The 54,417-nt window shown below is 35.0% G+C and carries 76 protein-coding genes, 1 pseudogene and 1 other annotated feature (2 of these 78 running past the window's edge); of the genes and pseudogenes, 74 read left to right on the plus strand and 3 right to left on the minus strand.

Annotated elements, in window-relative coordinates; genetic code table 11:
- The 5 genes and pseudogenes from rpiA to RWR88_RS00565 form a co-directional block, all read left to right on the plus strand.
- Positions 1-508: the 3' portion of a ribose-5-phosphate isomerase RpiA gene (gene rpiA / locus RWR88_RS00545; protein ID WP_314450024.1), read on the plus strand. It extends 173 nt beyond the left edge of the window; 508 of the gene's 681 nt are visible here — the last part of the coding sequence; the start codon falls outside the window, past its left edge; its stop codon occupies positions 506-508.
- Between the two features lie 405 nt (positions 509-913).
- A pseudogene (locus RWR88_RS00550) lies at positions 914-1,007 on the plus strand (transposase); the annotation flags it as partial.
- A gap of 280 nt (positions 1,008-1,287) precedes the next feature.
- Positions 1,288-1,761 (plus strand): S-ribosylhomocysteine lyase, encoded by a 474-nt coding sequence (locus RWR88_RS00555; RefSeq protein WP_314348534.1) that lies wholly within the window; start codon positions 1,288-1,290, stop codon positions 1,759-1,761.
- 48 nt (positions 1,762-1,809) lie between these two features.
- Positions 1,810-2,685 (plus strand): MetQ/NlpA family ABC transporter substrate-binding protein, encoded by an 876-nt coding sequence (locus RWR88_RS00560; protein WP_314450027.1) that lies wholly within the window; start codon positions 1,810-1,812, stop codon positions 2,683-2,685.
- 3 nt (positions 2,686-2,688) lie between these two features.
- Entirely contained in the window at positions 2,689-3,381 is a 693-nt protein-coding gene (locus RWR88_RS00565; RefSeq protein WP_314450028.1) for a 5'-methylthioadenosine/adenosylhomocysteine nucleosidase, read from the plus strand.
- A 49-nt stretch (positions 3,382-3,430) separates the two neighbouring features.
- On the opposite strand, the gene RWR88_RS00570 is transcribed toward RWR88_RS00565, so the two are convergent.
- Positions 3,431-4,588: an aminotransferase class I/II-fold pyridoxal phosphate-dependent enzyme gene (locus RWR88_RS00570; protein WP_314450029.1), complete on the minus strand. Its 1,158-nt coding sequence runs from the start codon at positions 4,586-4,588 to the stop codon at positions 3,431-3,433.
- A 231-nt stretch (positions 4,589-4,819) separates the two neighbouring features.
- Between RWR88_RS00570 and mnmE the strand changes: the two genes are divergently transcribed.
- The 5 genes from mnmE to RWR88_RS00595 all read left to right on the plus strand — a co-directional run bounded on the left by mnmE (position 4,820) and on the right by RWR88_RS00595 (position 10,647).
- Complete coding sequence (gene mnmE, locus RWR88_RS00575; protein WP_314450030.1) at positions 4,820-6,208, plus strand: tRNA uridine-5-carboxymethylaminomethyl(34) synthesis GTPase MnmE; 1,389 nt, start codon at positions 4,820-4,822, stop codon at positions 6,206-6,208.
- A 33-nt stretch (positions 6,209-6,241) separates the two neighbouring features.
- A complete protein-coding gene (locus RWR88_RS00580) occupies positions 6,242-6,721 on the plus strand; it encodes an 8-oxo-dGTP diphosphatase (RefSeq protein ID WP_314450031.1) in 480 nt (159 codons plus the stop codon).
- A 15-nt stretch (positions 6,722-6,736) separates the two neighbouring features.
- Positions 6,737-8,635, plus strand: a complete 1,899-nt coding sequence (gene mnmG / locus RWR88_RS00585) for a tRNA uridine-5-carboxymethylaminomethyl(34) synthesis enzyme MnmG (protein ID WP_314450033.1) — start codon at positions 6,737-6,739, stop codon at positions 8,633-8,635.
- Between the two features lie 9 nt (positions 8,636-8,644).
- A complete protein-coding gene (rsmG, locus tag RWR88_RS00590) occupies positions 8,645-9,358 on the plus strand; it encodes a 16S rRNA (guanine(527)-N(7))-methyltransferase RsmG (RefSeq protein ID WP_314450035.1) in 714 nt (237 codons plus the stop codon).
- Positions 9,359-9,558: 200 nt separating this feature from the next.
- Positions 9,559-10,647 (plus strand): N-acetylmuramoyl-L-alanine amidase family protein, encoded by a 1,089-nt coding sequence (locus RWR88_RS00595; protein WP_314450037.1) that lies wholly within the window; start codon positions 9,559-9,561, stop codon positions 10,645-10,647.
- 99 nt (positions 10,648-10,746) lie between these two features.
- Here the strand turns inward: RWR88_RS00595 and RWR88_RS00600 are convergent, their stop codons facing one another.
- The gene (locus tag RWR88_RS00600; protein WP_314450039.1) at positions 10,747-11,748 is read right to left on the minus strand and encodes a nucleoid-associated protein; all 1,002 of its coding nucleotides are present in this window, start codon (positions 11,746-11,748) and stop codon (positions 10,747-10,749) included.
- Between the two features lie 100 nt (positions 11,749-11,848).
- Between RWR88_RS00600 and RWR88_RS00605 the strand changes: the two genes are divergently transcribed.
- From RWR88_RS00605 to anmK, 13 genes are all read left to right on the plus strand, one after another.
- Positions 11,849-12,340 (plus strand): methylated-DNA--[protein]-cysteine S-methyltransferase, encoded by a 492-nt coding sequence (locus RWR88_RS00605; RefSeq protein ID WP_314450041.1) that lies wholly within the window; start codon positions 11,849-11,851, stop codon positions 12,338-12,340.
- A complete protein-coding gene (locus RWR88_RS00610; RefSeq protein ID WP_314450043.1) occupies positions 12,341-13,285 on the plus strand; it encodes an aromatic acid exporter family protein in 945 nt (314 codons plus the stop codon).
- Positions 13,286-13,448: 163 nt separating this feature from the next.
- Positions 13,449-13,874, plus strand: coding sequence for a 50S ribosomal protein L11 (gene rplK, locus RWR88_RS00615; protein ID WP_005607816.1), 426 nt, complete (start codon positions 13,449-13,451; stop codon positions 13,872-13,874).
- Between the two features lie 100 nt (positions 13,875-13,974).
- A complete protein-coding gene (gene rplA, locus RWR88_RS00620) occupies positions 13,975-14,664 on the plus strand; it encodes a 50S ribosomal protein L1 (RefSeq protein WP_006703243.1) in 690 nt (229 codons plus the stop codon).
- Positions 14,665-15,017: 353 nt separating this feature from the next.
- On the plus strand, positions 15,018-15,929 hold the full coding sequence (gene murQ, locus RWR88_RS00625; RefSeq protein ID WP_314450045.1) for an N-acetylmuramic acid 6-phosphate etherase: 912 nt from the start codon (positions 15,018-15,020) through the stop codon (positions 15,927-15,929).
- Positions 15,929-16,255: a PTS lactose/cellobiose transporter subunit IIA gene (locus RWR88_RS00630; protein WP_314450103.1), complete on the plus strand. Its 327-nt coding sequence runs from the start codon at positions 15,929-15,931 to the stop codon at positions 16,253-16,255. Before murQ ends, RWR88_RS00630 begins: the two co-directional genes overlap by 1 nt.
- Before the next feature lie 8 nt (positions 16,256-16,263).
- Positions 16,264-16,626: a hypothetical protein gene (locus RWR88_RS00635; RefSeq protein ID WP_314450047.1), complete on the plus strand. Its 363-nt coding sequence runs from the start codon at positions 16,264-16,266 to the stop codon at positions 16,624-16,626.
- An 18-nt stretch (positions 16,627-16,644) separates the two neighbouring features.
- Positions 16,645-16,956 carry a PTS sugar transporter subunit IIB gene (locus RWR88_RS00640; RefSeq protein WP_314076791.1) on the plus strand — a complete coding sequence of 104 codons (312 nt, stop codon included), beginning with the start codon at positions 16,645-16,647 and terminating at the stop codon, positions 16,954-16,956.
- A 16-nt stretch (positions 16,957-16,972) separates the two neighbouring features.
- Positions 16,973-18,310 carry a PTS transporter subunit EIIC gene (locus tag RWR88_RS00645; protein ID WP_314450050.1) on the plus strand — a complete coding sequence of 446 codons (1,338 nt, stop codon included), beginning with the start codon at positions 16,973-16,975 and terminating at the stop codon, positions 18,308-18,310.
- 66 nt (positions 18,311-18,376) lie between these two features.
- Complete coding sequence (locus RWR88_RS00650; protein WP_314450051.1) at positions 18,377-19,465, plus strand: MupG family TIM beta-alpha barrel fold protein; 1,089 nt, start codon at positions 18,377-18,379, stop codon at positions 19,463-19,465.
- Between the two features lie 19 nt (positions 19,466-19,484).
- Positions 19,485-20,918, plus strand: a complete 1,434-nt coding sequence (locus RWR88_RS00655) for a family 1 glycosylhydrolase (RefSeq protein ID WP_314450053.1) — start codon at positions 19,485-19,487, stop codon at positions 20,916-20,918.
- 51 nt (positions 20,919-20,969) lie between these two features.
- Positions 20,970-21,815 carry a MurR/RpiR family transcriptional regulator gene (locus RWR88_RS00660; RefSeq protein ID WP_314450054.1) on the plus strand — a complete coding sequence of 282 codons (846 nt, stop codon included), beginning with the start codon at positions 20,970-20,972 and terminating at the stop codon, positions 21,813-21,815.
- Positions 21,815-22,957: an anhydro-N-acetylmuramic acid kinase AnmK gene (gene anmK, locus RWR88_RS00665; RefSeq protein ID WP_314450056.1), complete on the plus strand. Its 1,143-nt coding sequence runs from the start codon at positions 21,815-21,817 to the stop codon at positions 22,955-22,957. Before RWR88_RS00660 ends, anmK begins: the two co-directional genes overlap by 1 nt.
- A gap of 43 nt (positions 22,958-23,000) precedes the next feature.
- On the opposite strand, the gene RWR88_RS00670 is transcribed toward anmK, so the two are convergent.
- Entirely contained in the window at positions 23,001-23,852 is an 852-nt protein-coding gene (locus tag RWR88_RS00670) for a BadF/BadG/BcrA/BcrD ATPase family protein (RefSeq protein ID WP_314450058.1), read from the minus strand.
- Positions 23,853-24,034: 182 nt separating this feature from the next.
- Between RWR88_RS00670 and RWR88_RS00675 the strand changes: the two genes are divergently transcribed.
- The 51 genes from RWR88_RS00675 to RWR88_RS00925 all read left to right on the plus strand — a co-directional run.
- Complete coding sequence (locus RWR88_RS00675; RefSeq protein WP_314450060.1) at positions 24,035-25,483, plus strand: amidase; 1,449 nt, start codon at positions 24,035-24,037, stop codon at positions 25,481-25,483.
- A gap of 79 nt (positions 25,484-25,562) precedes the next feature.
- Positions 25,563-26,771, plus strand: a complete 1,209-nt coding sequence (locus tag RWR88_RS00680) for an NADH-dependent flavin oxidoreductase (RefSeq protein ID WP_314450062.1) — start codon at positions 25,563-25,565, stop codon at positions 26,769-26,771.
- Positions 26,761-27,729 (plus strand): MsnO8 family LLM class oxidoreductase, encoded by a 969-nt coding sequence (locus tag RWR88_RS00685; RefSeq protein ID WP_314450064.1) that lies wholly within the window; start codon positions 26,761-26,763, stop codon positions 27,727-27,729. The genes RWR88_RS00680 and RWR88_RS00685 overlap by 11 nt, the downstream gene beginning before the upstream one ends.
- A gap of 14 nt (positions 27,730-27,743) precedes the next feature.
- Positions 27,744-28,076 carry a glycine cleavage system protein H gene (locus RWR88_RS00690; protein ID WP_314450067.1) on the plus strand — a complete coding sequence of 111 codons (333 nt, stop codon included), beginning with the start codon at positions 27,744-27,746 and terminating at the stop codon, positions 28,074-28,076.
- Positions 28,069-28,857, plus strand: coding sequence for a protein-ADP-ribose hydrolase (locus RWR88_RS00695; protein ID WP_314450069.1), 789 nt, complete (start codon positions 28,069-28,071; stop codon positions 28,855-28,857). Before RWR88_RS00690 ends, RWR88_RS00695 begins: the two co-directional genes overlap by 8 nt.
- A gap of 48 nt (positions 28,858-28,905) precedes the next feature.
- Positions 28,906-29,778, plus strand: coding sequence for an NAD-dependent deacetylase (locus RWR88_RS00700; protein ID WP_314450106.1), 873 nt, complete (start codon positions 28,906-28,908; stop codon positions 29,776-29,778).
- Complete coding sequence (locus RWR88_RS00705) at positions 29,765-30,787, plus strand: lipoate--protein ligase (protein ID WP_314450071.1); 1,023 nt, start codon at positions 29,765-29,767, stop codon at positions 30,785-30,787. The genes RWR88_RS00700 and RWR88_RS00705 overlap by 14 nt, the downstream gene beginning before the upstream one ends.
- 61 nt (positions 30,788-30,848) lie before the next feature.
- Positions 30,849-30,969, plus strand: a sequence feature (ribosomal protein L10 leader region).
- A 28-nt stretch (positions 30,970-30,997) separates the two neighbouring features.
- Positions 30,998-31,501, plus strand: coding sequence for a 50S ribosomal protein L10 (gene rplJ / locus RWR88_RS00710; RefSeq protein WP_314450072.1), 504 nt, complete (start codon positions 30,998-31,000; stop codon positions 31,499-31,501).
- Positions 31,502-31,561: 60 nt separating this feature from the next.
- Complete coding sequence (rplL, locus tag RWR88_RS00715; RefSeq protein WP_006703256.1) at positions 31,562-31,930, plus strand: 50S ribosomal protein L7/L12; 369 nt, start codon at positions 31,562-31,564, stop codon at positions 31,928-31,930.
- Positions 31,931-32,180: 250 nt separating this feature from the next.
- On the plus strand, positions 32,181-32,762 hold the full coding sequence (locus RWR88_RS00720) for a xanthine phosphoribosyltransferase (RefSeq protein ID WP_314348492.1): 582 nt from the start codon (positions 32,181-32,183) through the stop codon (positions 32,760-32,762).
- Positions 32,759-34,021, plus strand: coding sequence for a nucleobase:cation symporter-2 family protein (locus RWR88_RS00725; RefSeq protein WP_314348570.1), 1,263 nt, complete (start codon positions 32,759-32,761; stop codon positions 34,019-34,021). Before RWR88_RS00720 ends, RWR88_RS00725 begins: the two co-directional genes overlap by 4 nt.
- A 105-nt stretch (positions 34,022-34,126) precedes the next feature.
- On the plus strand, positions 34,127-34,657 hold the full coding sequence (locus RWR88_RS00730) for an NUDIX hydrolase (RefSeq protein WP_314450073.1): 531 nt from the start codon (positions 34,127-34,129) through the stop codon (positions 34,655-34,657).
- A 110-nt stretch (positions 34,658-34,767) separates the two neighbouring features.
- Positions 34,768-34,986, plus strand: coding sequence for a hypothetical protein (locus tag RWR88_RS00735; protein ID WP_314450075.1), 219 nt, complete (start codon positions 34,768-34,770; stop codon positions 34,984-34,986).
- A 141-nt stretch (positions 34,987-35,127) separates the two neighbouring features.
- Positions 35,128-35,319: a hypothetical protein gene (locus RWR88_RS00740; RefSeq protein ID WP_314450076.1), complete on the plus strand. Its 192-nt coding sequence runs from the start codon at positions 35,128-35,130 to the stop codon at positions 35,317-35,319.
- 12 nt (positions 35,320-35,331) lie between these two features.
- Positions 35,332-35,565, plus strand: a complete 234-nt coding sequence (locus RWR88_RS00745) for a hypothetical protein (RefSeq protein ID WP_314450077.1) — start codon at positions 35,332-35,334, stop codon at positions 35,563-35,565.
- A gap of 31 nt (positions 35,566-35,596) precedes the next feature.
- Positions 35,597-35,824: a hypothetical protein gene (locus tag RWR88_RS00750; RefSeq protein WP_314450079.1), complete on the plus strand. Its 228-nt coding sequence runs from the start codon at positions 35,597-35,599 to the stop codon at positions 35,822-35,824.
- Between the two features lie 377 nt (positions 35,825-36,201).
- Positions 36,202-36,510 (plus strand): 30S ribosomal protein S10, encoded by a 309-nt coding sequence (gene rpsJ, locus RWR88_RS00755; protein WP_039849279.1) that lies wholly within the window; start codon positions 36,202-36,204, stop codon positions 36,508-36,510.
- A 25-nt stretch (positions 36,511-36,535) separates the two neighbouring features.
- On the plus strand, positions 36,536-37,168 hold the full coding sequence (gene rplC, locus RWR88_RS00760; RefSeq protein WP_006703267.1) for a 50S ribosomal protein L3: 633 nt from the start codon (positions 36,536-36,538) through the stop codon (positions 37,166-37,168).
- 26 nt (positions 37,169-37,194) lie between these two features.
- A complete protein-coding gene (gene rplD / locus RWR88_RS00765; protein WP_227932295.1) occupies positions 37,195-37,818 on the plus strand; it encodes a 50S ribosomal protein L4 in 624 nt (207 codons plus the stop codon).
- Complete coding sequence (gene rplW / locus RWR88_RS00770; RefSeq protein ID WP_006703269.1) at positions 37,818-38,108, plus strand: 50S ribosomal protein L23; 291 nt, start codon at positions 37,818-37,820, stop codon at positions 38,106-38,108. The genes rplD and rplW overlap by 1 nt, the downstream gene beginning before the upstream one ends.
- 40 nt (positions 38,109-38,148) lie before the next feature.
- Positions 38,149-38,979: a 50S ribosomal protein L2 gene (gene rplB / locus RWR88_RS00775; protein WP_006703271.1), complete on the plus strand. Its 831-nt coding sequence runs from the start codon at positions 38,149-38,151 to the stop codon at positions 38,977-38,979.
- Between the two features lie 51 nt (positions 38,980-39,030).
- Positions 39,031-39,312: a 30S ribosomal protein S19 gene (gene rpsS, locus RWR88_RS00780; protein WP_006703273.1), complete on the plus strand. Its 282-nt coding sequence runs from the start codon at positions 39,031-39,033 to the stop codon at positions 39,310-39,312.
- Positions 39,313-39,331: 19 nt separating this feature from the next.
- Positions 39,332-39,688 (plus strand): 50S ribosomal protein L22, encoded by a 357-nt coding sequence (rplV, locus tag RWR88_RS00785; protein WP_006703275.1) that lies wholly within the window; start codon positions 39,332-39,334, stop codon positions 39,686-39,688.
- 3 nt (positions 39,689-39,691) lie between these two features.
- Positions 39,692-40,354 (plus strand): 30S ribosomal protein S3, encoded by a 663-nt coding sequence (rpsC, locus tag RWR88_RS00790; protein WP_006703277.1) that lies wholly within the window; start codon positions 39,692-39,694, stop codon positions 40,352-40,354.
- A 2-nt stretch (positions 40,355-40,356) separates the two neighbouring features.
- A complete protein-coding gene (rplP, locus tag RWR88_RS00795) occupies positions 40,357-40,791 on the plus strand; it encodes a 50S ribosomal protein L16 (protein WP_006703278.1) in 435 nt (144 codons plus the stop codon).
- Positions 40,781-40,987, plus strand: a complete 207-nt coding sequence (gene rpmC, locus RWR88_RS00800) for a 50S ribosomal protein L29 (protein ID WP_006703280.1) — start codon at positions 40,781-40,783, stop codon at positions 40,985-40,987. The genes rplP and rpmC overlap by 11 nt, the downstream gene beginning before the upstream one ends.
- A gap of 24 nt (positions 40,988-41,011) precedes the next feature.
- Positions 41,012-41,278, plus strand: a complete 267-nt coding sequence (rpsQ, locus tag RWR88_RS00805) for a 30S ribosomal protein S17 (RefSeq protein WP_006703281.1) — start codon at positions 41,012-41,014, stop codon at positions 41,276-41,278.
- 38 nt (positions 41,279-41,316) lie between these two features.
- Positions 41,317-41,685: a 50S ribosomal protein L14 gene (gene rplN, locus RWR88_RS00810; protein WP_005607465.1), complete on the plus strand. Its 369-nt coding sequence runs from the start codon at positions 41,317-41,319 to the stop codon at positions 41,683-41,685.
- A 30-nt stretch (positions 41,686-41,715) separates the two neighbouring features.
- On the plus strand, positions 41,716-42,027 hold the full coding sequence (gene rplX, locus RWR88_RS00815) for a 50S ribosomal protein L24 (protein WP_006703282.1): 312 nt from the start codon (positions 41,716-41,718) through the stop codon (positions 42,025-42,027).
- Positions 42,028-42,051: 24 nt separating this feature from the next.
- A complete protein-coding gene (gene rplE / locus RWR88_RS00820; protein ID WP_006703283.1) occupies positions 42,052-42,591 on the plus strand; it encodes a 50S ribosomal protein L5 in 540 nt (179 codons plus the stop codon).
- A gap of 26 nt (positions 42,592-42,617) precedes the next feature.
- Positions 42,618-42,803 carry a type Z 30S ribosomal protein S14 gene (locus tag RWR88_RS00825; RefSeq protein ID WP_005607459.1) on the plus strand — a complete coding sequence of 62 codons (186 nt, stop codon included), beginning with the start codon at positions 42,618-42,620 and terminating at the stop codon, positions 42,801-42,803.
- Positions 42,804-42,835: 32 nt separating this feature from the next.
- Positions 42,836-43,234 (plus strand): 30S ribosomal protein S8, encoded by a 399-nt coding sequence (gene rpsH / locus RWR88_RS00830; protein WP_006703284.1) that lies wholly within the window; start codon positions 42,836-42,838, stop codon positions 43,232-43,234.
- A 26-nt stretch (positions 43,235-43,260) separates the two neighbouring features.
- Entirely contained in the window at positions 43,261-43,797 is a 537-nt protein-coding gene (gene rplF, locus RWR88_RS00835; RefSeq protein WP_314354478.1) for a 50S ribosomal protein L6, read from the plus strand.
- 59 nt (positions 43,798-43,856) lie between these two features.
- Positions 43,857-44,222, plus strand: coding sequence for a 50S ribosomal protein L18 (rplR, locus tag RWR88_RS00840; RefSeq protein ID WP_040507629.1), 366 nt, complete (start codon positions 43,857-43,859; stop codon positions 44,220-44,222).
- Positions 44,223-44,243: 21 nt separating this feature from the next.
- Positions 44,244-44,744 carry a 30S ribosomal protein S5 gene (gene rpsE / locus RWR88_RS00845; protein ID WP_006703287.1) on the plus strand — a complete coding sequence of 167 codons (501 nt, stop codon included), beginning with the start codon at positions 44,244-44,246 and terminating at the stop codon, positions 44,742-44,744.
- 13 nt (positions 44,745-44,757) lie between these two features.
- A complete protein-coding gene (gene rpmD, locus RWR88_RS00850; RefSeq protein ID WP_006703288.1) occupies positions 44,758-44,937 on the plus strand; it encodes a 50S ribosomal protein L30 in 180 nt (59 codons plus the stop codon).
- Positions 44,938-44,969: 32 nt separating this feature from the next.
- Positions 44,970-45,410, plus strand: coding sequence for a 50S ribosomal protein L15 (rplO, locus tag RWR88_RS00855; protein WP_006703289.1), 441 nt, complete (start codon positions 44,970-44,972; stop codon positions 45,408-45,410).
- On the plus strand, positions 45,410-46,708 hold the full coding sequence (gene secY / locus RWR88_RS00860; protein WP_314255790.1) for a preprotein translocase subunit SecY: 1,299 nt from the start codon (positions 45,410-45,412) through the stop codon (positions 46,706-46,708). Before rplO ends, secY begins: the two co-directional genes overlap by 1 nt.
- 68 nt (positions 46,709-46,776) lie before the next feature.
- Positions 46,777-47,436 (plus strand): adenylate kinase, encoded by a 660-nt coding sequence (locus RWR88_RS00865; RefSeq protein WP_314450081.1) that lies wholly within the window; start codon positions 46,777-46,779, stop codon positions 47,434-47,436.
- Between the two features lie 112 nt (positions 47,437-47,548).
- A complete protein-coding gene (infA, locus tag RWR88_RS00870) occupies positions 47,549-47,767 on the plus strand; it encodes a translation initiation factor IF-1 (protein WP_005607446.1) in 219 nt (72 codons plus the stop codon).
- A gap of 35 nt (positions 47,768-47,802) precedes the next feature.
- Complete coding sequence (rpmJ, locus tag RWR88_RS00875; protein ID WP_005607444.1) at positions 47,803-47,916, plus strand: 50S ribosomal protein L36; 114 nt, start codon at positions 47,803-47,805, stop codon at positions 47,914-47,916.
- A gap of 23 nt (positions 47,917-47,939) precedes the next feature.
- Positions 47,940-48,305 carry a 30S ribosomal protein S13 gene (rpsM, locus tag RWR88_RS00880; RefSeq protein WP_006703292.1) on the plus strand — a complete coding sequence of 122 codons (366 nt, stop codon included), beginning with the start codon at positions 47,940-47,942 and terminating at the stop codon, positions 48,303-48,305.
- Between the two features lie 27 nt (positions 48,306-48,332).
- On the plus strand, positions 48,333-48,719 hold the full coding sequence (gene rpsK / locus RWR88_RS00885; RefSeq protein WP_005607440.1) for a 30S ribosomal protein S11: 387 nt from the start codon (positions 48,333-48,335) through the stop codon (positions 48,717-48,719).
- A 70-nt stretch (positions 48,720-48,789) separates the two neighbouring features.
- Entirely contained in the window at positions 48,790-49,734 is a 945-nt protein-coding gene (locus tag RWR88_RS00890; RefSeq protein WP_006703293.1) for a DNA-directed RNA polymerase subunit alpha, read from the plus strand.
- Positions 49,735-49,766: 32 nt separating this feature from the next.
- Positions 49,767-50,147, plus strand: coding sequence for a 50S ribosomal protein L17 (gene rplQ / locus RWR88_RS00895; RefSeq protein WP_006703294.1), 381 nt, complete (start codon positions 49,767-49,769; stop codon positions 50,145-50,147).
- A gap of 238 nt (positions 50,148-50,385) precedes the next feature.
- Complete coding sequence (locus RWR88_RS00900; RefSeq protein ID WP_314450083.1) at positions 50,386-51,237, plus strand: energy-coupling factor ABC transporter ATP-binding protein; 852 nt, start codon at positions 50,386-50,388, stop codon at positions 51,235-51,237.
- The gene (locus RWR88_RS00905) at positions 51,213-52,073 is read left to right on the plus strand and encodes an energy-coupling factor ABC transporter ATP-binding protein (RefSeq protein ID WP_314349597.1); all 861 of its coding nucleotides are present in this window, start codon (positions 51,213-51,215) and stop codon (positions 52,071-52,073) included. The genes RWR88_RS00900 and RWR88_RS00905 overlap by 25 nt, the downstream gene beginning before the upstream one ends.
- Positions 52,074-52,874, plus strand: a complete 801-nt coding sequence (locus RWR88_RS00910) for an energy-coupling factor transporter transmembrane protein EcfT (RefSeq protein WP_314450086.1) — start codon at positions 52,074-52,076, stop codon at positions 52,872-52,874.
- The gene (locus tag RWR88_RS00915) at positions 52,874-53,269 is read left to right on the plus strand and encodes a hypothetical protein (RefSeq protein ID WP_314450088.1); all 396 of its coding nucleotides are present in this window, start codon (positions 52,874-52,876) and stop codon (positions 53,267-53,269) included. Before RWR88_RS00910 ends, RWR88_RS00915 begins: the two co-directional genes overlap by 1 nt.
- A gap of 107 nt (positions 53,270-53,376) precedes the next feature.
- Positions 53,377-54,129, plus strand: coding sequence for a tRNA pseudouridine(38-40) synthase TruA (gene truA, locus RWR88_RS00920; RefSeq protein WP_314450089.1), 753 nt, complete (start codon positions 53,377-53,379; stop codon positions 54,127-54,129).
- 59 nt (positions 54,130-54,188) lie between these two features.
- On the plus strand, positions 54,189-54,417 hold the 5' end (the start) of the coding sequence (locus tag RWR88_RS00925; RefSeq protein ID WP_314450091.1) for an aminopeptidase. It continues 1,016 nt past the right edge of the window; only the first 229 of its 1,245 coding nucleotides appear in the window; its start codon is at positions 54,189-54,191; its stop codon lies beyond the right edge, outside the window.

Raw genomic sequence — 54,417 nt, forward strand, 5'->3', positions numbered from 1 at the left:
AAAAGAACAAGCTGAAAAGTTAGGAATTCCATTGAAGAGTGTAGACGAAGTAGATTTCATTGATGTAACAGTTGATGGAGCAGACGAAATTGCTCCTGATTTTTCAGGAATTAAAGGGGGCGGTGGAGCCTTACTATTTGAAAAAATTGTTGCAGAACAATCAAAACGTATTATTTGGATTGTTGATGAATCTAAAATGGTAGATTATTTAGGACGCTTCCCACTTCCAGTAGAAGTGATTCCGTATGGTTCAGAACAATTATTCAAAAAATTCGAAGCAAAAGGATATCGTCCAAAATTCCGAGTATTAGAAAACGGAGAACGTTATTTAACAGATAGTCAAAATTATATTATTGACTTAGATGTATTCCCAATTAAAGATCCTGTGACATTTGGAGCAGATTTAAAAGCTCTAACAGGAGTAGTGGAACAAGGATTATTTACAAATATGACAGAAACAGTTTTAATTGGAACACCGGATGGTGTGAAAGTGCAAACTTTAGGATAATAGAGAGAATAGGCCTGGAATTTGTCCCAGGCTTTTTTGTGTTGAGTTAAAGAATGATGGATAAATAAGTGTCGGGAAGGTAAGAGGAAAACTAATTTTTATGTTCAGTATCATTCGTAAACAACTGATATAGCTGGATTATATAATTTTTATGCATGTATAACTAAAACAAATAACGAACCATATTTATTTAGTATAAGGAAAAGTTCGTTTTTACGTTGAATTTTAGAGAGGTCTACTTGTATCATTTCGATATAACTTAAATGAAATGATATAAAAAAGAATGGGAACGGTTTTTTTAAGTAAAAACATGATTCTTTTGATGTGACAAATATACAATAAAGGTGTTCTAGGCTATCAGATGCAAAATAGATGTGTAATACTATATTGTTTTTACATCTAAGTATAGACGGACATTTTATGCCATTTCATGTTCATAGGTTGGTAAGTACTCAGCCTAGGATAAGTATTTCAAATTTTATGAAGTATATAAAAAGGGTAAAGCGTACTAATGATGTTTGATTTAGGCTATAAGATTAACTCGTAAAAGAATAAAACCCCAACAGCCAAAACACGAACATTTATTATTAAAATTGCTGTTTTCAGAGTTATAAATATAAAAACACGAACAATTTTAAAATGAAGGATTATAATAGTATGTTTTTAAGTTGAATTCCTTGTAACTTTTATGTATAATTTATGTATAACTTATTAGCGATATAATGAAAACTGGTGTTTAAGAATTATATTTTTTTCATTATCAGTAGGAGGAATTCAATATGGCTGAAGTAGAAAGCTTTACATTAGATCACAACAAGGTGATTGCACCTTACGTGAGATTGATTTCAAACGAATACGGGAAAAAAGGAGATGTCATTTCGAATTTTGATATTCGCTTTTTACAACCAAATAAGCAAGAAATGCCGACTGGTGTCATTCATACATTTGAGCACTTGTTAGCAGATTTACTTCGTGATCGTATCGATGGGATTATCGATATCTCACCATTTGGTTGTCGTACGGGATTCCACTTAATTTTGTGGGAAGAACGTTCCGCAGAAGATATTGCTCGTGCATTAAAATCAACTTTAGAACAAATTGTTGAAAAGATTCAATTTGAAGATATTCAAGGTGTTTCTGCTGTTCAATGTGGAAATTATCGTGATCACTCTTTATTTGGAGCAAAAGAATATGCTAAACAAGTATTAGAACAAGGGATTAGTATTGATCCATTTGAACGTAAAGTAATTTAATGTCATTTATTCAATAATTAGTAAATATCTAAACGGAGGGATTTCCTTATGAACTTAAAAACTATTACAAAATCTTTATTGGCACTTTCAGCAGTTGTAGCATTAGGTGCTTGCAGTAATCAAACTCCATCAAACTCAACAACTTCTAATTCGAAATCAGAATTGAAAACAGTGAAAATTGCTTCTGTGGGCTCTGATGCAGATATTTGGAGACATATTGCCGAAACAGATCAAGCAAAAAAAGCAGGATTAAAAATTGAAGTCGAAGAACTAAATGGTGGTGTGCCATTAAACCAAGCAGTTGCGGAAGGTTCTGTAGATGCGAATGCTTTTCAATCGATTGGGTATTTACATGGATTTAATGCATCAAATAGTTCTAAACTAACTCCAATAGGTACAACTTATATTGAACCAATGGGACTTTATTCTAAAAAAGTAAAAGCATTAAACGATTTGCCAAATGGCGCTAAAATTGCGATTCCAGACAGTCCTTACAATACAACACGTGCGCTTCGTTTATTGGAATCAGCTGGTTTAATTAAATTGCCAGCAGATTTCAAAGAAGGTACAGGTACTCCAAGTGATATCGTAGAAAACAAGAAAAACTTTGAATTTTTATTAATTGATGATACTACAAGTGTTCGTGTATTAGATGATGCGGATTTAATTGCTATCGGAAATACTATTGCTCTTGAAGGTGGATTAAATGTATTAAAAGATGCGTTATTCTATGAAAAAGCAGATGAATCTACTATTACAAGTATTAATGTGATTGTTGTGAAGAGTGGAAATGAATCTAATGATGATTATAAGAAATTAGTAGATTTATATCATGATGCAGAAGTTCAAAAATTCATTTCAGATAAATTCCAAGGAACAAAAGTAGAAGTGAAGAAACCTATTTCTGAAGTGTGGGGTAAATAATCGATGAAAATAGCGATTGTTGCTGCGATGAAAGAAGAGCTTCATCCATTTGAAGAACATTATGTACCAAGACAAGAAGTGTTTGCAAAAGGTCCGATTCGCATTCTTAAAGTTCATGAGAATCTCTATCTTGTTCAATCCGGTATTGGAAAAGCGAATGCTGCTGCTACAGCAGCTTGGCTTTGTGATAAGGTTCAACCGGAACTGATCATTAATACGGGAACTACGGGGAGTTTTAATGAAGATTTTTCACTTGCAGATGTTATTGTGTCAACGAAATTTGGATATAGTGACGTGGATGCGACAGGTTTTGATTATGTATGGGGTCAAGTTCCTCAAATGCCAGAATCGTATCCCGTAGATAGTGAATTGAAAGAAAGAGTTGAACGCATTTTACAGGAGCGTATTACAGCATTTGGAATTCATAGTGGGTTTATTGCAACGAGTGATTCTTTTATGAGCTCGATTGAGACGGTACAAAATATTCGTGAACTTTTACCGGATATTGTAGCAAGTGATATGGAATCAACGCCATTAGCGCAAGTTGCTCATTTCTATGACATTCCTGTATTGAATATTCGTGGTGTAAGTGATCATGTTGGAGGAGAAGCTCCAGATACATTTGAGGCAACTCTTGAATTAGCTTCAAGACATGCATTTGAGGCAGTTTGTACTCTTGTGGAAGAGTTGCAGTAAGGTTATGAATATAAAGTAAAAAGGCTGGGGTGAATCCCAGCCTTTTGTATTAAGCTAAATATTTTTCTAATCGAGCGACTACTTCTGTTAAGTTTTCCATTGAAGCAGCGTAGCTGAAACGAACGTAGCCTTCTCCACCAGGTCCAAATGAAACCCCAGGGATTAATGCTACTTTAGCATTTTTTGCAAGGTCACGAACGAATGCCCATGAATCTGTTCCGCATTTTGCAGGAATTTTAGCAAAGAGATAGAAAGCTCCATCAGGACTTGCTACTTCGAATCCTAAGCGACGTAATTCATTTGCAAGATAGTCACGACGTTGTTTGTATTCTACTTTCATAATGTCACAGTCACCTTCTCCGTGTAACATTGCAGCTAAAGCACCGTATTGGCTTGAACTACTTGGAGATGTAACCATATATTGGTGAGTTTTAACAACTTCATTGATAAATGGAACTGGGCCAAGGATGTAGCCGATTCTCCATCCAGTCATAGCGTGAGATTTAGATAAACCTGTAATGACGATTGTTTGATCTGGTAAGAATGAAGATAATGATGTATGAGTGCCGCTATATGTTAATTCAGCGTAAACTTCATCACATAATGCCCATAATCCATATTCTTTTAATACAACGCTTAAAGCTTCTAGTTGTTCTTTAGAATAAGTTACTCCTGTTGGGTTACTTGGATATACTAATACAACGGCTTTAAAAGTTTTTTCTGGATGAGCTTCGATAGTAGCACGTAATTTTTCTGGAGTTAAAATAAAGCCATCTTCACTAGTATCAACTGTAATAAAGTTTCCTTGGTTGATCATTGTAATTGGCATATATAATGGGAAAACTGGAGTTGGAACAATAACAGTATCTCCAGGGTTTAAAATAGCTTGGAAGCTAGCGTTAATCGCTTCAGTAGCACCAATTGTTGTGACTACTTGTTCTGCTGTATAATTTAAATTGAATTTTTTGTTATAGTATGCTGCAGTTGCTTGACGTAATTCAGGAATCCCAGCGTTTGGAGTATAGTGGGAATGATTATCACGAATCGCTTGAATAGCGGCTTCTTTAATATGTTCTGGTGTGTTGAAATTTGGTTCACCTAATGTTAATTTGATGATTCCAGGAATTTGAGAAACTTCTGCATCAAATTGACGAATATCTGAAACGGCGATTTTTTCAACGACTTGATTAAATGGATGTTCTAACATTTGTTAACCCCCTGTGTTATAGATAGATAAATTGTACCTTTTTTATCAAATATTAGCAATAAAGAAACGAAAAAAGTCTTCTAACCACCCCTTCTACTAGCACAAGTTCGAAAAGTATTGTATAATATCACTGAAATATAGGTAAGCAGTCAAAGTGCGAGCCACCCTTTTATCGATGAAGGGTGGAGTGTGCACTTTTTTTGTGCAATGAAGCCAAGAAAGGATATCAGCATGCAAACAGAATTTGATACGATTGCTGCGATTTCGACAGCACCTGGTGAAGGGGCTATCGGGATTGTCAGAATTAGTGGAGATTTGGCGATTTCAATCGCAAGTTCGATTTATCAATGTGGTACTAAAAAATTAGAAGAACAAAAGACACATACGATTCATTATGGTCATATTGTCGACCCTAAATCTGGGGAAATCTATGATGAAGTCATGGTAAGTGTTTTAAGAGCTCCAAAAACATTTACACGAGAAGATATTGTGGAAATTAATTGCCATGGAGGAATTGTGGCGATTAATCGTGTGTTGCAATTAGTGTTACGCATGGGAGCAAGATTAGCGGAGCCTGGAGAATTTACGAAACGTGCCTTTTTAAATGGACGTATTGATTTGTCTCAAGCAGAAGCAGTGATGGATTTAATTCGAGCAAAAACGGATAAATCAATGCAATTAGCGATGCGTCAATTAGATGGTCAATTATCGCATTTAATTCAAAATTTACGTCAAGAAATTTTAAATACATTAGCCCAAGTGGAAGTAAATATTGACTATCCTGAATACGATGATGTAGAAGAAATGACTTTGCAATTATTACGAGAAAAGACGCAACAAGTATTGCAAGGAATTCGTGCTTTATTAAATACAGCTAGCCAAGGGAAGATTTTACGAGATGGGTTAAAAACAGCCATCGTAGGACGCCCGAATGTTGGGAAATCTAGTTTACTAAATGTGCTATTAAGAGAAGAGAAAGCCATTGTAACAGATATTGCTGGAACAACAAGAGATACGATTGAAGAGTATGTCAATGTCCGTGGAGTGCCTTTACAATTAATTGATACAGCAGGAATTCGTGAAACGGATGATGTCGTAGAAAAAATCGGGGTAGAACGTAGTCGTAAAGCGTTAAAAGAAGCGGATTTTGTATTATTATTATTAAACCAAAGCGAAATATTACAAGAGGAAGATGTTCGTTTACTAGAAACTACAAAGGGAATGAAACGAATTATTTTATTCAATAAAACAGATTTACCTTCAAAACTTTCAACAGAAGATATTGCTCCTTATGCTAAGGAAGAAGAAATTGTCACAACTTCTATGTTAAATAAAGAAGGAATCGATCAATTAGAAGAAAAAATTGCGGGATATTTCTTCCAAGGACAAATGAATGAACGAGATGCGACATACTTATCGAATACTCGTCATATTGCCTTGTTAGAAAAAGCAGAACAAGCATTAGTCGAAGTGCAAAATGGTATTGAAATGGAAATGCCAGTCGATTTAATTCAAATCGATTTTACAAGAGCATGGGATTTGTTAGGAGAAATTACAGGAGACAGCGTTCAAGATGAGCTTCTAACTCAATTATTTAGCCAATTCTGTTTAGGAAAATAAGAGAAAGCCACTGTTGGAGAAAGGGAGTATTGTATGACAAGATTAGCAACAATTTGTTATATCGATAATGGAAAAGAATTGTTATTACTAAAGCGCGATAAGAAACCAAATGATGTGCATGAAGGTAAATACATCGGAGTAGGTGGCAAAATTGAAGCAGGTGAATCTCCAGAAGAATGTGCCATTCGTGAAATTTTTGAAGAAACAGGTTTGACGGTTCATCAAATGGCATTAAAAGGGATTATTACTTTTCCTGAATTTACTCCCGAACATGATTGGTATACGTATGTGTTTCGAGTAACGGAATTTTCTGGGGAATTAATCGATTCTCCTGAGGGGACTTTAGAGTGGGTTCCTTATGATCAAGTACTGACCAAGCCAACTTGGCAAGGCGATTTAATTTTTATGAGTTGGCTATTAGAGAATCGTCCATTTTTCTCGGCTAAATTTATATATGAAAATGGTGAATACATTCGCCATCAAGTGGAATTTTATACAACGAATGAACAATAGAAAGTAGGAGGAAGTATGGTAACAACTTATGAAGCTGGTAACTATGATGTTATTGTAGTAGGTGCGGGTCACGCCGGAAGTGAAGCTGCACTAGCAAGTGCTCGTATGGGTGCTAAAACATTATTATTAACAATGAATTTAGAAATGGTGGCATTTATGCCTTGTAATCCGTCTGTTGGAGGCCCTGCAAAAGGAGTTGTTGTGCGTGAAATTGATGCACTAGGCGGAGAGATGGGAAGAAATATTGATAAAACCTATATTCAAATGCGTATGTTAAATACGGGGAAAGGCCCTGCAGTACGTGCTTTACGTGCGCAAGCAGATAAGCATCTATATGCGCAAGAAATGAAAAAAACAATCGAACAACAAGAAAATCTTGATTTAAAACAAGGGATTGCGGAACGTTTAATTGTAGAAGATGGTGTTTGTAAAGGGGTTGTATCTCATACAGGGGCGATTTATCGTTCAAAAGCAGTTGTTTTAACAGCTGGAACATCTTCTCGTGGTCAAATTATTATTGGAGAATTGAAATACTCTTCTGGTGCCAATAATTCTCAACCTTCGATTAAATTATCAGAAAACTTATTAGAATTAGGGTTTGAATTAGCTCGTTTTAAAACAGGAACTCCTCCAAGAGTGAAGAGTTCTTCAATTGACTATAGCAAAACAGAAATCCAACCGGGAGATGAAACACCAAACTTATTTAGTTTTACTTCTAAAGATGAAGACTACCGCTATGATCAAATTCCATGTTGGTTAACTTACACAAATGAAGGAACTCATGAAAAAATTCGTGAGAACTTACATCGTGCACCAATGTTTACAGGAATTGTAGAAGGAGTAGGAGCTCGTTACTGCCCATCTATTGAAGATAAAATCGTACGTTTCAGCGACAAACCTCGCCACCAAATTTTCTTAGAACCAGAAGGAGAAAATACGGAAGAAGTTTATATTCAAGGATTATCGACTTCATTACCAGAAGATGTTCAAATTCAAATGATTCATACGGTAGAAGGTTTGGAAAAAGCTGAAATGATGAGAACGGGTTATGCTATTGAGTATGATGTTGTCATTCCACATCAATTAAAAAATACATTTGAAACAAAAATTGTTGAAAACTTATTTACAGCTGGACAAATGAATGGAACAAGTGGATATGAAGAAGCTGCCGGTCAAGGGCTTTATGCCGGAATTAATGCCGTTCGTAAAATCCGTGGAGAAGAACCATTTATTTTAGGTCGTAGTGATGCGTATATTGGAGTATTAGTAGATGATTTAGTGACAAAAGGAACGACAGAACCGTATCGTCTATTAACTTCTCGTGCGGAATATCGTTTATTATTACGTCATGACAATGCAGATTTACGTTTAACAGAAAAAGGTCGTGAACTAGGCTTAATTTCAGATGAACGTTATGCAGCTTTCCAAGAAAAACAAGCAGCCATTCAAGCGGAGATTAAACGTATCCAATCCATCCGTTTGAAACCAACAGAACAACTTCAATCATTCTTAGCAGAAAAAGAATCAGCAGAATTAAAAGACGGTATTTTATTAAGTGATTTATTAAAACGCCCAGAGTTATCTTATGATGACTTAATTGGTTTTGCAGAAGAAGAGGTAGTTGTTTCTCGTGAAGTGAAAGAACAAGTAGAAATTTCTGTGAAATATGAAGGCTATATCGCCAAAGCCATTGAAAAAGTAGAAAAATTAAAACGTATGGAAGCAAAACGTATTCCATCGAATATTGATTATGATGCCATTAATGGACTTGCCACAGAAGCACGTCAACGTTTGAAATTAATTCAACCAGAAACGATTGCGCAAGCAAGCCGTATTAGTGGGGTAAATCCTGCCGATGTATCAATTTTAATGGTGTATATCGAACAAGGAAAAATTGCGAAAGTTCAAGAATAGGAGGATTGTATGAAACCAGAAGAATTTTATCAAAGACTCCAAGAAGTTCATGGCATTACGTTAACAGATGTGCAAAAAAAACAATTTCATCAATATTTTCAATTATTGGTGGAATGGAATGAGAAGATGAATTTAACGGCGATTACTGATGAAGAAGGAGTGTATTTGAAACATTTCTATGATTCTTTAGCGTTAGGATTTCATCATGAGTTATCGAATCAAATATTGTGTGATGTCGGAGCTGGAGCAGGATTTCCAAGTATTCCATTAAAAATTGTATTTCCTGATTTAAAAGTGACAATTGTGGACTCATTAAATAAACGAATTACATTTTTAAACACTTTAGTAGAAACGTTAGGATTAACAGATGTGCAATGTTTCCATGATCGTGCAGAAACTTTTGGACAAAATAAAAATTTCAGAGCATCTTATGATGTCGTAACAGCTAGAGCGGTAGCAAAATTAAGTGTGTTGAGCGAATTTTGTATGCCGTTAGTGAAGAAACAAGGATACTTTTTAGCGTTGAAAGCTGCTCATACAGAAGTGGAGTTAGAAGAAGCGAAAAAAGCGATTGCCATTTTAGGTGGAAAAGTGGAAGGCGATGTGTCCTTTGATTTACCATATGAAGGTGGAAATCGTCATGTTGTAACGATTTTAAAAACAAAAGAAACTCCAAATAAATATCCACGAAAACCAGGAATTCCATTGAAGAAACCATTATAAAATAAGAAAGACTTTTCTGTTGTAGCAGAGTTATTTAACTGTTACAAAGAAGAGTCTTTTTTGTTACAAAGAGTTTAAAAGAATGTTAAAAATATGAAAAAAAGTATTTTTTTAATTAGATGAGGAGTACAATAACGGTAGAGAGATTTTTGCAGAATTTCTTTGGATAAAGTACCAATAATGAAGGGGAGAGATGTAAGATGAAAAAGAAATGGTTTGGTAGTTTATTAGCTTCTACAGCTTTAGTAGCAGCATTAGCAAGCAGTCAAGTATTTGCTGCGACAAATGATGGTTGGGTTCAAAGTGGCAACCAATGGAATTTATACCAAGAAGGTAAACTAGTGAAAGCTGGATGGGCTAAGGATAAAGGTACATGGTATTTCTTTGATAATAATGGTGTGATGCAAACTGGCTGGGTATTTACTGGCGGAGCATGGTACTCTCTAAATGGAGATGGAGCAATGCGTACAGGTTGGTATCAAGAAGGAAATACATGGTACTATTTATCTGACCAAGGAGATATGCAAACAGGTTGGACAAAAGTAGGAGATAAATGGTCTTATTTTGAATCAAATGGTTCAATGCTAGCAGATCAACCGGTGAAAGCAAGTGATGGTCGTTCATATGTTATTGGTAAAGATGGCTATATGTTAACAGATACGCCTTATCACTTAGTGTCAGAAATTTATCGTATGGGTGGCGATGAATACTTACTTCATAAATCAAAAGACGGTGTCTATATTGCACAAAATGAATGGTTTGTAGAAAGTAATGCTCGATTAGGAAAAGCAGGTTATGACTTACTCGATACATTAGTAGATCATCAAGAACCTGGTGGAATGATTGATCCTAACTCAGTTGTTAAAGGATTACAACAATTTATAGATCGATTCTACTTTGGTGAAAATGGGAAACGTGTAGAAAAATTACCAGAAATGTCGATTACTTCAACGATTAGTGTGAAAAACAATGAATTTGTTATTGATCATTTCAACCCACGTTTAGTAATTTTAGATCACTTTACAATTGTGAATAATAAACTTTATGTACTAAAAAATCCTAATGAAGGTACATTACGTCCAGGTTACAAATTCCTGTTAGGACAAAGTTCAGAAAATGGCTATAACTTACTTGTTTTAGCAAATAAACAAGGGGAAGTTATTTCTATGAAACGTTTATCAAAAGATGTTTCAGACTTTAACAAGAAAGATATGGCTGGTTTAGCAAATGATCGTATTATGATTGATATCAATCAAACAGAAGATCAAATGGTTCGTACGTATCACTAATCATACGAGTGAATTAGTGTAGAATTAGCAAATAGAAAATCTTCACTAAATGAAATGTCAAAAAGACGATGGCTTTGAATAGTCATCGTCTTTTATTGTTTATGCATTGAATCGATTCATAATCGAGTCGATATTTTTAATTAATACAGAAATGGATCCGTCTGGGTTATTGATAAACTCGACCATTTCTTTGTTTTCGTAAATGTCACTTGGAATAGTAATTTCAATTCCATTATCGAGTTTGAATTTTTGTTTACTATATTTCTTCTCGTATTTTGGAACATTTGTAACTGGAATTTTCTCTGGGATTTTTTCAGTTGTAATGGCTTGGTAAGCTGCTTCTTTTGCAAGAGGTTTATCTTTGAAGACTGTATCGAAAATAATTCCTGCATCAATCTCATCACTTTCTTCTAGCTGTGTAAAGATTGCTTGTTGTGTCGTTGCAAGTGCTAGATAATTTTCTTCGTCATATTTTTTAGCAACATGTGTGACGGTTTTTTTAATTTCTTTGATTTGTTCCTGTGTGCTTGTTGGAGGTGTGATTTCTAAAAATTGTTCAGAGAAATACGGTATTTTTTTACCTTCTACAATATATTTGCGTTCGATTAATTGATACTGTCCATTGGTTGTATCCACAATGAATGCTTCTGATAATTTTTGAGAAGGGTTTGGTAAAATCGCATGATTTTGCAAAACGGTATTTAATACTTGGTCGTCTTCATAATCTAAAAAATGCGTATATTTAGAGCTATAGTCTAAACGTAAAATGGCAAAGAAATTTCCACCTTGATCATTAATGCCTGATGCGAATACATAATCAGCTGCAGGGATATCTTCTGCTGGAGCGATGATTTCATATAATTTATGAGCAAGTTGTTGAGTTTTTTCAATAAAAGGAATGCTATTGTCTGCTAAAAATCCTAGAAGCGGTTCTTCTGGAGGTAAGACACCATGACGAGGGTCGCTTTTTAATGTCTTTTCAATTATTTTTGTAAAATATTCTGTAATATAGGGATTCGATAAAGGTAATTCTTTTTGCGATAACAGTAAGTTTCCGCTGTTTTTATCGAAAATGTGTAAATAAGCTTGATGTAAAATCATAAAAACTCCTTAAAAATATTAGTAATACAAACATACCACTTCTTTTTTTGTAAGTAAATGGAGTATACTATTTTTATTCTGAGGAATGGGAGGTTGAGAAGTGTTTGAAAGAATTATACAAACCCCTCTAGGAGAAGTTCGATTAAGAAGTGATGGAAAGTCATTAACAGGATTATGGTTTGTAGGGCAAGTGAATGATGCCAAGTACAATCGTGATATTGAGATAAAAGATGATTTACCGATTTTTGAGCAAGTCAAAACTTGGTTAGAAAGTTATTTTTCTGGAAAGCAAACTCCGATAACGATTCCGTTACAGCCGAAAGGAACCAATTTTCAAGAAAGAGTTTGGCAAATGTTGCAAGAAATTTCGTATGGAGAAACGATGACTTATGGAGAAATTGCACAGAGAATCGCAAAAGAAAAAGGTGTAGCAACATACTCTGCTCAAGCAGTCGGGCAAGCCGTTGGAAAAAATCCAATTAGTATTCTCATTCCGTGCCATCGAGTGCTAGGGAAAAATGGAGCATTAACCGGATATGCAGGTGGAGTTCATAGAAAAGAACAATTGTTGAAATTAGAAAGGGGAAAATGAATGGTATTAAAAGGAATTAAAATGATATTGGCTGCATTTGGTTCATTATTAGTGGCACAATATTTTGGATTATCGTCAGCTTCGGTAGCATCGATTATTGCAATTTTAAGTGTTGGAAATACGAAAAAGTCCTCTATTGTAATAGCTTGGAAACGTATAGTGGCTATGTTGTTAGCTTTAACAGTAGCTGTTTGTGTCTTTTTAGTGATGGGACATTCTACCATTAGTTTTGGAGTGTATTTAATCATTTATATTCCTCTTGCATTTTTATTAAAAGCAGAAGCAGGGATTGCTCCAAGTTCAGTGTTAGCTATTCACCTTTGGTTAAGTCAGACAATCACGAATGAGTTATTACTAAATGAGGCTTTGTTAATGCTTGTTGGAACTGCAGTAGCTCTTTTATTAAATTGGCATATGCCTAGCTATCAACAAGATATTGAAGATAAAAGACAAGAAATTGAAGATAAATTAAAAGATATTTTAAGAAAAATGGCATACTTTTTACGAATGGGAAATGGAACAAATGATGCAAAACTCATTATTGAAGCAAAAGAAAAGTTAGCTCAGGCTCAAAAACTTTTATTTATTGAAAGTGAAAATCAGTTATTTAGTCAATTTAATAAAGATTTATGTTATTTTGAAATGCGAGCGGAACAAATACAGTTATTAGAAGTGATGGCGAAAAATTTAAATGATTTTCATTGTCCTGCTAGAGAAGCAGAGTTATTAGCAGAAATGTTTGATTCAACAGCAGAACAATTGCACTTAACGAACACGGGGTTAGATTTAATGGAGGAGATTCAAGATTATATTGATGAATTTAGAAACTTAGAGCTACCAAAAACGAGAGATGAATTTGAATATCGTGCAACATTATTCCAGTTATTAAGGGATTTACAACGTTTTATTGATCTGAAAGTTTGTTATTTTAGAGATCATCATTAATTTGGCAAAAAATATATCGAAAAAGTTGCAAAACAGCTTGCATTTCACAATAATTCTTGCTAAAATATCAAAGTGCATTTATGTGCACTGGAACAAAACGTGGGAGGAGAAATCTTCATCTCCATTTAAACCACGCGCGAAACAATCAAGGAGGTAATGTCTCGTGGCTAAAAAAGTTGTAAAACTAGTTAAATTACAAATTCCTGCAGGTAAAGCTACACCAGCTCCACCAGTAGGTCCAGCTTTAGGTCAAGCACAAGTTAACATCATGGGCTTCTGTAAAGAGTTCAACGCTCGTACAGCAGATCAAGCTGGTTTAATCATTCCGGTAGTGATTTCAGTATATGAAGACCGTTCATTCGACTTCATCTGTAAAACACCACCAGCAGCAGTATTATTAAAGAAAGCTGCTAAAGTAGAAAAAGGTTCAGGCGAACCAAACAAGAAAAAAGTTGCTACTGTAACTCGTGATCAAGTTAGAGAAATTGCTGAATTAAAAGCACCTGACTTAAATGCAGCAGATGTTGAAGCTGCAATGCGCATGGTCGAAGGTACAGCCCGTTCAATGGGATTTGTAGTAGAAGGCTAACAAACATGCAGCTTCCAAAAGTCCCTAGCACGAGTGTTTCACTCATGGACTTTGTGGGAGGTAGAACCGTTAAAACCACACAATAGGAGGAAATTATACAATGGCAAAGAAAAGCAAAAAATATTTAGAAGCCGCTAAAAAAATCGATTCTTCAAAAGCTTACTCAGTTCAAGAAGCAATCGCATTAGCAAAAGAAACAGACTTCGCTAAATTTGATGCATCTGTAGAAGTTGCATATCGTTTAGGATTAGATCCAAAGAAAGCTGACCAACAATTACGTGGAGCAGTAGTTCTTCCAAACGGAACTGGTAAAACTCAACGTGTATTAGTATTCGCAAAAGGTGAAAAAGCTAAAGAAGCTGAAGCAGCTGGCGCAGACTACGTTGGTGATAGCGAATTAGCTCAAAAAATCCAAGGTGGATGGTTTGAGTTTGACGTTATCGTAGCTACACCTGACATGATGGGTGAAGTTGGTCGTTTAGGTCGTGTATTAGGACCTAAAGGTTTAATGCCAAACCCTAAAACAGGTACTGTTACAATGGACGTAACTAAAGCTGTTGAAGAAATCAAAGCTGGTAAAGTAACTTACCGTGTTGACAAAGCTGGTAACATCCACGTTCCAATCGGTAAAGTTTCATTCGAAAACGAAAAATTAGTAGAAAACTTCAAAACAATTCACGAAACATTATTACGTATCAAACCTGCTACAGTTAAAGGTCAATACGTACGTAACGTTGCTGTGACAACTACTTTTGGCCCTGGGGTTAAAGTAGACGTAGCTTCTCTATAATTTTAACAATAAGAAAAGAGTCGAGTTGTCTCGGCTCTTTTTTGTGTATAGAAAGGACTTCTTGAAATAGTAGCTGAAGACGGCAGCAGCCTCGCAAGGCGAGTCTCATGCCTAAAATTCGAGCCTAGGGTCTCGAATTTTCCAGCACTAGAATCTGAAAAACCAGATTCTAGTACTGCAGCTACTATGGGAAGTCCTTTCTATTTTTTTGATTTAAGGGGAGAACATAATAATTGCAGAAGGGAAAAAATCATAATAACGAAATTATGTTTTAAAAAAGTCTTATATTTTATAAAAAACTATTTCAATGTTAGCGCTTTTATGTTAAAATAAATTTACAAGGAGGTGGGATAATGACAGAAATAACTAGATTAGATACTGAGAAAAATAATGAACGTACTACTGATATAGACATTTTATCTACAGAGGGCATTCTTCAAAAAATTAATGCGGAAGACCAGAGTGTAGCAAAAGTGGTTGAGAAATGTATACCTAAAATTTCGATTTTAGTAGATAAAATAGTAGAAAGGATTCGAATTGGTGGACGTTTATTTTATATTGGTGCAGGTACTTCTGGACGACTTGGTATTCTAGATGCTGCAGAATGCCCCCCAACATATGGAGTAGATAATAATTTAGTAATTGGCGTTATAGCAGGCGGTAATGATGCAATGTTTGTTGCACAAGAAGGCGCAGAGGATTCAATGGAGTTGCCTGTAGTTGATTTATCCTCATATCAATTTTCTGAAAAGGATATATTAATAGGATTAGCAGCAAGCGGTAGGACGCCTTATGTAATTGGTGGTTTAAAATTTGGTCAACAACTAGGAGCTTTAACAGCGGCTATTTCATGTGTTACAAATGCAGAAATTTCAAAATATGCAGACTACACAATTGAAGCTGTAACAGGTGCTGAAGTTATCATGGGTTCTACTAGGATGAAAGCGGGAACTGCTCAGAAATTAATATTGAATATGATTTCTACTAGTGTAATGATAAAACTTGGAAAAGTATATAAAAATTATATGGTAGATTTAAAACCAACTAATCAAAAGTTGGTGATACGCTCAAAAAATATGATTAGAACCCTCACGGGAGTTTCTCAGGAACAGGCAGATTTACTTTATGAAGAAAGTGGACATAATGTGAAAAAGGCATTAATTATGGAAATTATGAATGTAGATAGAAGTACAGCCGAGAATGCACTAGAAAAAGGAAATGGGCATATTAAGAGTGCTATTCAGATTTTAGGAGGTGAAATTTGATGCAGGATATGGAATTGATTGTTTTTGAAATTATTAGTAATGGTGGGAATGCAAAAGCATTAGTCTATGAAGCGATTGAGGCTTCTGAAAATGGAAAGTTTAAGGAAGCGAGAGAGCTCCTTAATGAGGCAGATACTTTTTTAAATAAAGCTCATCAAGTACAAACAGATTTAATTCAAAAAGAAGCAGCCGGAGAAAGAAGTGAAGTTACAGTGCTATTTGTTCATGCGCAAGATCATTTAATGACTTCAATAGAAGTTAGAACATTGGCAGAAAATATTATTCGAATGAATGAAAGACTTTGGAAGTTGGAGAATAGAGAGTAGGAATAAGAATGGCTAGATTTAGAAAGTGGACTGTAAAAAATATGGAACAGAATAAAAAATACAAAACCTCTTTAGGGATTACTGATTATGATATTCCTATGTTTGGGTATAAAAGTATCACGTTGATTTTTGTTTCAATTATTCTATCAATGTTTTTGATTCCAGCTTTTTGTAGTTTGATTCAAATTGATTTTAAATGGCCATTTATTATTGTGGGAAGTCTTATTGCAGGATTTACAATATCTTATTCTCAGTATTTTATAAATTCTAAAATAGGTATCACAAAATCATTTTGGTTGATAGGTTTAATTTGGTCTATTCTTATTGGAATAATTTATTACTTTATTGTTATGACTGGAGTAATTTTATAAAGAAGTGGAGGTGAAATTATGAAAATATTATTAGTTTGTTCAGGTGGTATGTCAAGTGCCATTGTTGCTAAAGCATTACATGATGCTGGTGCAAAAGAAGGATTGGAATTAGTGGTAGATGAATGTGGTACACAAGCTTTTGCTGAAAAAGTAAAAGAAGACTATAACATCTCACTTGTAGCACCACAAATTAGACATCGCTATGATGTATTGAAAGCTAGCGCAGATGAAGCAGGTGTTCCTTGTTTGTTAATAAAACCTCAAGGCTACACTCCTCTTGGAGGACCAAAATTACTTCAACAAATTAAAGAAGAATTGGAAATAAAATAGGAAAGTGGGGATATTTATGTTTGATAAAATAACAGAGTTTATGGATACAAAGCTATCGACACCGATGGCAAAATTAGCAGAACAGCGTCATTTAAGAGCAGTTCGTGATGGTATTATTGCAACATTACCAATTATTATTGTTGCTTCTATGTTTTTAGTAATCGCATTTTTACCAAATTCTTTACCTAAAGATTGGGGAATTACACAATTTATTCAAGCGAATCAAGCTAAAATTTTATTACCATATCGCGTTTCGATGTATATTATGACATTGTATGCAGTTTTTGGTATAGGTTTTTCTTTATCATCTTCATATGATTTAGATGGTTTATCAGGAGGGATTTTAGCTGAACTTGCTTATTTATTAACAATTGTCCCTAAAGTTGTTCCAGCTGCCTCTGCAGAAATAAAAACTTTAGCAGAAACTAGTGAGCCATTAAAAAATTATTTATCTTCATTACCTTCAGGTTTTGTTTTACCGATGGCGAATTTAGGTTCAGCAGGTATGTTCATAGGTATTTTATCGGCCTTTTTAGCAGTAGAAATTTATCGTTTTACTCAAAAGAGTGGATTCAAAATTTCAATGCCACCACAAGTGCCAGCTTCAGTCGCTAGATCTTTTGAATCGTTAACACCTACAGTTATTGTATTATTATTAGTTTCTACAGTTACAATGTTTTTTGGTATTGATGTTCATAAAATTGTAGGAGGAATTGTTGCACCTTTAGTACAAGCAACAGATTCTATTTTTTCAGTAATCATTATTATTTTCTTAACACAATTCTTCTGGTCATTTGGTATTCATGGTTGGTCAATTGTGGGGTCTTTAGCAAGACCATTATGGTTAGTATTATTAGATGAAAATACAGCAGCTTTCGCTAGTGGAAGTGCTATTCCGAATATTGCTGCAGAACCATTTTATCAATGGTTTGTAATGATTGGTGGATCAGGGGCTACTATTGGGTTAGCTATTTTATTAGTTTGGCGTTCAAGATCTGCTTATGGTAAATCACTTGGTAAAACAGCTTTAATTCCAGCTGTTTGTAATATTAATGAACCATTGATTTTTGGAACACCTATTGTGTTAAATCCTCAATTAATTATTCCATTTATTTTGGCTCCGTTAGTAAATAGTGTAGTTGCTTGGGTTGCAATGTCTACAGGTTTAGTGAGTCGAGTTGTTGCGAGTGCTCCATGGACACTTCCTGGACCGATTGGTGCATTTTTAGCAACAGGAAGCGATTGGAGAGCGCTTGTATTAAATGTTGTATTAATTGTGCTATCAATTTTAATTTATTATCCATTCTTTGTAATGTATGACAACTCATTATTAGCTCAAGAACAAGAGCAATAAGAATGTATCTTTTAGCCCTGTTCATGTAGCAGGGCTTTTTACTATTATATTTTAAGGAGTAAGTGAATGAAAAGATTAGGACTATCGATTTATCCTGAGAAAAGTACTTTAGAAGAAATTAAAAGTTATCTTAAGGATGCTAGTGAGTTAGGTTTTTCTAGAGTGTTTTCTTGTTTGTTATCTGTAAATAAACCAGCAAAAGAAATAAAAAAGGAATTTACTGAAATTAATACTTATGCACATGAGCTAAATTATGAAGTTATTGTGGATGTGTCTCCAAGAGTGTTCGGAGAATTAAATATATCTTATAAAGATTTATCTTTTTTTAAAGAAATTGGAGCGGATGGAATTCGCTTAGATGCGGGATTTTCGGGTTTAGAAGAATCTATTATGACCTATAATAATGAAGGTTTAATTGTTGAAATTAATATGAGTAATAATGTACATACAATAGATACAATAATGGATTATAGACCGAATAAGTACAAGTTATATGGATGTCATAATTTTTATCCGCATCGTTTTTCTGGATTGAATTTAGATTTTTATAAGGAATGTACACAAAGGTTTAATAAATATGGCTTAAATACCGCAGCGTTTGTGACTTCGCAAGATAAAAGAGCTTTTGGTCCATGGCCAACAACAGAGGGGTTACCAACATTAGAAATTCATCGCAATTTACCATTAGATGTTCAAGTGAAACATCATATTGCAATGGAATTAGTAGATGATATTTTAATTTCTAATTGTTACCCAACTAAAGATGAATTAAAAAGTCTAAAAGGATTGGATTTGAATCTTGTAACATTTAATGTGGAACTAGTTAAAGATATTCCTGAAATTGAAAAGAAAATTGTTTTAGAAGAGTTTCATTTTAATAGAGGAGATCAAAATGATTATTTCATTCGTTCAACTCAAAGTAGGGTAAAATATAAAGGACATAATTTTCAAGTTTTTAATACTCCTAGTGTTATTAAGAGAGGAGATATTATTATTGAAAGTAGTGAATATGGACATTACGCAGGTGAATTACAAATTGCTTTGAAAGATATGGAAAATTCTGGAAAATCGAATGTAGTTGGTAAAGTTGTTGATGTTGAACATTTTATATTAGATGAACTTAAACCGTGGCAGAAATTTAAATTTAGATTATGATAAGTAGGTTGAAGATGTCATGAAAATATTATGGGGTGGAGCAACTGCTGCTAGTCAATATGAAGGTGGTTTTGAAGAAAAAAAAGGATTAGATACACAAGATTGTAGACCTTATTTACCACGTACTTCTAATGCTACAGAGGAAACTAGATTATTGACAAAAGAAAAAATAGAAGAAGCTAAGAAAACGAATTCTAATCAATATTATCCGTTTAGAAATGGTACAAAAGGATATGAACATTTAGAAGAAGATATTGAATATTTAGAGGAATTAGGGCTAGATATCTATAGATTTTCAATAAGCTGGGCTCGATTGTTTCCAAATGGTATAGAAGAGTCACCTTCTCCTGAAGGAGTTGCTTATTATGATAAAGTTTTTAAATTATTAGTTAAAAAGAAAATAAAGATTTTTTTAACGTTAAATCACTATGCTTTACCTATAAATTTAGTGGAATGTTATGGTGGTTGGAAAGGAAGAGAATGTATCAAATATTTTCTTCGTTTTGTACAATTTGTTTTTGAAAGATGGGGGGAGTTGGTTGATTATTGGCTACCGTTTAATGAAATAAATGCAGGATATTTTAGTCCGTTTAATGGAGTAGGTTTGTTAAAAGGAGAAGATGGGTATAATTTATCAGAAGTTTTTCAAGCTTTACATCATCAATTTGTAGCGAGTGCGAAAACGATTCGTTTAGCCAAACAAATGAAGTTAAAAGGGAAATTTGGCTCAATGATTGCTTACTTTTGTTATTATCCTCTAACAAGTAATCCAGAAGATAATTTAAAATTGCTGTTTGAGGAGCAAATGAATCAATGGTATTGCATGGATATTTTATCAAAAGGAGAATATCCTTATTATTCATCAAAATTTTTTGAATCTAAGAATATTACATTAAATATTACAGATGAAGATAAAAAAGTATTAAAAGAAAACACTTGTGATTTTGTTTCTATATCATTTTATACCTCGTCTGTCATTACTGTTGATGAAGCGGAAAAAACAGCTGGGAATTTAGTGGTGTCTACAAAAAATCCATATCTAAAAGCTAGTGAATGGGGCTGGCAAATAGATCCAGTTGGATTAAGAACATCATTGCATCGAGTATATGAAAGATATGGAAAACCTGTCATAGTTTCAGAAAATGGATTAGGTGCAAGAGATGTATTAACAGAAGAGTATAAGATTCATGATTCTTATCGAATTGATTATATGAAAGCCTACTATGAACAAGCACAATTAGCCTTGTTAGATGGAGTTCCTCTTAAAGCATTTATTGCTTGGGGAATTATAGACATTGTTTCTGCAGGTAGTTGTGAGATGGATAAACGTTATGGCGTAATCTATGTAGATGCAGATAATTATGGTAACGGTAGTTATAAAAGATATAAAAAAGATAGTTTTTATTGGTACAAGGAATTTATTCAAAGGCATAAAGCTGGGGGAATCAATTAAATGAGAAGATATTTTAGAATAGAGTAATCAGATATAAAGAGAGAGTGTAGAATGAGTGTATTATATAAAATTAAAAGTTCAATAAATGCTTTTACAGATACAGAATATGTGATAGCAGATTTTATTTTAAAAAACAGACAATTAGTATTGGATTCTAATGCAAAAGAGTTAGGAGATGTTACAAAGACTTCTGCATCTGCTTGGGTTAGATTTGCTAAAAAAATGGGGTATAAAGGGTTGCCTGCATTTAAAGTAGAGTTGGCTAAAGAAACTGAAGTAGCTATTGTTGAAGATGAAATTGAAACTTTTTTAAATCCTAATGATTCTTTACAACTATTATTGAAAAAAACTGAAAACATGGTAACTCAAAATATAAAAGAGACTTTTAATTTGATAGATTATCATGAATTAGAAAAAGCGATAGAAGCAATTAATAACGCTAAAACAATTTATTTATTAGGTGTTGGGGGTAGTAGTGTTGTTTGTTTGGATTTTTATCATAAAATGACTAGAATCCATCAAAATGTTATATATGATAGAGATCTACATACATTAATGGCACGTATCGCCCAACTAGAAAAAGATGATGTGGTGATTGTTGTTAGTTATAGTGGAGAAACTGAATCAGTTAATACTGTCGTTAAGAATGCAAAGAAAATTGGTGCGAAAATTATAGGGGTAACCAAATTTAATTTAAAATCCACACTTTCGAATTTGTCAGACATTAAACTTTTTGTTCCTATTGAAGAAAAGGAAATTCGATTAGGTTCAATTACTTCTAGAAATAGTCTCTTGATTATTACGGACTTACTGTATTATGGTATTGCAAAAATTGATTTTAATTCCACAAAAGATTTGCTTGTTCGAACTCGTAATTTCATTAAGGGGGAATTATAGTGTTGGCAGTTGGGTTGATGTCTGGCACTTCGTTAGATGGTGTTGATGTAGTTCTTTGTGATATTACTGGTAAAGATGAAGATACTCAGGTGAAACAATTGAACTTTAAAACATATGAAATCCCTGAATATTTAAGAGATAAAATAAGAAAATGTTGTAGTAGAGAATTGGTTCCTGTAGAGTTAATTTGTTCCCTAAATTTTGAATTAGGGCAGTTATTTGCAGAAGCGGTAAAAAAATTATGTAAAGAATCTTCTGTGAATTTAGAGGACATAGCTTTTATAGCTAGTCATGGACAGACGATATTTCATATCCCAAAAGCATTTTCTGATTATATCCCAAGTACATTACAAATTGGAGAGGCTGCTATTATTGCTAATGAATGTAGATCTACAGTAATTTCAAATTTTAGAGTAATGGATATGGCTGTTGGGGGAGAAGGTGCTCCTCTAGTGCCTTATAGTGAGTATGTATTATATGCAGATGAAAGTCAGGCAGTTGCATTACAAAATATAGGTGGAATTGGAAATGTTACATTTCTTCCTAAAAAAGGAGATTTTTCTAAAGTAATTGCATTTGATACTGGACCAGGGAATATGATGATTGATGCTGCAGTGCAAAAGTTATATGGAGAAAAGTTTGATAAAAATGGTGAGTATGCAAGTAAGGGGAAATTAATATCTCCATTGGCTGAGGAGTTGAAAAAACATCCCTATTTTGCATTAGATATCCCTAAGACGACCGGAAGAGAGCTTTTTGGAGAGCATTACACATATGCGCTTTTAGAAAAATATAAAGATTATAATAAGAATGATATTATTTTTACACTAACATGGTTTACAGCTTATTCCATTGCTTTTCATTATAAAAAATATTTTATTCATAAGTATAATTTGGAAAAATGTATCATTGCTGGTGGAGGAGCTTATAATGAGTGCCTTATAAGTTTATTAAAAAGAGAATTGCCAGAAATGGAGATATTGGTTCAAGAAGATTTAGGGTATTCTTCAGAGGCGAAGGAAGCGATAGCTTTTGTAATGTTAGGTAATCAAACTTATCATATGAGACCTTCAAATGTACCTTCTGCAACAGGAGCAAGTAAAAGTGTGATTTTAGGGCAGATAACCTATCCAACTATATAAAACAAATAAACCTATTGTAGACCAACTGCAATAGGTTTATTTTTTAGAAGTAGAAGACACTCTCGTTTGCTGGGCGAGAAGGAATAATTGTTAAAGTCTTATTGTGTGATTCGATTTCATTCAAAATACTATTTAATACATGGGGATTGTTTTTAATAACACTACCTTCAAAAGCAACAGTAATATTATTTTCTTGATTACAAGATAATAAAGCTTTAGCAATATCTTTTCCTGCTTGTTGAGCGATAGACGCTAGAAAAATATTATTGCTGTAATCTAAGTATAAAGTTGCCAATTTTGCTACTTCTGTTTTAGGGCTGTTATATACCGTGTTTATAATCGATTGACGATTTGGGAATATTTGTTGAATAGTAGGTAGTAAATCAAGAAAGTCTAGAGGACTTTCGTTATAATCTAAGAAGTTTACGTATGTTCTTAGAATTTGTTTTCCAATCCAATATCCACTTCCTTCATCACCAATTATGTGTCCCCAACCACCTTTTTGAATAAATTGTTCATTTTTTCTGCATAAAAGTGAAGAACCAGTTCCTGCTATAAAAAGATTACCATCTTTATTTTTAAAAGTAGCAATATGACTCATTTTTAAATCTGATTCAATTGAAAAGTTACACTGTATTTTTTCTTTGAATGCTGATGTTAGTTCTGGAATGAGTGTACTAGCTCCCGCCATCCCAATACTAATATGGCTAATATTTGAATAGTTTAATTTGTTTTTTAAAAGTAATTTTTCGATTACTTGATTAACATTGTTAACTGCTACATCAAAATTAACAATAGGATTTCCCATTTCTCCTTTAACGCTGTCAATAGCTTGTTTTTCTTTATATAAAATCCCAATTGTTTTTGTGCCTCCTGCATCAATTCCTATTTTCATGAAAAGACCTCCTTTTGGTTAATATCGTAAAGTAAAAACATAAGAAATTCAATGATAAGAATTACTTTCTTTTAAATTTTTATTAAATAAAGATATGCTAAATTCCCATGCATTCTCATTGCCAATAAAGAACGTACGTGTATATAATGACAATGCGAAAGACTGTGAAAGAAGGTGTGGAGATGTTTCGAGATGCGACGGGTATGGCGCAAGCAGTTCGGGATAAGAAAGTGAGTCCGTTGGAATTGGTGTTAGAAACGATTGAAAACGCGGAGCGATTGAATCCGAGATTAAATGCGATTGTTTGGACACGTTATGAAGAAGCAATAGAAGAAGCGAAGAAGTTTCAAGTGAATAATCAACCTTTTGCTGGAGTTCCCTTATTTTTAAAAGACTTGGGGCAAGAGAAAAAAGGGACAATGTGTACCTATGGTTCTCGTTTGTTTAAAGAGTATATTTGTCATGAAACAAGTCATTTTGTGAAACGTCTAGAAGAACTTGGCTTCATTATATTAGGAAGAACGAATACACCTGAGTTTGGGTATAAAATGGTGAGTGATGCTCAGTTGCATGGTTCTGTTCGTCATTTTTTAGATGAAACCGTAAATGCAGGGGGCTCCAGTGGTGGAGCTGCTGCGATTGTTGCTGCAGGGATTTCTCCAATGTCAGCTGCAAGTGATGGGGGAGGTTCCATTCGTGTACCTGCTAGCCATAATGGATTGATTGGGTTGAAGCCGACTCGTGGTCGTGTTCCGGTGGGGCCTGGTTCTTATCGTGGATGGAATGGAGCAACGGTTCAATTTGCTTTAACAAAAACGGTGAGAGATACTCGGAATTTGTTGTGGCATTTACAAACGTGCCAATTAGAAAGTCCGTTTCCATTGCCTTTGTTGCAAAAAGAAAATTTATTTTCTTCTAAATTAAATCGTCCATTGAAAGTGGGGATGTTATTAAAGCACCCTATTGGTGGAAAAGTTTCTAGTGAAGTGGAACAAGTTGTTCGCCAAATGGGGAAGAAGTTTGAATTAGATGGTCATGAAGTCAGTGAAATAGTAGAAGATCCGATTAATGGAATTGAACTTCAAAAAGGATTTTATCTCATTAGTGGGGCAGAGACTGTTGTCATGCTTCAAAAAATGGAGAAACAATTACAACGTCAAATGACCCGTTTCGATATGGAATTGATGACATGGGTCATGTATCAAAGTGGCTTAATGGTGACGGGGGCAGATTATGCACGAGTTGCGGGAGATTGGGATTGGTATGCGGAAGCAATGATGCAACTTCATGATACGTATGATGTGTTGTTGTTACCGACGGTTGCCAATACTGCACCAAAACAAGATGCGTATTCTTTAGATGCTAACTTAATCGAGAAGATGGAGCATATTCATGAATTATCACACGAAGAACGTCAAGAGGTTGTGTGGAAGATGTTTGAGTCGAGTGTGGAAGATACTCCGTTTACACAACGGATGAATATTACAGGGCAACCAGCGATTAGTCTGCCAGTTGGTTACTCACAGGAAGGCATGCCAATTGGAGTGCAATTAGTTGCAGCGAAAGGTAAAGAAGATTTATTGCTGATGATTGCTGAACAGTGGGAAAAAGATAAGTTATGGCAGTTTTAATAAAGTTGAAAAAATTCCAGTATGAAGTCAGAAAAGTGATACAATAAAAGTATGTGTGGTTAAGGAAGGTGTTTAAAAATTGAAAACAATAGAAGCATTGTTCGAACCTTTTACATTGAAGGGAAATATTGTATTAGACAATCGTTTTGTATTATCGCCAATGGTGACGAATTCTTCAACGGAAGAAGGGTATATTACACAAGATGATTTATTGTATGCAAAGAGACGTGCAGGTTCTGCTGCTTTACAAATTACAGGGGCAGCGTACGTTAATAAACAAGGGCAACTATTTGAATTTGGATTTAGTGCGATGGATGAAGCTGCTATTCCAGGATTAAAGAAATTAGCTCAGGAAATGAAATCTCAAGGAGCAACGGCTATTTTACAATTAACCCATGCAGGACGTTTTGCCAGTCATGCATTGAATCGAGATAAAACAGTTGTAGGGCCTAGTGCGATGAAATTACAATCGCCATTTCCACATGAAGTGCATGAGATGACGATTGAAGAAATTCATCAAGTAATTGAAGATTATCGCCGTGCAACTAAAATTGCGATTGAAGCAGGATTTGATGGAGTGGAAATTTCTTCTGCTCAACGATTGTTAATTCAAACATTCTTCTCTACTTTTTCAAATGAGCGAACAGATGAATATGGATCACAATCTTTAGAAAATCGTTCTCGTATTGGAATTGAAGTGTTGAAAGTTGTTCAAGAAACCATTGGGCAATATGCTGGGGAGAATTTTATTTTAGGTTTTAGAGCAACTCCAGAAGAAACTAGAGGAAATCAAATTGGCTATAGTATCGATGAGTTTTTAGAATTTTTCCATCAAGCTCTAACCATTGCTTCGATTGATTATTTAGCGATTGCAAGTTGGGGGCATGATGTATTTCGAAATAAAATTCGCGCAAAAGGTCCTCATCAAGGTGAATTAGTGAATGCTGTGATTTATAAAGCGTTAAAAGGAAAAGTAGCGGTGATTGCTTCAGGTGGCATTAATAGTCAAGAAAAAGCACTAGAAGCATTAGAACATGCCGACCTTGTTGGCTTATCGACTCCATTTATTACAGATCCTGAATTTGCTGAAAAAATTAAAGAAGGTAAATTAGAAGAAATTCAATTATCGATTAAACCGGAGAATTTAGAAGAATTAGCGATTCCTCAAGCTGCATTTAAAGATATTGTGCCGTTAATGGATTTTGGAGAGTCACTTCATAAAGATGCAAGAGATTTCTTTAGAAGTTTGGAAGTTAACTATAAGGGGAGAGCTGTCGATGAAAATTAATGTACTAGATTATGGCGTTGTTGATTTTGGGAAAACAAATGAAGAAGCCATTCAAGAGACGATTCAATTAGCTAAAAAGGCAGAAGAATTAGGCTATGTACGTTTTTGGGTAGCAGAACACCATCAAGTAAAAGCTTTGTCGATCAGTGCACCTGAAGTGGTCATTCCAGCGATTGCTTCTCAAACAAAGAATATTCACGTTGGTTCAGGCGGGATTATGGGCTTGCATTATGCTCCGTACAAGGTAGCTGAAGTGATGCACTCATTAGAAGTGCTATTTCCGGGAAGGATTGACATCGGTCTAGGAAATTCAATTGGAACAAAATCTGTTTCAACAGCTTTGAAAAGTCATTATACGAAAACTCAGTTTGGTGAATGGGTAGCTGATGTACAGGAAATCATCCAAACAAATGAAGCTGTTCCTTATACAAAGAGAGTTCCGGAACAATTTTTATTAGGAATGGGTGGTGAATCCGTTCATATTGCTGCAAAAAATGGCTTAGGATTTGTTTATGGAATTTTCCCGTATATTCCGCAAGAGCCTCTTGTGTTAGCAAAAGAATTAGCAACGGTATATCGTAAAGAATTTCAATCAGTAAACGGAACAAATTCTCGCTTTATTTTAGCAGTTTTTGTTGTGATTGCAGATACTGAGGAAAAAGCCGAAGAGATGGCTCAAACATTAGATTTATGGATGTTAGGAAAACAAGATTTTAGTGAATTTAAAACATTCCCAACTAAGAAAGATGTAGAAACAAGAGAGGTAACTCCAGCAGAAAGAAAAACAATCGAAGACAATCGTCAACGGTTAATTGTTGGAGATTCTAGGGCAGTAAAAGCGCAACTGGATGAATTATGTCAAGTTTGTAATCCGGATGAATTATTAATGATTCCACTAGTTGGAGAATTTGAAAATCGGAAACGTGCGTTAGAATTATTCGCACAATTGTATCAGTAGAAAGGATGAATAAAATGAGAAAATTTGCAAATTTTTTATGGATTGATAAAGAAGGAGATCGTTATACGATTCGTATGACACCAGAATTACAAGATGATGTGGGTACAATTGGTTTTGTTCAATTTAGCCAAGATGAAGTGTTAGAAGCAGAAGAAGAAATCGTTAGTATTGAAGCTTCAAAAACAGTGATGTCTATTGTGACTCCAATTGGAGGAAAAGTAGTGGAATATAATAAAGCTGCAGTAGATGAGCCAACATTGTTAAACTCTGAAAAATCAGAAGAACATTGGTTAGTCGTATTAACAGATGTTGATGAAGCGCAATTTATGGCATTAGAAGATGAATAAAGATACACAGGTTAATCGATTACAGCAAATGATTGCTTTTTTGATGGAGGAAAAAGGCGAGGTTGTTCCAGATTACTCTCGAAAATCAGAAAAAGAATTAGAAGAAATTTGGCGAGGGTTGGTCAATATTCGACCTGCTAGTCCAGTGGATATTCGTTATTTAGAATTGGAAGAGGCTTATTTAAAGCAATACCATACGGGGACAATTGTTGGATTGGAAAGTTGCCAAGATACCAATGAAGAGAGAGTAAAATTATATCATGGGGACTTATGTCATTTAGAAGTGGATGCAATTGTAAACGCGGCGAATAGTGATTTGTTAGGATGTTTTATTCCAAATCATCGTTGTATTGATAATGCCATTCATACTTTTGCAGGGGTCGAGTTAAGAGAATGTTGTCATCAAATTCAACTCACTCAAAAGAAAAAAGAACCTGTTGGAACTGTAAAGGTGACACCAAGTTTTCATTTACCATGTAAGTATGTTTTTCATACAGTGGGACCGTTTATTCCAAGTGGAAAGTCCGTTACGCCTATTCGGAAACAATTATTAGAGAAATGTTATATGAGTTGTTTGAAGCAAGCAGAAGAAATGAAGCTAGAAAGTATTGCTTTTTGTGGGATTTCAACGGGTCAATTTGGTTTTCCGGTAGAAGATGCTGCACAAATTGCAGTTTCGGTTGTAAAAGACTGGGTTAAGCAACACGTCTTTCCAAAAACGGTTATTTTATCGACGTACACAAATGAAGAACAAATGGCGTATAGAAAATTATTACAATGATGATAGAAGGGAGGGGAAGTAGTGGAGTGGATTACACCGATACAAAAGATGGAAAGTCAGGCGCAACAATTAAAAAGTTTATTTGAAGAAGCGGATGCTATTATTGTAGGAATTGGAGCAGGAATGTCTGCTGCGGATGGCTTTACTTATATTGGGGAACGTTTTGAGTCAGCTTTTCCAGATTTTATTGAAAAGTATCAATTATTAGATATGTTACAAGCAAGTTTATTTCAATTTGCTAGTTGGGAAGAGTACTGGTCTTTTCAAAGTCGTTTTATTGCATTGAATTACTTAGATCAACCAGTGGGAGCTGCCTATGTTGAGTTGAAAGAAATGCTTGAAACAAAACCGTACTATATTATTACTACGAATGCTGATAATGCCTTTGAAGTAGCTGGATTTGATATGGAGAAAGTGTTTCATATTCAAGGAGAATACGGATTGTTACAATGTAGCCAACATTGTCATCCACAAACTTATCGAAAAGATGAGTTAATTCGTGAAATGATTGCAAGGCAAAAGGATATGAAAGTCCCGTATGAATTAATTCCGTTTTGTCCAGAATGTGGCGCACCATTAGAGATTAATAAGCGTAATGCTGAAAAAGGGATGGTTGAGTCTGCAGATTTCTTTGAACAAAAAGCGCGTTATGATGCATTTTTGAAGCAATATGAAACAGGAAAAATAGTCTATTTAGAAATTGGAATTGGATTTACAACACCACAATTTATTAAAACACCATTCCAAAAGAAAGTTACAGAAAATCTAAATGCGGTTTATGTAAGTATGAACCATAAACATTATCGAGTGCCTTTAGCCATTCGAAATCGTACCCTACTGTTATCAGAGAATATTGCAACATTAATACACGAAACACATCAATTATTAAAGGAAGAAGGAAAGCTTTATGTATTTGATTGAGCCAATTAGAAATGGGAAGTATGTTACAGATGGAGCAGTAGCTCTTGCGATGCAAGTATATGTCCAACAAAATGTATTTTTAGATGATGATATTTTATTCCCATATTACTGTGATCCGAAAGTGGAAATTGGAAAATTCCAAAATACAGTTGCAGAAGTGAATGAACAATATTTAAAAGAACATAACATCCAAGTCGTTAGAAGAGATACGGGTGGTGGTGCCGTATATGTAGATTCAGGTGCTGTTAATGTTTGTTATTTAATTCAAGATAATGGAGTGTTTGGAGATTTCAAGAGAACATATGCTCCGGCGATTCAAGCACTGCATGAGTTAGGGGCAATTGGAGTAGAACAAACTGGTCGAAATGACTTAACTATTGATGGAAAGAAAGTTTCTGGAGCTGCTATGACGATTAGTAATGGTCGTGTTTATGGAGGCTATTCTTTACTATTAGATGTTGATTATGATGCAATGGAAAAAGTTTTGAATCCAAATAAAAAGAAATTACAATCAAAAGGAATTCAATCAACAAGAGCTAGAGTAGGCTCAATTCGCCCAAATTTAGCCCCAGAATATCAAGGAATTACAATTGATGAATTTAAAAATTTAATGACTTGCAAGTTGTTAGGAATTAATTCGATAGATGAAGCGAAACGTTATGTATTAACGGAAGAAGATTGGAAAGCCATTGATGAATTGACAGCTAAAAAGTATAAAAATTGGGACTGGAATTATGGAGAATCTCCACAATATAGCGACTACCGTGATGGAAGATTTGCAGCAGGAACGATTCAAGTATACTTAGAAGTGGAACAAGGAAGAATTACAAAATGTAGTATTCGTGGTGATTTCTTCTCTAAACGTGAAATTCAAGATGTAGAAACTCAATTAATGGGCGTCCGTATGGTCGAAGAAGATATTAAAGCTGTATTAGACACATTTGAGTTAACAGAATATTTTGGAGCCGTAACTTCTGAAGAACTTACAAAACTTATTTTAGGAGAGTAAGCAAAAAATATTCAAAAATGCAAAAAAATAGTTGACAAGGGCTTTTAGTTCCTGTAAACTATTTTCTAGTTGAATGCGACCGAAGACAGTAGGGGGCGTTAGCCTTAATATCCTACCGAGGGAGAACAAGTTGATCTTATTTCTCTATGTCTTTGTGGGCATAGAGATTTTTTTATGCCCTACCTAAAATTCAGGAGGTGAAACACGAAGATGAGTGAAGCAATTATTGCTAAAAAAGCGCAACAAGTTTCTGAAGTTGCTGAACAATTCAAAAATGCAACATCTGTTGTAGTTGTGGATTATTTAGGAATTACAGTAGAACAAGCAACAAACTTACGTACAGAATTACGTAACGCAGGTGTACAATTTGCAGTTGTAAAAAACGGCATCTTATCACGTGCAGCTAAAGAAGCTGGTTTAGAAGGAATGGATGACATTTTCAAAGGACCATCAGCTGTAGCTTTCAGTAACGATGACGTAATCGCTCCTGCTAAAATCTTAGCTGACTTTGCTAAAAAAGTTGAAGCTTTAGAAATTAAAGCAGGTGTAATCGAAGGTAAAGTTTCTTCTAAAGAAGAAATCGAAGCTCTTGCAAAATTACCAAACCGCGAAGGCTTACTATCAATGCTATTATCAGTATTACAAGCACCAGTTCGCAACACTGCATTGGCATTCAAAGCCGTTGCAGACCAAAAAGATGGCGCAGCTGCTTAAAGCTAGCTAGCTAATCAAAAAATAATAAAAATTAATTAACCAAAATGGAGGAATTTTAAAATGGCATTAAACATTGAACAAATCATTGCTGACATTAAAGAAGCAACTGTATTAGAATTAAACGACTTAGTAAAAGCAATCGAAGAAGAATTTGGCGTAACAGCAGCAGCTCCTGTAGCTGTAGTAGCTGGTGGCGCTGGTGAAGCTGCTGAAGAAAAATCAGACTTCGATGTAGAATTAACATCTGCAGGCGACAACAAAATTAAAGTAATTAAAGTTGTTCGTGAAGCTACTGGTTTAGGATTAAAAGAAGCTAAAGCTTTAGTTGATGGCGCTCCTGGAATCTTAAAAGAAGGCGTTGCTAAAGAAGAAGCAGAAGCATTAAAAGCTCAATTAGAAGAAGTTGGAGCTTCTGTAACATTAAAATAATTTTTAATGACTATTTAGAGGTCGGACGATTATGTCCGGCCTTTTTTGTTGTCTAAAAATGAATATTTCTAGCGAGCTTAAAGTTAATTGTTCGTTTTTAATTAAATTTTTATGATTAAACTATTGATTTTATAAGACGATAGTATTAAAATACAGATATTCCGAATTGGAAAGATAAGAAATGTATGCTTTTTGATTGGGTAAAGTTTTGTGAGGAAGTAAGAGAACTATTGGATTAGTAGGAGGACTTATGAAATTACTAGAAGAACGAATTTTGAAAGATGGTCATGTTTTAGGTGAAAACATCCTTAAAGTGGATTCCTTTTTAACTCACCAAGTGGATATTCGTCTGATGCATAAAATTGGAGAAGTTTTCGCAGAAAAATTTGCGAATGAGGGTATTACAAAAGTTGTCACGATTGAAGCATCCGGTATTGCTCCGGCGGTTTATGTAGCTGACAAACTAGATGTTCCAATGATTTTTGCGAAGAAATCTAAAAACATTACGATGAATGAAGGAGTATTAACTGCAGAAGTGTATTCCTTTACTAAAAAAGTAAGTAATACGGTATCTATTGCAGGTAAATATCTGTCTAATCAAGATAAAGTGCTCATCATTGACGATTTCTTAGCCAATGGGCAAGCTGCTAAAGGTTTGATTGAAATTATCGAACAAGCAGGTGCTAAAGTAGAAGCGGTAGGAATTGTTATTGAAAAATCTTTCCAAGATGGTCGTGGATTGATAGAAGAAGCTGGATATCCAGTGTTATCTTTAGCTCGTATTGAACGTTTTGAAAATGGGAATGTTATTTTTAAGGAGGCAGACTTATAATGCAACAACAAAAACACTCGCAAGCAGCAGTTTTAGGTTTACAACATTTATTAGCAATGTATTCAGGTTCTATTCTTGTTCCTTTAATGATTGCTACAGCTTTGGGATATTCTAGTGAACAGTTAACGTATTTAATTTCTACAGATATTTTTATGTGTGGGATTGCTACATTGTTACAACTTCAATTAAATAAACACTTTGGTGTAGGTCTTCCAATTGTATTAGGGGTAGCGTTTCAATCGGTGGCGCCTTTAATTATAATCGGCAAGAGTCATGGTAGTGGAGCTATGTTTGGTGCTTTAATCGTTTCAGGGATTTATGTCATTTTAGTTTCAGGTATATTTTCTAAATTAGCGAACTATTTCCCTTCAATTGTGACGGGTTCTGTTATTACAACAATTGGATTAACATTAATTCCAGTAGCAATCGGGAATATGGGAAATAATTCTCCAGAGCCAACGGCGCAAAGTTTATTACTTTCAATTATTACGGTTGTTATTATTCTTTTGATTAATATTTTTACAAAAGGATTTATCAAATCAATTTCGATTTTAATTGGGTTGATTGTTGGAACAGTTGTTGCAGCTAGTATGGGATTAGTTGATTTTGCACCGGTGCAGCAAGCGGCTGTTGTTCATGTTCCGTCTGTATTTTATTTTGGAATGCCAACTTTTGAATTGTCATCTATTGCTATGATGTGTATTATTGCAACAGTTTCAATGGTTGAATCAACAGGTGTTTATATGGCACTTTCAAATATTACAGGTGAAAATATTGATGCAACTCGTCTTCGTAATGGTCTTCGTGCAGAAGGGATGGCAGTATTATTAGGAGGAGTATTCAATACATTCCCATATACAGGTTTTTCTCAAAATGTTGGATTAGTAAAAATTTCAGGCGTTAAAAACCGTCTTCCGATTTACTATGCTGCAATATTTCTAATTGTACTAGGCTTATTACCAAAATTTGGCGCATTAGCTCAAATTATTCCAAGTCCTGTCATTGGTGGTGCGATGGTTGTAATGTTTGGTTTTGTATCTCTCCAAGGAATGCAAGTCTTGTCAACAGTAGATTTTGCTAATAATGAACATAACTTCTTAATTGCAGCTATTTCAATTAGTATGGGTGTTGGTTTTAATAATAGTAATTTATTTATTAGCATGCCGACTGCAGTTCAAATGTTCTTTTCAAATGGGATTGTAGTTGCCAGCGTAATGGCAATTTTCTTAAATACTGTTTTAAATCGAAAGAAAAATTAGAGAAACTTATTTTGAAATGTATGAGAGAAGGTCTGGAGGATCTTCTCTTTTTTTGTGTTTCAGGAAAAAAGAGATATAATAGTGAGTGCGATTGGAGGAAGATGCATGAAAGATTTACACTTTTATTTAGAATTAGAAGACAAGGAATGGGAAAGAATAGGTGAACAAAAAGATCGACATTGTGCAAGAGCAATTGTTGTGGATGATCATGAGAGGTTTTATTTTGTTCAAATTACTAGAGATGATTTATTTGGATTGGGAACTTATATCGAAACTGCAGGTGGAGGTATAGAAGAAAGTGAAAATGCTGAAGAGGCAGTTTTACGAGAAGTGAAGGAAGAATTAGGAATTGAAAGTGAACTGTTATGTAAAATCGGAATTGTGAGTGACTATTATCACGCAGTGAATCGTCATAATATGAATCATTATTATTTATGTAAAATGAAGAGTCGTGGAGAGCAAGAATTACTAGATTATGAAAAAAATGATTTTCAAATGAAGGTATTAATGCTTGGATATGAAGAAGCGATAAAATTGTATGAAAGTCAAACAGATAAAAAATTAGGAAGATTATTGACGAATCGAGAGTTGCCAATTTTGAAAATTGCTAAACAATGGTTAGAGAAAAATCGATAGGCGGCGAGAAAAGTGAATCAAGCCTATTATGCTTTTAAAGTGTTAACGTATTTATTGATACGAATCAAATACAGTTACCACCAGATGAATTTAAAGGGATACTAGAAGCGTTGGAAGAAGATAAATTAGATGAAGTGAAAAAAGCTTTTTCTCCAGTAGGAAAATTAGTTGCAAGAGTATTCGAGGTAGATCCTCTAAAGGAACGACAATACTATTTTGTAGAATGGGGAAATCAAGCAGTAGCTGTTACGAGTAGTGCAGATTTGTTAGCAGTATTATTAAAAGCAGCACCAGAAAACCCAGATATTCGAGTTTGTACAGAGAAATAGAAGCGATGTGAAGCTAGAGAATTAAAAAATCTCTAGCTTTTTTAATGACTTTAGTCATGTTATATAGTGACTTTATGCACTCAACAATGAGAAAAGAATTAGCTATACTAGAAATGTAAAAACGTAAAGGAAGTGATTGGAATGACAGAAGTAAAAGAAAGTAACAAGATGAAAAAAATATTTAAGAATTTATTTTGGTTCTATATTGTAGTGTTGACGATGTTGATGGTGAAAGTATTCGTTGTGGGAGAATCAGTTGTTGACTATGTAACAGGAGAAAAGTTTGTACTCTTCATTCCGATCCTATTAGGAATCATTTCGGAAGAAGTTTAAGGAGGAATAACAATGAGAAAGAATGAAAATAATAAAGAAAAACAAGTGAATATTACAGGAAGAACAATTTGGGCAGCGGTAGTTATTATAAATGTAATTCTAATTTTGATTAAACTATTTAATATGTATTACTTCAAACATTCGTTTGGAGAAGAATTTAATTTCACCTATTTGATGTCAATATTTCCGACTTTCTTTTTATTCTTCGTGACGGCTGATATTGAAAAGGAAAAAAGTGAAAGTTAAAAAATTGGTAGAAGTGTAAGGAGGAATAACAATGAGAAAAAATGAAACTGCTAAAGAAAAACAAGAAAATATTACAGGAAGAACAATTTGGGTTGCAGCAATTGTTATAAATGTAATTCCTATTTTGATTAAATTATTTAATGTATTGTATTTTAAACATTCGTTTGGAGAAGAATTTAATTATCCTTACTCCATTTCGCTAGTCACAATTTTATTTTTATTCGTAGTAACAGCTATTTTTGAAAAAGAAGAAAAATAAAATTAAAAAAATTTTTTGAAGAGAAAAAATGTATTGGTTTTCATAATTTTCTAGAGAAAAGATAAAACAGCTAGAAACGTTGATATAATAACGTTTCTAGCTGTTTTTAAACAAAAATGAAACACACGGAGGCGTTTGTATAAAAAAAGATTGATAAATCAACAAAAAAAGCTTGCATTTTTTCAAATTAGCATGTATACTATTAAAAGTGTCGCAGGGGATAAGTATGTCCACGTGCGATACCCCCTGTAAAGGAAACAGGGGTAGCTATGAAACGAGAGGTTGCGACACACCCGGACGCTTTGCCACGAAAGGGAAACGTCGGAAATTCGCGTGGAGCTAGTCTTATGACAACATTAGACGAAGGAGGAAAGAAAATGGCAAAACAAAAAATCCGTATCCGTTTGAAAGCTTACGAACACCGTGCGCTTGATCAATCAGCGGAAAAAATCGTAGAAACAGCAAAAAGAACTGGTGCTAGCGTAGCTGGTCCAATTCCATTGCCTACAGAAAGATCGCTATATACAGTTATTCGTGCGACTCACAAATATAAAGATTCTCGCGAACAATTTGAAATGCGTACTCACAAACGTTTGATTGACATTGTCAATCCAACACCAAAAACAGTTGATGCCTTAATGAAACTTGATTTACCAAGTGGCGTTGACATCGAAATCAAATTATAATTTATAGAAAAATGGAGGTGTAACCATGACCAAAGGAATCTTAGGCAAAAAAGTAGGGATGACTCAATACTTTACAGAAGCAGGTGAACTTATTCCTGTAACAGTTGTAGAAGTAACTCCAAACGTTGTTCTTCAATTAAAAACAATCGAAAACGACGGTTATGAAGCTGTTCAATTAGGTTTCGACGACTTACGTGAAGTTTTATCAAATCGCCCTGCAAAAGGTCATGTAGCAAAAGCAAATGCTACTCCTAAGCGCTTCATTCGTGAATTCAACAATGTCGAGCTTAGCGAGTACGAAGTAGGACAAGAAATCACTGTGGATGTATTTAAAGCAGGTGACATCGTTGACGTAACAGGAACATCTAAAGGAAAAGGTTTCCAAGGTGCGATTAAACGTCATGGTCAATCTCGTGGACCAATGGCTCACGGTTCTCGTTACCACCGTCGTCCTGGTTCAATGGGTGGAGCATCATTCCCATCACGCGTATTCAAAGGTAAAGCTTTACCTGGACAAATGGGTGGCAACCGTATCACTATTCAAAATCTTGAAGTGGTTAAAGTTGATGCAGAACGTAACGTTATCTTAATCAAAGGTAATGTACCAGGATCTAAAAAATCATTAGTAGAAATTAAAACAGCTATTAAATCAAAATAATTCAGTAAGGAAGGAGGAACGAGAGAATGACAAAAGTTACATTATACAAACAAGATGGAACAACAAATGGAGAAATTGAGTTAAACTCAGACATCTTCGGAATTGAACCAAATGAAAATGTAGTATTCGACGCAGTAATCATGCAACGCGCTTCATTACGTCAAGGAACTCACGCAGTTAAAAACCGTAGTGCAGTAAGCGGAGGCGGCCGTAAACCATGGCGCCAAAAAGGAACTGGTCGTGCTCGTCAAGGATCAATCCGTTCACCACAATGGCGTGGCGGAGGTATTGTATTCGGACCAACACCTCGTTCATATAGTTACAAATTACCAAGAAAAGTACGTCGCTTAGCGATTAAATCAGTATTATCACAAAAAGTATTAGATCAAAAGCTTGTTGTAGTGGAAGCATTACAATTCGACGCACCAAAAACAAAAGAGTTTGCACAAGTATTAGCTAACTTAAAAGTTGACACAAAAGTGTTAGTAGTTGTTGAATCTTCAAACGAATTCGCACAATTAGCTGCACGTAACATTCCAAACGTAACAGTTGTTGATGAAACACAAGTTACTGTTTTAGATGTTGTAAACAACGATAAATTAGTATTAACACAAGCTGCTCTTTCTAAAGTAGAGGAGGGACTTCAATAATGGATGCACGTGACGTAATCAAACGCCCAATCATTACTGAAGCTTCAATGCTTGCTACTGACGAAAAGAAATATACTTTCGAAGTAGACGTACGCGCAAACAAAATTGAAGTACGTCAAGCCGTAGAAGAAATTTTTGGTGTTAAAGTAGAAAAAGTTAACATCTTAAATGTACGTGCTAAATTCAAACGTGTTGGCCGCTATGCTGGTTACACAAACAAACGTCGTAAAGCAATCGTGAAGCTTACAAAAGACTCAAAAGATATTCAAATCTTCGCTGAAGAAGCATAATCTTCGAAGCAAAACTACTATTATATAGGAGGAATTAGACGTGGCGATTAAAAAATATAATCCAACCTCAAACGGCCGTCGTAATATGACAGGTTATGATTTCAGCGAAATTACAAAGTCAACACCAGAAAAAACTTTGTTAGAATCATCAAAAAACAACGCTGGTCGTAACAGCCAAGGTAAAATCACTGTACGTCACCAAGGTGGCGGACACAAACGTGCTTATCGTGTGATTGACTTCAAACGTAACAAAGATAACGTTGAAGGAGTTGTTCACTCAATCGAGTACGATCCAAACCGTTCAGCAAACATTGCTTTAATTCACTATGTTGATGGTGTGAAAGCATATATTATTGCTCCAAAAGGTTTACAAGTAGGACAACGTATCGAATCAGGCGTTAACGCTGATATCAAAGTTGGTAATGCATTACCATTAGGAAGCATTCCAGTCGGTACTGTTATCCACAACATTGAAACAAAACCAGGTAAAGGCGGACAATTAGTTCGTTCAGCTGGTACAAGTGCACAAGTACTTGGTCAAGAAGGTAAATACACTTTAGTTCGTTTGAACTCAGGTGAAGTTCGTATGATTTTAGCAACTTGCCGTGCAACAATCGGTACTGTTGGTAACGAACAACATGAATTAATTAACATTGGTAAAGCTGGTCGTGCTCGTTGGAAACGTAAACGTCCAGAAGTTCGTGGATCTGTAATGAACCCTAACGATCACCCACACGGTGGTGGTGAAGGTCGTGCTCCAATCGGACGTCCAACACCAGTATCTCCATGGGGTAAACCAGCTCTTGGATACAAGACTCGCAGCAAGAAAGCTCGTTCAAACAAACTTATTGTTCGTGGTCGTAAAAAATAATTATTAAAATAAATCTGATTCTATTAAAATTTTGGAAGGAGGATTTCCATAATGGGTCGTAGTTTGAAAAAAGGACCTTTCGTCGATGAACATTTGATGAAAAAGGTTGAAGCAGCTCAAGGAAGCGACAAAAAAGTAGTGATCAAAACTTGGTCTCGTCGTTCAACAATTTTCCCAAACTTTGTTGGACAAACAATTGCTGTATATGACGGCAGAAAACATGTTCCAGTTTATATTCAAGAAGACATGGTAGGACACAAACTAGGTGAATTCGCACCAACAAGAACTTACCGTGGTCATGCAAATGATGATAAGAAGAGTAAACGTAAATAACGAGGGGAGGACTTAAACTATGTCAGAACAAATCACATCTGCAAAAGCAGTTGCTAAAACAGTTCGTATTGCACCTCGTAAAGCTCGTCTTGTTGTCGATCTAATTAGAGGTAAAAAAATCGGTGATGCAATTTCAATCTTGAAATTCACACCACGTGCAGCTTCACCAATCGTAGAGAAAGTGTTGATGTCTGCAATTGCAAATGCTGAACACAATTTCGACTTAGATGTTGAAAACTTATATGTAAGTGAAGCATACGTGAACGAAGGACCAACAATGAAACGTTTCCGTCCACGTGCTAAAGGTTCAGCTTCACAAATCTTAAAACGCACAAGCCACATCACTGTAGTGGTATCAGAGAAGAAGGAGGGATAATCAGTGGGTCAAAAAATTCATCCAATTGGAATGCGTGTCGGAATCATCCGTGATTGGGATTCAAAATGGTACGCAGAAAAAGATTTCGCAGAATTCTTGCATGAAGATTTAAAAATCCGTGATTATATCCGTAAACAATTAAGCGACGCTAGCGTTTCAACAATTGAAGTTGAACGTGCAGCTAACCGCGTTAATGTTTCAATCCACACTGCAAAACCTGGTATGGTTATCGGTAAAGGTGGATCTGAAGTTGATAAATTACGTACAAACTTAAATAAATTAACAGGTAAAAAAGTTCACATCAACATCGTGGAAATTAAAAAACCTGATTTAGATGCAAAATTAGTTGCTGAAGGAATTGCTCGTGACTTAGAACGTCGTATTGCTTTCCGTCGTGCACAAAAACAAGCTATCCAACGTACAATGCGTGCAGGTGCTAAAGGAATTAAAACAATGGTATCAGGTCGTTTAAACGGTGCAGATATCGCTCGTTCAGAAAGCTATTCTGAAGGAACAGTTCCATTACACACATTACGTGCAGATATTGACTACGCTTGGGAAGAAGCAGATACTACTTACGGAAAATTAGGTGTTAAAACTTGGATTTACCGTGACGAAGTATTACCAACAAGAAAGAACAACAACTCTGAGAAAGGAGGGAAATAAACATGTTAGTACCAAAACGTGTGAAACACCGTCGTGAATTCCGTGGAAAAATGCGCGGGGAAGCTAAAGGTGGTAAAGAAGTAGTATTCGGTACATACGGTTTACAAGCAACAGAATCTCACTGGATTACAAACCGTCAAATCGAAGCAGCTCGTATTGCAATGACTCGTTATATGAAACGTGGTGGGAAAGTATGGATTAAAATTTTCCCTCACAAATCATACACAGCTAAAGCTATCGGGGTACGTATGGGTTCTGGTAAAGGGGCACCTGAAGGTTGGGTAGCACCAGTTAAACGTGGTAAAATCATGTTTGAAATTGCTGGAGTTTCAGAAGAAGTAGCTCGTGAAGCTTTACGTTTGGCATCACACAAATTGCCAGTTAAAACAAAATTTGTGAAACGCGAAGAAAATGGTGGTGAATCGAATGAAGGTTAATGCACTTAGAAAAGAACTTAAAGGGTTATCCACTGCTGAACTTGTTGAAAAAGAAAAAGAATTAAAGCAAGAACTATTCAACTTACGATTCCAACTTGCTACTGGTCAATTAGAAGGTACAGCACGCATTCGTGAAGTACGTAAACAAATTGCGCGTATCAAGACTGCATTGCGTCAAGAAGAATTGCAAAAATAATCATCAGCAAAGGAGGCAATGAACATGACTGTAGAACGTAACCAACGTAAAGTGTATCAAGGTCGCGTTGTTTCAGATAAGATGGAAAAGACTATTGTAGTTGCTATTGAAACTTACAAACGTCACAAAACTTACGGAAAACGCGTTAAATATACGAAAAAATTTGTAGCTCATGATGAAAATAACTCAGCTAAAATCGGTGATATTGTTAAGATCATGGAAACTCGTCCATTGTCAGCAACAAAACGTTTCCGTTTAGTTGAGATTGTTGAAGAAGCAGTAATTATTTAATTTCAAATTGTGTATACATTTGAAAGGAGGAACCAATAGTGATTCAAACAGAAACTCGTTTAAAAGTGGCTGACAACTCAGGCGCTCGTGAAGTATTGACAATTAGAGTTCTAGGCGGATCTGGCCGCAAAACAGCTAACATCGGTGACGTAATCGTTGCATCTGTTAAACAAGCAACACCAGGTGGGGTTGTTAAAAAAGGTGACGTTGTTAAAGCTGTAATCGTTCGTACGAAATCAGGAGCTCGTCGTAAAGACGGTTCTTATATTAAATTCGACGAAAACGCATGTGTAATCATTCGTGATGACAAGAGCCCTCGTGGAACACGTATCTTTGGACCAGTTGCACGTGAATTACGTGATAACAACTATATGAAGATCGTTTCATTAGCTCCAGAAGTATTATAATTCTCATCAAAATCGAAGGAGGTGTAACACATGCACGTAAAAACTGGTGATAAAGTTAAAGTAATCTCAGGTAAATACAAAGGAAAAGAAGGAGTAATCCTAAAAAGTTTTCCAAAACAAAACCGAGTTCTTGTTGAAGGTGTGAACATTGTTAAGAAACATCAAAAACCATCTCAAGCTAACCAAACAGGCGGCGTAGTTGAAATGGAAGCACCAATTCATGTTTCAAACGTAATGCTAATTGACCCTTCAACAGGTGCAGCTACACGTGTTAGCTACAAGGTTGAAAATGGTAAAAAAGTTCGCGTGTCTAAACGCACAGGCGAAGTACTAGATAAGTAATTTTAGGAAGGAGGACCATCCTGCATGAATCGCTTAAATGCAAAATACAAAAACGAAGTGGTAGCTTCTTTAATGGAAAAGTTTAACTACAAATCAATTATGGAAGTACCTAAAGTAGAAAAAATCGTTATCAACATGGGTGTTGGTGATGCAACATCAAACGCTAAAAACTTAGAAAAAGCAGTTGAAGAATTAACATTAATTTCTGGTCAAAAACCAGTTGTTACTACAGCTAAAAAATCAATCGCTGGTTTCCGTTTACGTGAAGGTATGCCTATCGGTACTAAAGTTACTTTACGTGGTGAACGTATGTATGATTTCTTAGATAAATTAGTAACAGTTTCATTACCTCGTGTACGTGACTTCCGTGGAATCTCTAAAAAATCATTTGACGGACGTGGAAACTACACTTTAGGTGTGAAAGAACAATTAATCTTCCCTGAAATTGACTACGATCGCGTAGACAAAGTACGTGGTATGGATATCGTTATCGTAACTACTGCTAAATCAGACGAAGAAGCTAAAGAATTATTAACTCAACTTGGAATGCCTTTCCAAAAATAAAATAAAACTCACAGGAGGCGAGTAGTTTGGCTAAAAAATCAATGATCGCAAAGAACAAACGTCCAAAAAAATATTCAACACAAGAATATACTCGTTGTGAACGTTGTGGTCGACCACATTCAGTTTATCGTAAATTCAAACTTTGCCGTATTTGTTTACGTGAGCTTGCCTATAAAGGGCAAATCCCAGGAATGAAGAAAGCAAGTTGGTAATCATTACTACTTGATAAAGGAGGTACTCATTAATGGTTATGACAGATCCAATCGCGGATTTCTTAACTCGTATTCGTAATGCGAACATGGTTCGTCACGAATCTTTAGAAGTTCCGTCATCAAATATGAAAGTGGCTATTGCTAACATTTTAAAATCTGAAGGATTTATCAAAGACTTCACAGTTGAAGAAGATGGTAAGCAAGGTGTCATGAAAGTATTCTTGAAATATGGAAAAAATAACGAACGTGTAATCACAGGATTGAAACGTATTTCTAAACCTGGTTTACGTGTGTACGCTAAAACAGGCGAAGTTCCTAAAGTATTAAACGGTTTAGGTATCGCTATCGTATCAACATCTGAAGGTGTTATTACAGACAAAGAAGCAAGAGCTAAAAACGTAGGTGGAGAAGTTCTAGCATACGTTTGGTAATCTAGAAAACAAGGAGGTGCAGCCAAGTGAGCCGTATCGGAAATAAACCAGTTGTTATCCCAGCAGGTGTAACAATCGACTTAAAGGACAATACAGTAACTGTTAAAGGTCCAAAAGGTGAATTATCATATACATTCAACCAAAATATCACATTAGTTCAAAACGAAGGTGAAGTTGTTTTCACTCGTCCAGATGACACAAAAGAAAACAAAACAATCCACGGAACAACTCGCGCAGTATTCAACAACATGGTTGTTGGTGTTACTGAAGGATTCCAAAGAGAATTGGAATTAATCGGGGTTGGGTATCGTGCTCAATTACAAGGTAAAAAACTTGTATTAAACGTTGGATATTCTCATCCAGTGGAATTCACACCGGAAGAAGGAATTGAAATCGAAGTTCCTTCAAATACTAAAGTTATCGTAAAAGGTTATGACAAACAAAAAGTTGGCGAATTAGCTGCTAATATTCGTGGCGTACGTCCACCAGAACCATATAAAGGTAAAGGTATTCGTTACGTTAATGAATTTGTACGTCGTAAAGAAGGTAAAACAGGTAAATAATTTTCGTAATTATTTACCTTTTGTTGCGCTATTAGTCGCATAAAAATATATTATAAGAGGTGAAAATTGTGATTACAAAACCAGACAAAAATAAAGTGCGTCAAAACCGTCACGCACGTGTTCGTCGCAAAATTTCTGGTACTGCTGAGTGCCCACGCTTGAACGTTTTTCGTTCTAACAAAAACATCTACGCTCAACTAATTGATGACGTAGCGGGTGTGACGCTAGCAAGTGCCTCTACTTTAGATACAAATGTAGAAAATGGAACAAAAACAGAGGAAGCTGTTGCAGTTGGTAAATTAATTGCAGAACGTGGACTTGAAAAAAATATTAAGAAAGTAGTCTTTGACCGTGGTGGATACTTATACCATGGACGTGTAAAAGCTTTAGCTGAAGCAGCACGTGAAAATGGACTAGTATTCTAGGAAAAGGAGGACCCACAATTCATGGTTAATATTGATGCAAGAAACTTAGAATTAGAAGATCGTGTAGTTGCGATTAACCGCGTTACAAAAGTTGTAAAAGGTGGACGTCGTTTACGTTTTGCTGCTTTAGTTGTTGTAGGTGACCGTAATGGACATGTTGGTTTCGGTACTGGTAAAGCTCAAGAAGTACCAGAAGCTATCCGTAAAGCAATCGAAGATGCTAAGAAAAACTTAATTGAAGTACCAACAAGTGGTTCTACAATTCCTCACGAAGTTATCGGACGTTTCTGCGGTGGTAATGTGTTATTAAAACCAGCTCAAGCCGGTTCAGGAGTTGCTGCAGGTGGACCAGTTCGTGCCGTTGTTGAATTAGCAGGTATCGCTGACGTAACTTCAAAATCTTTAGGTTCAAACACACCTGTAAACATGGTTCGTGCTACAATCGAAGGTTTGAAACAATTAAAACGTGTTGAAGATGTTGCTGCATTACGTGGCAAATCAGTTGAAGAATTATTAGGATAGGAGGACATAGAAAATGGCAGAATTAAAGATCACTTTAAAGAAAAGCTTGATTGGACGTCCTCAAAACCAAATTGATACTTGTAAAGCATTAGGCTTAACAAAAATTCGTTCAACAGTTGTAAAACCAGCTAACGATGCTATCAAAGGCATGGTTAACACAGTATCACATCTAGTGGATGTTGAGGAAGTTTAATTAATCAACTTATAAGAGGAGGTGCCCGAAACATGAAACTTCATGAATTACAACCAGCTGAAGGTTCACGTAAAGAACGTAACCGTGTTGGTAGAGGTCAAGGTTCAGGAAACGGAAAAACTGCAGGACGCGGTAGCAAAGGTCAAAAAGCTCGTTCAGGCGGTGGCGTTAGATTAGGATTCGAAGGTGGACAAACTCCATTGTTCCGTCGTTTACCAAAACGTGGTTTCCAAAATATCAATCGTAAAGAATACGCAGTCGTAAATCTTGAAACATTAAACCGTTTCGAAGATGGTCAAGAAGTGACTGCAGCTGTACTAGTTGAGGCTGGTATCGTTAAAAACGAGAAAGACGGTATCAAAGTATTAGCAAACGGAAAACTTGAACGTAAGTTAACTGTTAAAGCAAATAAATTCTCTCAAGCAGCAAAAGAAGCAATTGAAGCTGCAGGTGGAACTGTAGAGGTGATTTAATGTTCTCTCTACTGAAAAATGCGATCACAACCAAGGATATTAGACAACGTCTTTTATATACACTAATGATATTAGTAGTATTTAGAATTGGTACGCATATTACAGTTCCTGGTGTTAATGCTTCAGCTATTGTAACATTTGCAAATTCGGGTTTCTTTGGTATTTTAAATACATTTAGTGGTGGGGCGCTATCGAACTTCTCAATCTTTTCGATGGGAGTTTCGCCTTACATCACTGCGTCAATCGTAGTTCAATTATTACAAATGGATATTCTTCCTACATTCGTAGAATGGTCAAAACAAGGGGAAGTTGGTCGACGTAAATTAAATACCGCTACTCGTTATTTAACAATCGTAATTGGATTCTTCCAAGCATTTGCGATTTCATTTGGTTTCAACGCTTATGCAAACTATGGATTAATTAACAATCCTGGTATTTCAACATACTTATTAATTGCATTAGTGTTAACTGCAGGAACAATGTTTGTTACATGGCTAGGAGATATGATTACTGTAAATGGGATTAGTAATGGGGTTTCCATTATCATCTTTGCAGGGATTGTAGCTCGTATGCCACATGATATTTATGAATTTTATGTTAATCAATTACAAGGAAAAGCTGATGAAGAGTTATATCGTGCTTATGGATTTACAGCTGCGTTAGCAGTTGCCATTATACTTGTTGTAATGTTAGTTGTATATATTGAGCAAGCGCAACGTCGTTTACCAATTTCATACTCTAAACGTCCAACAGGAGCAAACGAAGCTTCATGGTTACCATTGAAAATTAACTCTGCAGGGGTAATTCCTGTAATTTTTGCAAGTTCGTTTATAGCATTACCTCAAACTGTACTAAGTGCTGTTCATGGCCAATACAGTGAGGAAAGTTGGTATCAAGTTGCAACAAATATATTTGATTACCAAAAACCAGCAGGTGCAAGTTTATATATCTTTTTAATAGTAGTATTTACTTACTTCTATGCATTTGTTCAAGTAAACCCCGAAAAGGTTGCTGAAAACTTACAAAAACAAGGTGGTTACATCTTAAGTGTAAGACCGGGTAAAGATACAGAACATTATATTTCTGGTATGCTTCTAAGATTAAGTACAGTCGGAGCACTTTACTTAGGTGGTATTTCATTATTACCTATGATTGCTGCAGCTTTGTGGAATTTACCACGTGGTTTAATGTTAGGTGGAACTAACTTACTAATCGTAGTTGGGGTTGCACTTGAAATTAGCCGTCAAATTGAAGGCCGAGCAATTAAACGTAAATATAAAGGGTTTATCCAAGAGTAATGAGGAAGATTGACAAAATATTTTATAATGTTTTGTCTTTTCTTCATCTACAATGTAAAGGAGATATTATGAATATTATTTTAATGGGCTTACCTGGAGCAGGTAAAGGAACTCAAGCAGAAAAAATTGTTGCTACTTATAACATTCCACATATTTCAACTGGCGATATGTTCCGTGCAGCAATGCAACAAGGAACAGAATTAGGACTAAAAGCTAAATCTTTCATGGATAAAGGTGAATTAGTTCCTGATGAAGTAACAAATGGAATTGTTAAGGAACGTTTACAAGCAGACGATACTAAAAACGGATTTTTATTGGATGGTTTTCCAAGAACTCAAGCTCAAGCTGAAGCACTTGATAAAATTATGGATGAATTAGGTCGTAAAATTGATGCTGTTATCAATATTGATGTAAATCCAGAAATTTTAATGCAACGTCTAACTGGACGTTTCATTTGCAGAAACTGTGGAGCTACTTATCACAAAATCAATAAACCAACTAAAGTAGAAGGTACATGTGATCGTTGTGGAGGACACGATTTCTACCAACGTGAAGATGACAAACCTGAAACTGTTGAAAATCGTATTCAAATTAATATTGAACAATCAAAACCAATCTTAAACTACTACAATGCAAAAGAAGTTTTACATAATGTAGATGGTGAAAGCGGGATTGATCATTTGTTTAACACAATTCAATCAATTATGGGCGTACCGCACCAAGCTTAACCTGTTATCTTGCATTTATTGTAGCTGAAATGGTATAATTAGAAAGTTAGATAACGGTAGAAGTCCGTCAGTAAAATCCGTAACAACTTTTTAAAAGTGAGGAGGATGAAGCATGGCAAAGGAAGACGTAATTGAAATTGAAGGTATTGTTAATGAAACATTACCAAATGCGATGTTCAAGGTCGAACTTGAAAATGGTCATGAGGTTTTAGCGCATGTATCTGGAAAAATCCGGATGCACTATATTAAGATTTTACCGGGCGATAAAGTAACGGTTGAATTATCACCTTACGATTTAACGCGCGGAAGAATCACATATCGCTTTAAATAATGGACTCCGTTAATGATATAAAGGAGGGAACTTAAATGAAAGTTAGAGCATCAGTAAAACCAATTTGCGAAAAATGTAAAGTAATTAAACGCAATGGTAAAGTTATGGTGATTTGTCAAAATCCCAAACATAAACAACGTCAAGGATAATTTATAAGGAGGTACTTAAAAGTATGGCTCGTATTGCAGGTGTGGATATTCCACGTGAAAAACGTGTTGTTATTTCTTTAACCTATATCTACGGTATCGGTGTTACGACTTCTAAACAAGTGTTAGCTGCTGCTAATGTAAGTGAAGATACTCGTGTTCGTGATTTATCAAATGATGAATTAGACCGTATCCGTGCAGAAGTGGATAAACTAAAAATTGAAGGTGACTTACGTCGTGAAGTGAACTTAAACATCAAACGTTTGATGGAAATTGGTTCTTATCGTGGTGTTCGCCATCGTCGTGGTTTACCAGTTCGTGGTCAAAATACTAAAAACAATGCTCGTACTCGTAAAGGCCCAGCTAAGGCTATTGCAGGTAAGAAAAAATAATTTAGAGAAGAAGGAGGTTAATTCTTCATGGCAAAGAAAGTTGTACGCAAACGCCGCGTGAAAAAGAATATTGAATCTGGTGTAGCTCACATCCGTTCAACATTTAATAATACAATTGTTATGATTACAGATGTACATGGTAATGCTGTTTCATGGTCTTCTGCAGGTGCTTTAGGATTTAAAGGTTCTAAAAAATCAACACCATTTGCTGCTCAAATGGCTGCTGAATCTGCTGCGAAAGGTTCAATGGAGCATGGTATGAAAACAGTTGAAGTTTCAGTTAAAGGTCCTGGTTCAGGTCGTGAAGCTGCAATTCGTTCATTACAAGCTACTGGTTTAGAAGTTACAGCAATTCGTGACGTAACACCAATCCCTCATAATGGATGTCGTCCTCCAAAACGCCGTCGTGTGTAATGGATTGTTATTGTTGAATTTTGTTGGACAATCGCACATTGTACGTACGTTTTGAAAGGGGTAAAAAATAATGATCGAAATTGAAAAACCAAAAATTGAAACGATTGAGATCAGCGAAGATGCTAAATTTGGTAAATTCGTTGTTGAGCCACTTGAACGCGGTTATGGTACTACATTAGGGAACTCATTACGCCGTATTCTATTATCGTCACTCCCTGGTACTGCAGTAACAGATATCCAAATGGATGGCGTGTTACATGAATTTTCAACAATAGATGGCGTGGTAGAAGATGTTGCTGCAATCATTTTAAATATTAAAAAAATTGCATTAAAATCTTTTAGCGAAGATGATAAGGTGTTAGAAATCGATATCGTTGGTCCTGCTGTAGTTACAGCTGGAGATATTAAACATGATAGTGATATCGAAATCCTTAACCCTGATTTATATATTTGTACAGTAGCTGAAGGTCATCGCTTCCATGTTCGTATGAACGCTAAAAATGGTCGTGGTTATGTTCGTGCTGACTATAATAAATCTGATAATATGCCAATTGGTGTTATCCCAATTGATTCTATTTATACTCCGATTAGTAAAGTGAATTACCAAGTCGAAAATACTCGTATTGGTCAAAAAAATATTTATGATAAATTAACGCTTGATGTATGGACAGATGGTTCAATCTCTCCAGAAGAAGCAATTAGTTTAGCAGCTCGTATTTTAACTGAGCACTTAAATATTTTTGTTAATTTAACAGATGAAACTCGCCAAGTAGAAATTATGGTCGAAAAAGAAGAAACTCAAAAAGAGAAAATGCTTGAAATGACTATTGAAGAATTGGACTTATCAGTTCGTTCTTATAACTGCTTAAAACGTGCGGGAATTAATACTGTACAAGAGTTAACAAATAAATCTGAAGCAGAAATGATCAAAGTTCGTAACTTAGGTCGTAAATCGCTTGAAGAAGTTAAACACAAATTAATCGAATTAAATTTAGATTTACGTCGTGAAGACTAATAGAAACTCTTAAGAAGGAGGAATATTAAAAAATGGCTTATCGTAAATTAGGACGTACAAGTTCACAACGTAAAGCGTTATTACGTGACTTGACAACTGACTTAATTATTAACGAACGCATCGTTACAACTGAAGCTCGTGCTAAAGAAATCCGCTCAACTGTTGAGAAAATGATTACTTTAGGTAAACGTGGAGATTTACATGCTCGTCGTCAAGCAGCTGCATATGTTCGTAACGAGGTAGCAGATGTACGTGAAGAAGGCGAAGGAATCGTTGTTGAAACTGCATTACAAAAATTATTCAATGGTTTAGCATCACGTTACAGCGAACGTCAAGGTGGATACACTCGTATTCTTAAAACTGAACCTCGTCGTGGCGATGCTGCACCAATGGTTATCATTGAATTAGTTTAATAAATAAACAAACACTTTTCGATGGTTGAAATGAGCGTCATGATGGTAATAATCATCTTGCGGTTGTGAGATGAGAAGTCTGAGGCTACTGTAAAGTAGCCTTATTCTTTCTCATGATTATTTAGTCTAGCTCGCTGTCTCCCCGCCAGCGTTGGCGGGAAGGCACTTCATCATGAAGGTGTCTTTTTTTGTTTATATACATATTTTGTTTTTTATACATATTATAAAAGGTTAAGAGGTGAAGGAATTGACTCAACCAGTTATTTCAATTAAAAATATTCATTTTAATTATCAGGATCAAGATACGAGAGAAGCATTATCTGATGTATCATTAGATGTTTATGAGGGAGAATGGTTAGCTATTATTGGGCATAATGGCTCAGGAAAGTCTACACTTGCAAAAATGATGAATGGCTTATTAGAAGCTTCAAGTGGAGAAATTTATATCGACGGTCAATTATTAACGGAAGATACGGTTTATGAGGCACGTCGCAAAGTAGGAATGGTATTTCAAAATCCAGATAATCAATTTGTTGGAACAACTGTAGAAGATGATATTGCTTTTGGGTTAGAAAATATTGGGATGCCACGTGACGAGATGGTTCGAAAAATCAATACTTCTTTAGAGATGGTTCGTATGACAAAATTTAAAGAAAAAGAACCAGCTCGTTTATCTGGTGGTCAAAAACAACGAGTTGCGATTGCTGGAATGATTGCATTAGCACCAAAGGTAGTCATATTAGATGAAGCTACTTCCATGTTAGATCCACAAGGTAGATTTGAAGTGATTTCAACGATTCAACAACTTCATAAAGATAAGGGAATTACAGTCATTTCAATTACTCATGATTTAGATGAGGCAGCACAAGCGGATCGTGTTTTATTAATGGAAGGTGGAAAAGTGAATCGTATCGGAAAGCCTTCAGAAATTTTTGAAATGGGGACAGCATTAGTAGATAAAGGGTTAGATGTTCCTTTCTCTGAAAAATTAAAAGCTATTTTAAAAGATAAAGGTATGAATGTTCCAAACGAGTATTTAGATGAAGAAGGGTTGGTGGAATGGCTATGGACATCCGTTTTAAACAAGTAGGATTCGCTTATCAAGCGGGAACTCCTTTTGAAATGAGAGCATTACATGATGTGACGTTTTCAGTTAAAGATGGTTCTTATGTAGCTATTATTGGTCATACTGGTTCAGGAAAATCCACGATTCTTCAACATTTAAATGCGTTATTAAAACCAACTGAGGGAATTGTTGAATTAGGGGATAAAATAATTGATTCAACGACAGGAAACAAAGATTTAAAACCTTTACGTAAAAAAGTAGGGATTGTTTTTCAGTTTCCAGAAGCACAATTATTTGAAGAAACTGTAGAAAAAGATATTGCTTTTGGTCCAAAAAACTTCGGAGTTAGTGAAGAAGAAGCGTTAAAAATCGCTGCTGAAGTCGTTAAAACAGTGGGATTACCTGAAGAAGTTTTAAAAAAATCACCATTTGATTTATCGGGTGGGCAAATGAGACGTGTTGCTATTGCTGGTGTATTAGCGATGAAACCAGAAGTTTTAGTATTAGATGAACCAACAGCAGGTCTGGATCCAAAAGGTCGTTTAGAAATGATGGAGATGTTTTATAAATTAAATAAAGAACAAAATATGACCATCGTTTTAGTGACACACCAAATGAATGATGTCAGTGATTATGCTGATCATGTAATTGTGATTGAATCTGGTAATGTTGTAAAGGAAGGTTCACCTAAAGAAGTTTTCTCAGATGCTTCTTGGTTGTTAGAAAAACAATTAGGAGTTCCAACGACTTTAGCTTTTGTTGAAAAATTAAAAGAAAAAGGTTGGTTTACTGATAAAATGCCTTTAACTTTAGATGAGTTAGCGGATGCTATCTTAGAAGAACGTGGGGTGAATGAATAAATGTTAGATAAATTATTATTAGGACGCTATTTACAAGGGAACTCTTTTGTTCATCAATTGGATCCTCGTACCAAATTTATTTCTACATTTGTATTTATTATTATTATTTTTCTTGCAAATAATTGGTTAACTTATTTAATTTTAGCAATTTTCACATTGGTAGCTTTATTAGCTTCTAAAATTCCAATGAAGTTCTTTTGGAATGGTGTGAAACCACTATTGTGGGTTATTTTATTTACCGTTGTATTGCAAATGTTGTTTACAACTGGTGGGGATGTTTATTTTGAATGGAGCTTCATTAAAGTTACTTCATTTGGTGTCATTAATGCAATCTATATTTTCTTACGTTTTGTGTTGATTATTTTTATTTCTACATTGATGACATTAACAACACCTCCTTTACAAATTGCAGATGCGATGGAATCGATTATGAAACCATTAGGAAAAATTGGTGTTCCTGTTCATGAGATTGCTTTAATGCTATCGATTGCTTTACGTTTTGTTCCTACATTAATGGATGAAGCTCAAAAGATTATGAATGCACAACGAGCTCGTGGTGTAGATTTTGGAGAAGGTAATTTATTTGAACAGATGAAAGCTATTATTCCGATTTTAATTCCATTATTTGTGAGTTCATTTAATCGTGCAGAAGATTTAGCTACTGCAATGGAAGCTAGAGGATATCAAGGTGGAACTGGTAGAACAAAATATCGTGTGTTAACTTATGGTAAGAAAGATGGAGTAACAGCTCTTACACTTGTTGTTTTAACAATTGCATTAGTAGTTTTTAGAGGACAATAATGAGTATGGAACAGGATGTAACACTATTAAGATATATATTAAGAAAAATCTATCATGCTGAAACACGAATGAAAAAATTAAAATCATGGATGATTTTTGATTTTTTTAGTGATAGTCTCATTTTAAATTTTTTTAAGAGAAGACAAATTTCATTACTGAATAAAGATCTAGCAGAAATTCAACGTGGAGTTAGAACACTTCAAAGAGAGTATCCTTATTTATTAGCACATTCAAATTTACATATTTCGAATACCACTTGGGATTATATTTTTGATTTGTGGCTAGATAATGCTGTTGTAGATTTTATGATTTATAAAAATGTACAAGATATTTCTAAACATTTAGATGCGCTAAAATCGGTAGTTGTCCGATTAATTAAACAACAATTAAATTAAAGACTTTCCTGTAGTAGAATAATTTTCTAACTATGGGAAAGTCTTTTCCACTTTTTGAATAGGAATATGGTACAATAAATCGAAGAAATCGTGAAGGAGGAAATCGAGTGGGATTTCGTTATAAAGTCATTTTAAGTTATGATGGAACAAATTATGTAGGGTTTCAAGTGCAAGAAAATGGCAATAGTATTCAAGCAGAATTAAATAAAGCACTGAGAAAAATGACAAAGGGATTGTATATTCCGGTTTGTGGTTCAGGGAGAACAGATTCAGGAGTACATGCGAATGGACAAGTCATTCATTTTGATTATCCGACAAAAATTGAAGAAGAAAATTTACAAAGAGCATTAAATAGTTTATTACCGGATGATATTTCCGCTAGAGAAGTGGTAGCAGTTAGTGATGATTTTCATGCAAGATATAGTGTGACGGGGAAACGATATATATACCGCGTAAATATTCAAAAATTCGTCAATCCATTTAGTCGTTTATATACACTTCACCATCCTTATAAAGTCAATGTGGATAAGATGAATGAAGCTTTACAAGTAATCATCGGAGAACATGATTTTACAAGTTTTTGTTCTACAAAGACGGATAAGGAGTCGAAAGTTAGAATCGTTACGAAAGCCGAAGTGGTAGAAAAAGATGGGGAATTAGTCTTCACGTTTGAAGGAAATGGATTTTTATACAATATGATTCGTATATTAGTGGGGACGAGTCTTCAAATAGGGGATGGGTTACGACCTATCTCAGATATGAAAGAGATTTTAGTAGCAAGGGATAGACAAAAAGCAGGCCCAACTGCTCCTCCTCAAGGCTTGTATTTGGATGAAGTTTTCTATAAAGAAAAGGAATAATGCAGTTTTATCAAGAGTATGTTACAATAGAAGCGTATTTAATTTAAAGGAGAGATACGATGGTATTAGAAAATTTTGATGTAAATTTACAAAAATATGCAAAATTGCTAGTGTCTACTGGGATTAATGTTCAACCGGGACATACGGTAGTCATTTATGCGGAAGTGGAGCAAGCAGTATTTGCACGCTTATTAGTAAAAGAAGCGTATCAATTAGGAGCAAGTGAAGTTATCGTTCAATGGAGTGATGATGAAATCAACCGTGAGCGTTTATTATATGCAGCGGAAG

Origin of the sequence: uncultured Granulicatella sp. (genome assembly GCF_963528195.1) — a bacterium.
Lineage (GTDB): Bacteria > Bacillota > Bacilli > Lactobacillales > Aerococcaceae > Granulicatella.

What these genes read in the sequence shown, in the direction of transcription:
- RWR88_RS00555 (WP_314348534.1), top strand. Translation starts at nt 1,288, where the DNA reads ATGGCTGAAGTAGAAAGCTTTACATTAGATCACAACAAGGTGATTGCA.
- RWR88_RS00560 (WP_314450027.1), top strand. Translation starts at nt 1,810, where the DNA reads ATGAACTTAAAAACTATTACAAAATCTTTATTGGCACTTTCAGCAGTT.
- RWR88_RS00565 (WP_314450028.1), top strand. Translation starts at nt 2,689, where the DNA reads ATGAAAATAGCGATTGTTGCTGCGATGAAAGAAGAGCTTCATCCATTT.
- RWR88_RS00570 (WP_314450029.1), bottom strand. Translation starts at nt 4,588, where the DNA reads ATGTTAGAACATCCATTTAATCAAGTCGTTGAAAAAATCGCCGTTTCA.
- mnmE (WP_314450030.1), top strand. Translation starts at nt 4,820, where the DNA reads ATGCAAACAGAATTTGATACGATTGCTGCGATTTCGACAGCACCTGGT.
- RWR88_RS00580 (WP_314450031.1), top strand. Translation starts at nt 6,242, where the DNA reads ATGACAAGATTAGCAACAATTTGTTATATCGATAATGGAAAAGAATTG.
- mnmG (WP_314450033.1), top strand. Translation starts at nt 6,737, where the DNA reads ATGGTAACAACTTATGAAGCTGGTAACTATGATGTTATTGTAGTAGGT.
- rsmG (WP_314450035.1), top strand. Translation starts at nt 8,645, where the DNA reads ATGAAACCAGAAGAATTTTATCAAAGACTCCAAGAAGTTCATGGCATT.
- RWR88_RS00595 (WP_314450037.1), top strand. Translation starts at nt 9,559, where the DNA reads ATGAAAAAGAAATGGTTTGGTAGTTTATTAGCTTCTACAGCTTTAGTA.
- RWR88_RS00600 (WP_314450039.1), bottom strand. Translation starts at nt 11,748, where the DNA reads ATGATTTTACATCAAGCTTATTTACACATTTTCGATAAAAACAGCGGA.
- RWR88_RS00610 (WP_314450043.1), top strand. Translation starts at nt 12,341, where the DNA reads ATGGTATTAAAAGGAATTAAAATGATATTGGCTGCATTTGGTTCATTA.
- rplA (WP_006703243.1), top strand. Translation starts at nt 13,975, where the DNA reads ATGGCAAAGAAAAGCAAAAAATATTTAGAAGCCGCTAAAAAAATCGAT.
- murQ (WP_314450045.1), top strand. Translation starts at nt 15,018, where the DNA reads ATGACAGAAATAACTAGATTAGATACTGAGAAAAATAATGAACGTACT.
- RWR88_RS00630 (WP_314450103.1), top strand. Translation starts at nt 15,929, where the DNA reads ATGCAGGATATGGAATTGATTGTTTTTGAAATTATTAGTAATGGTGGG.
- RWR88_RS00635 (WP_314450047.1), top strand. Translation starts at nt 16,264, where the DNA reads ATGGCTAGATTTAGAAAGTGGACTGTAAAAAATATGGAACAGAATAAA.
- RWR88_RS00640 (WP_314076791.1), top strand. Translation starts at nt 16,645, where the DNA reads ATGAAAATATTATTAGTTTGTTCAGGTGGTATGTCAAGTGCCATTGTT.
- RWR88_RS00645 (WP_314450050.1), top strand. Translation starts at nt 16,973, where the DNA reads ATGTTTGATAAAATAACAGAGTTTATGGATACAAAGCTATCGACACCG.
- RWR88_RS00650 (WP_314450051.1), top strand. Translation starts at nt 18,377, where the DNA reads ATGAAAAGATTAGGACTATCGATTTATCCTGAGAAAAGTACTTTAGAA.
- RWR88_RS00655 (WP_314450053.1), top strand. Translation starts at nt 19,485, where the DNA reads ATGAAAATATTATGGGGTGGAGCAACTGCTGCTAGTCAATATGAAGGT.
- RWR88_RS00660 (WP_314450054.1), top strand. Translation starts at nt 20,970, where the DNA reads ATGAGTGTATTATATAAAATTAAAAGTTCAATAAATGCTTTTACAGAT.
- RWR88_RS00670 (WP_314450058.1), bottom strand. Translation starts at nt 23,852, where the DNA reads ATGAAAATAGGAATTGATGCAGGAGGCACAAAAACAATTGGGATTTTA.
- RWR88_RS00675 (WP_314450060.1), top strand. Translation starts at nt 24,035, where the DNA reads ATGTTTCGAGATGCGACGGGTATGGCGCAAGCAGTTCGGGATAAGAAA.
- RWR88_RS00685 (WP_314450064.1), top strand. Translation starts at nt 26,761, where the DNA reads ATGAAAATTAATGTACTAGATTATGGCGTTGTTGATTTTGGGAAAACA.
- RWR88_RS00690 (WP_314450067.1), top strand. Translation starts at nt 27,744, where the DNA reads ATGAGAAAATTTGCAAATTTTTTATGGATTGATAAAGAAGGAGATCGT.
- RWR88_RS00695 (WP_314450069.1), top strand. Translation starts at nt 28,069, where the DNA reads ATGAATAAAGATACACAGGTTAATCGATTACAGCAAATGATTGCTTTT.
- RWR88_RS00700 (WP_314450106.1), top strand. Translation starts at nt 28,906, where the DNA reads ATGGAAAGTCAGGCGCAACAATTAAAAAGTTTATTTGAAGAAGCGGAT.
- RWR88_RS00705 (WP_314450071.1), top strand. Translation starts at nt 29,765, where the DNA reads ATGTATTTGATTGAGCCAATTAGAAATGGGAAGTATGTTACAGATGGA.
- rplJ (WP_314450072.1), top strand. Translation starts at nt 30,998, where the DNA reads ATGAGTGAAGCAATTATTGCTAAAAAAGCGCAACAAGTTTCTGAAGTT.
- rplL (WP_006703256.1), top strand. Translation starts at nt 31,562, where the DNA reads ATGGCATTAAACATTGAACAAATCATTGCTGACATTAAAGAAGCAACT.
- RWR88_RS00720 (WP_314348492.1), top strand. Translation starts at nt 32,181, where the DNA reads ATGAAATTACTAGAAGAACGAATTTTGAAAGATGGTCATGTTTTAGGT.
- RWR88_RS00730 (WP_314450073.1), top strand. Translation starts at nt 34,127, where the DNA reads ATGAAAGATTTACACTTTTATTTAGAATTAGAAGACAAGGAATGGGAA.
- RWR88_RS00740 (WP_314450076.1), top strand. Translation starts at nt 35,128, where the DNA reads ATGACAGAAGTAAAAGAAAGTAACAAGATGAAAAAAATATTTAAGAAT.
- RWR88_RS00745 (WP_314450077.1), top strand. Translation starts at nt 35,332, where the DNA reads ATGAGAAAGAATGAAAATAATAAAGAAAAACAAGTGAATATTACAGGA.
- RWR88_RS00750 (WP_314450079.1), top strand. Translation starts at nt 35,597, where the DNA reads ATGAGAAAAAATGAAACTGCTAAAGAAAAACAAGAAAATATTACAGGA.
- rpsJ (WP_039849279.1), top strand. Translation starts at nt 36,202, where the DNA reads ATGGCAAAACAAAAAATCCGTATCCGTTTGAAAGCTTACGAACACCGT.
- rplC (WP_006703267.1), top strand. Translation starts at nt 36,536, where the DNA reads ATGACCAAAGGAATCTTAGGCAAAAAAGTAGGGATGACTCAATACTTT.
- rplD (WP_227932295.1), top strand. Translation starts at nt 37,195, where the DNA reads ATGACAAAAGTTACATTATACAAACAAGATGGAACAACAAATGGAGAA.
- rplW (WP_006703269.1), top strand. Translation starts at nt 37,818, where the DNA reads ATGGATGCACGTGACGTAATCAAACGCCCAATCATTACTGAAGCTTCA.
- rpsS (WP_006703273.1), top strand. Translation starts at nt 39,031, where the DNA reads ATGGGTCGTAGTTTGAAAAAAGGACCTTTCGTCGATGAACATTTGATG.
- rplV (WP_006703275.1), top strand. Translation starts at nt 39,332, where the DNA reads ATGTCAGAACAAATCACATCTGCAAAAGCAGTTGCTAAAACAGTTCGT.
- rplP (WP_006703278.1), top strand. Translation starts at nt 40,357, where the DNA reads ATGTTAGTACCAAAACGTGTGAAACACCGTCGTGAATTCCGTGGAAAA.
- rpmC (WP_006703280.1), top strand. Translation starts at nt 40,781, where the DNA reads ATGAAGGTTAATGCACTTAGAAAAGAACTTAAAGGGTTATCCACTGCT.
- rpsQ (WP_006703281.1), top strand. Translation starts at nt 41,012, where the DNA reads ATGACTGTAGAACGTAACCAACGTAAAGTGTATCAAGGTCGCGTTGTT.
- rplX (WP_006703282.1), top strand. Translation starts at nt 41,716, where the DNA reads ATGCACGTAAAAACTGGTGATAAAGTTAAAGTAATCTCAGGTAAATAC.
- rplE (WP_006703283.1), top strand. Translation starts at nt 42,052, where the DNA reads ATGAATCGCTTAAATGCAAAATACAAAAACGAAGTGGTAGCTTCTTTA.
- rpsH (WP_006703284.1), top strand. Translation starts at nt 42,836, where the DNA reads ATGGTTATGACAGATCCAATCGCGGATTTCTTAACTCGTATTCGTAAT.
- rpsE (WP_006703287.1), top strand. Translation starts at nt 44,244, where the DNA reads ATGGTTAATATTGATGCAAGAAACTTAGAATTAGAAGATCGTGTAGTT.
- rpmD (WP_006703288.1), top strand. Translation starts at nt 44,758, where the DNA reads ATGGCAGAATTAAAGATCACTTTAAAGAAAAGCTTGATTGGACGTCCT.
- rplO (WP_006703289.1), top strand. Translation starts at nt 44,970, where the DNA reads ATGAAACTTCATGAATTACAACCAGCTGAAGGTTCACGTAAAGAACGT.
- secY (WP_314255790.1), top strand. Translation starts at nt 45,410, where the DNA reads ATGTTCTCTCTACTGAAAAATGCGATCACAACCAAGGATATTAGACAA.
- RWR88_RS00865 (WP_314450081.1), top strand. Translation starts at nt 46,777, where the DNA reads ATGAATATTATTTTAATGGGCTTACCTGGAGCAGGTAAAGGAACTCAA.
- infA (WP_005607446.1), top strand. Translation starts at nt 47,549, where the DNA reads ATGGCAAAGGAAGACGTAATTGAAATTGAAGGTATTGTTAATGAAACA.
- rpmJ (WP_005607444.1), top strand. Translation starts at nt 47,803, where the DNA reads ATGAAAGTTAGAGCATCAGTAAAACCAATTTGCGAAAAATGTAAAGTA.
- rpsM (WP_006703292.1), top strand. Translation starts at nt 47,940, where the DNA reads ATGGCTCGTATTGCAGGTGTGGATATTCCACGTGAAAAACGTGTTGTT.
- rpsK (WP_005607440.1), top strand. Translation starts at nt 48,333, where the DNA reads ATGGCAAAGAAAGTTGTACGCAAACGCCGCGTGAAAAAGAATATTGAA.
- RWR88_RS00890 (WP_006703293.1), top strand. Translation starts at nt 48,790, where the DNA reads ATGATCGAAATTGAAAAACCAAAAATTGAAACGATTGAGATCAGCGAA.
- rplQ (WP_006703294.1), top strand. Translation starts at nt 49,767, where the DNA reads ATGGCTTATCGTAAATTAGGACGTACAAGTTCACAACGTAAAGCGTTA.
- RWR88_RS00905 (WP_314349597.1), top strand. Translation starts at nt 51,213, where the DNA reads ATGGACATCCGTTTTAAACAAGTAGGATTCGCTTATCAAGCGGGAACT.
- RWR88_RS00910 (WP_314450086.1), top strand. Translation starts at nt 52,074, where the DNA reads ATGTTAGATAAATTATTATTAGGACGCTATTTACAAGGGAACTCTTTT.
- RWR88_RS00915 (WP_314450088.1), top strand. Translation starts at nt 52,874, where the DNA reads ATGAGTATGGAACAGGATGTAACACTATTAAGATATATATTAAGAAAA.